Origin of the sequence: Geodermatophilus sabuli, assembly GCF_900215145.1 — a bacterium.
Taxonomy (GTDB): domain Bacteria; phylum Actinomycetota; class Actinomycetes; order Mycobacteriales; family Geodermatophilaceae; genus Geodermatophilus; species Geodermatophilus sabuli.
Map to the genome: position 1 here is coordinate 1 of NZ_OBDO01000006.1, position 55,964 is coordinate 55,964.

Consider the following 55,964-nt stretch of genomic DNA (forward strand, 5'->3'; position numbering starts at 1 on the left):
GGTCTCATTCCGAACCCGGAAGCTAAGCCTCTCAGCGCCGATGGTACTGCCCCGGAGACGGGGTGGGAGAGTAGGACGCCGCCGGACAACCATTCATGAAGACGGGGGTCAGAGCCACGTGCTCTGACCCCCGTCTTCGTGCGTCCGGCCCTTTTCCCGCCAGCACCCGTGCGTGCCGGATCGATCTTCGAGGTAGGCACACTGACATGACTTCTCCGCGTCGAGGCGCCGGCGGTTCCGGCGGACAGGGCGGCCCGCGAGGGGGCCGCACCGGGGGGCCCACACGATCGCAGGGCGGGGGCGGGCAGCGCGGTGCCGCCCCGCGAGGCGGCCAGGGATCGTGGCAGGGGCGCCGTCCGACCGGCGGTGGAGCCGGCGAGTCCCGGCGTCCTGACTGGCAGGAGCGGCGTCCCCGCGAGGAGGGACAGCGCCAGGACCGGCCGCAGTGGCGGGACCGGGCCCCCGGCGACGGCTCGCGTGGTGTCGCACCTGGCCGCTCGGACCGTGGCAGTGGCCAGGGTGGCTGGCAGGAGCGTCGTCCGCAGGGGGATCGTCCGCAGCGTCCGGCCGGCGGGCGGGGTGGCTGGCAGGAGCGTCGTCCGCAGGGGGATCGTCCGCAGCGTCCGGCCGGCGGGCGGGGTGGCTGGCAGGAGCGTCGTCCGCAGGGGGATCGTCCGCAGCGTCCGGCCGGCGGGCGGGGTGGCTGGCAGGAGCGTCGTCCGCAGGGGGATCGTCCGCAGCGTCCGGCCGGCGGGCGGGGTGGCTGGCAGGAGCGTCGTCCGCAGGGGGATCGTCCGCAGCGTCTCGCGGGTGAGCGGGGTGGCTGGCAGGAGCGTCGTCCGCAGGGGGATCGTCCGCAGCGTCCCGCGGGTGAGCGGGGTGGTTGGCAGGAGCGTCGTCCCGAGCGCGGGCGGCCCCAGCGGCCGGACGCCGCGCGCGGCGACTGGCGTGACCGCCGTCCGGACACCGACCGTCCGCGCGGTGACCGTCCCCAGTGGAGCGAGCGCCCGGCGCGTCCCTCCGGGGAGGGCACGCGGTCGGACCGCCCGCAGCGCCCCACGGGTGCGCGGGGGAACAGGCAGGACCGGGGTGGGCAGGCCGATCGGCCGGAGCGTTCCGGGGGCGGTTGGCAGGAGCGCCGTCCCCAGCGCTCGGCCGCCGGTGGCGGCCGCGGTGAGTGGCGCGACCGCCGGCCGAGCGACGACCGGCGCGGGCGACCCGCCGACCGGCCGCGCGCCGCGGGCGGTCAGGAACGGACGCCGCCGCTCGCCGCTGGACCCGCCCTCCCGGACTGGGCCGAGGCGCGCGACCTCGATCCCGCTGTCCGGCAGGCGCTGCGCGGGCTGGAGTCCCGCAACGCCGAGCGGGTGGCCCGGCACCTCGTGGCCGCCGGCACGCTGGTGGACGAGCAGCCCGAGGAGGCGCTCGCGCACGCGCGTGCCGCGCGGGACCGGGCCTCCCGCATCGCGGTGGTCAGGGAGGCGGTCGGCGTCGCGGCGTACCACGCCGGTGACTACGCCGAGGCCGCCCGGGAGCTGCGCGCCTACCGGCGGATGACGGGTGACGAGGCGTACCGCGCGGTCCTCGCCGACTGCGAGCGGGCCCTGGGCCGCCCTGAGGTGGCTCTCCGCCTGGTCCGCGAGGCGCTGGCCGAGCACCCCGGTGCGGAGGACGTCGTGGAGCTCCAGCTGGTCGAGGCCGGCGCGCGTCAGGACCTGGGGGAGTTGCCCGCAGCCCGGCTGGTCCTCGAGGGCGCGCTCGGAGGACGGCCCACGCCGGACGCCGTGGACCTCACCGATGAGGGCACCCTCCGGCTCGCGGAGTCCTACGCGCAGCTGCTGGCGGAAGCCGGTGAGGAGGTCCTCGCCGCGGCGTGGTCCGAGGCGGTCGCCGCGCACACCCCCGAGGAGCCCGACGTGGAGTTCTCCGAGGAGGTGCTCCCCGGGGCGGAGCTCCCTGTGGGCGTCCCCCACGACGACTCCCGGGCCGAGGGGCCCGTGGAGGACCAGCTCCCCGAGGAGTCCGTGACGCAGGCCCGCCCGGCGACGGCCGACGACGCGGCACCGGACGCCGGGGACGAGCCGGACCTGTCCGAGGACATCGAGGCCGAGGTCGCCGAGCTGCTCGGCGAGACCGACGAGACCGACGAGGGCGGGGAGGACCCCCAGCACTGAGCGTCGACACCGGTGCCGTCCCCGTCCACATCCCGGCCGCGCGTCCACAGGACGGCGGCAGGGGTGGGTCGGGGACCCGCCGGCGGCAAGGCTGCCGTCATGAGCGTGGCAGTCATCGACCGGAACGACGTCGTGCTCCGCGGGCGGCTGTCCGCCCCGGCGGAGCTGAAGACCCTCCCCAGCGGTGACACGCTGGTCACCTTCCGCCTGGTGGTGCGCCGGCCCGAGCCGCGGACTCGAGGGCAGTCCGTCGACGTCCTGACCTGCATCACCTACGACCGAGGCCTGCAGCGCCGCGTGGCGGCATGGGAGGCAGGTGACGTCGTGGAGGTCGAGGGGGCGCTGCAGCGCCGCTTCTGGCGCACCCCGACCGGAACGGCGTCGGTCTGCGAGGTCAACTGCCGGCGCGGACGGAAGGTCCCCCGGTCCTCGGGGCCGGCGGTCGCGACGGCGTGACCGGATCAGTCCGCGTGGGGGCGCAGCACCAGACCGGTGCGCGGCTTCGGGACGAACAGGGTCGACTTGCGTGGCATCCGTGCCCCGGTCCGCGCCACCGCCGCGACGTCGGCCGGCGACGGTCCACGCAGCAGGACGGCGACCCCGTGCCTGGCGGCCGCTCCGGCGAGCGCCTCCTGGACCGTGTGTGCCACCAGCACCGACTCGGGGTCGTCCGGGCGTCCCCAGAGCGCCTGGAGCAGACCGTGGTGGGCCAGGACGACGTCCAGCCTCCGCCAGGCCGCCGGCGCCTCGGGCGGCACGCAGGCGCGGACCTGCGCCGACGGGCTGCCCAGCCGGACCAGCCGGGCGCCGTCGCTCAGCAGGAAGCCCTCCTCCGACGGGTCGCCGAGCCAGCGCTGCACCGCCGCGGCCGTCCCGTCGTCGCCCACCGGGACGTCGGTGACCGCGAACCCGGCCGCCGCGGCGGTGACCGCGTCGGCGAGAGGCAGGTCGGGTACCACGCGGTGGATGCCGCGCACCGTCAGCCCGCCGGGCCCCATGGGCGTGAGCAGGGCGAGCAGGGCGCCCGCGCCCGGCGCGCCGGGCGCGCGGCTCTCGTTGGCGCGCGCCGCGGCGAACCGGTGGTGGCCATCGGCGATGACCGCCCCGGTCCGCCCGAGCGCGCCCACCAGCCCGCGCACCAGGCCGGGATCGGTCACCCGCCACAGGCGGTGCTGCACGCCGTCGGCGTCGGCGACGTGCAGCGTCGGCTCGGTTCCCCGGGCCGCCTCCGTCAGGAGCGGCACCTCCGGGTCGGGGTCGTGGGCCAGCACGATCGGCTCGAGGTCGGTGCCCGTCGCAGCGAGCAGCGCGCGGCGGCCCTCGACGGCCACAGGGTAGGTGTCCTCGTGCGGCAGCACCGCCCGGGAGCCGGCCGGGGGCAGGGCGACCGCGCCCAGCCACCCGACCGTGGCCGGTGTGCCGTCGGCCGGGCGCATCTCGTAGACCCACAGTGCCGGGTCGGCGTCGCGGGCGAGCACGCCGTCCGCCTGCCACTGCCGCAGCGTGCGGGCCGACTGCTCGGCCGACCGCTGCACGGAGTCGTCCCCGGGACGCCCGGCCACCGGCGGCACGTGGGGGAGGATGAGGCGCACGACGTTGTGCGGATCGGCCGCGGCCAGGCGCTCCCGTCCCTCGGGGGTCACCAGGTCGTACGCTGGCGAGCTCACCCGGGCCAGATGCCCGGGGTCTCGTTGCCGGTAGGTCAGGGCGCGGAAGGGCCGGACCTCGAGCCCTGTCGCTGTGGGGAGCGGGGAGTCCGCCGACGACGAGGGCACGAGGGGAATCGTAGGAGCGGCGTGCCCCGGTGCGCCGTCCCGGCCGCTGCCGGCGCGGTGCCGCCGGTGCGCGGGCGGCTGTGGAGCCGGTGACCGAGGGGGGCAGGTGTGGCGGACGTGGGGTCTCCCGAGGGGGACGTCTACGACTGGTACCAGCGCGGGCTGCAGTTGCTGGCCAACCGCGACCCGGCGGCGGCCGCGACGCTGCTCGGCCGGGCGGTGGACGCCGAGCCGGGGTCACGCAGCCTGCTCGAGGCACTGGCGCGGGCGCAGTACGACGCCGGACGCTACGCGGAGGCGATGAGCACCTTCAGCGAGCTGATCTCCCGCAACCCCACCGACGACTACGCCCAGTTCGGGCTGGGGCTGGCCGCCAGCCGGGCCGGCGACCTCGACCTCGCCGCCGAGCACCTGGCCCTCGCCGTCGCGATGCGACCGGACCTCGGCCACTACACGCGGGCGCTGCGCGGGGTCCGGGCCCGCCGCACCGGGAGGACGACGTGAGCGGCGGTCCGCCGTCGCTGGCCACCGGGTGCGACCGGCCGCCCACGACGGTCTTCGACGTGGCGCTGCTCGACCTCGACGGGGTCGTGTACGTCGGTCCCGACGCCGTGCCCGGGATACCCGCGGCGCTCGCCCGTGCCCGCGAGGTCGGCATGCGGCTGGGCTTCGTCACGAACAACGCCGCGCGCACGCCCGAGGACGTCGCCCGGCACCTCTCCGACCTGGGCATACCCGCAGGCCCGGACGACGTGATCACCAGTTCGCAGGCGGCGGCCTCGGTGGTGGCCGCGCGGCTGGGCCCCGGAGCGCGCGTGCTGCCGGTCGGTGGCGCCGGCGTCCCGGCCGCGTTGCGGGCCGCGGGGCTGACCGTCGTGGAGCGGGCGGAGGACCAGCCGGCGGCCGTCGTCCAGGGGTACGGCCGGGAGGTGGGCTGGGCGCAGCTGGCCGAGGCGGTCGTCGCGATCCGCAACGGTGCCGAGCACGTGGCCACCAACACCGACGCCACGATCCCCTCGCCGCGTGGCCCGCTGCCGGGCAACGGCGCGATGGTCACCGTGGTCAGCACCGTCACCGGCCGGCCGCCGCTGGTCACCGGGAAGCCGGACCCCGCGATGCACGCCGAGTGTGTCCGGCGCACGGCCGCCCGGCGTCCGCTGGTCGTCGGCGACCGGCTCGACACCGACATCGAGGGCGGCCGGCGCGCGGGAGCGGCCAGTCTGCTCGTGCTCACCGGCGTCACCGACCCGGCGGGGCTGCTCGCCGCGCCCCCCGGCCAGCGGCCGGACCTCGTGGCGGCCGACGCCTCGGGGCTGCTCACCGCCCATCCGGCGGTCGTCGCCGCGGGCGCGGGCTGGCGCTGCGGCGATTGGGTGGCGCGACGAGCAGGAGAGGACGGCCGGCTCGCACTGGGCGCGGACCCCGCCGCGGACCCTGCCGGGGCGGACGACGACGGGCTCGACGGGCTGCGGGCGCTGTGCGTCGCGCACTGGACGGTCCACCCCGAGGCCACCGCACCGCCGCGGGTGCAGGCCGCCGACGAGGCCTCGTCGGCAGCGCTGGCACGCTGGGGCATGGACGGGGCCAGGTGATCGGCCGGGCCCTGCCGCGGGTCTCCGCCGTCACTGACCAGGTACGTACGGCACCGGAGCAGGTCCCCGGCCTGGTCCACGGTCCGCGCCCGCCGGGTGCGGGACGTCCAGCGGCGCTGCTGAGCGGGGTGCAGTCTCACGTCCCCGCTCGGCGTGCGCGGGCGAGGTCGAGGGCCGACGCGGCCGCTCTGCTCAGCGGCTCGGCGAACGGGGTCACCACCGTGGCGATCCCGCGCCGTCCCGGCCACAGTTGGCTCTCCGTGGCGTTGTCGGCGGCCGTGCACGAGTCGCGGAACTCGAGGTCCTCCGTGGGGAACCGATCCGCGTAGTCGACGAGCAGTTGGACGCCCGGCGAGTAGTCACCGAAGCGCTCGTCATAGGCGATCTTCATGTGGAAGACGGCACCGCCGGCCCGCAGCGCGGTCTGCATGGCCACCGGCTCACCGGAGACCTCCAGCGATCGCAGCTCCAACCGACCGGCGGCTGCGAAGTTGCGGCACAACTCGCGGAAGAAGGCCGCATCGCCCGGAGTGCACGCCATCGCCGTCCCGGCGCGGCCCTTCCAGCCCGCCGCCTCCAGCGCGAGGAAGTCCTCGACAGCCTCCGGGTCCCCGGCCCGGTCGACGACGGTCAGCGGTCCGGCAGCCCGCTCCAAGGCCCGTCGGGACCGGCGCGCCCGCTTGTGCCGGCTGCTGTTCGGCGGGCCGCTCACGGTTTCGGCGCGGCTCAGGGTCGCCCGTTCGTGCCCTTCCCAGCGCAGGAGCCGGCCGCGGACGGCGGCCGCCGCCTCCTCGAGCGCCTGCGCCACCGGGCCGTCGATGCCGAGGTCCTCGATCTCGAGGAACAGGGACGTGCCCCGGACCCGCCGCGACGCCCGCAGGACAGCGGTCAACGCCTCCGCCGCCCGGTCGCGGTCCACCAGGGGCGTGCCGATCAACTGGTAGTCGTGCGTCCACGACCTGAACGCGGGGAGGGGCACCTTGGACCGCCACCGCCGCACCGGCACCACCGGCAGGCAGACATCCAGCTCCCGGCCCCGGGTGACGACCAACAGTCGCACCGTCGAACCCCCGGGGAGGTGACGGATGGCGGGCAGCAGGGTCTCGGGCTCGTTGCACGGGTTCGGCTCGGCGGCGCGGGACGCGAGGTCCCGCCAGGCCGCGATCACGTCGCGCCCGATCTCCCGCCCGTCGAGGAGACGGGCCACGGTGTCAGCGGCCACGGGCCGCTGCCACGGTGCGGACGACATCGGTGATGGCATCCCGGGCTCCCAGTGCCGCACCGAGCGCGGCTCCCACGACACCGGCACCGATCACGGCCAGGAGGGAGCCCACCCCCGGCTGGAGGAGGAAGAGGAGGGGCAGGGCACATGCCGTGATGCCGACGGTGACCGCGACTCCGGGGACCATCGCCCGGCCGCACTCGCGCATGCCCGTACCGACGAGGCGGTTGGCCACGACCAGTCGGAGGAGCATGTAGAGCGCGCCGGACACGAGGTGCACGGCTGCGACGACCAGGATGCCGTGCCGGGCAAGGAGGAAGAACGCCGCGATCTCGGTGGCCGCGAAGACGAGGTCCAGTCGCAGGAGCAGCCCCGGCTGGCCCAGCGCCGGGAAGATGTCCCCGGAGGCGAAGCCGATGGCGTTCACGCCGGCTGCCAGCGCGAGCAGGGCCATGGGCCCGACGGCGGGCAGCCACTGCTCGGAGAACAGCACCGGGATCGCATCGCGTGCCACCAGTGCGAGCGCGGCCCCCATCGGGAAGCCGAACAGGGTGAGCAGGGTCAGCGCGCGCAGCATCGTGTCCTTGAAGGTGCCGGCCGCTCGGTCACGAGCGCGCGAGTACCACGGCAGTGCGATGCTGGAGAAGATCCAGTAGACGTTGTCGATCAACAGTTCGGGCAGCCGATAGGCCATCGTGTACTGACCGAGGTCCTCCGGGCCGAGGACGCGGCCCACGGCGAGGTAGTCGGCATTCGATGACACGACCGAGACGGCCTGTACGGCGACGACGGCCAGGCCGAAGCTGAGCAGCGTGCGCACCGCCGTGCGGTCGACGGTGAACCGAGGCAGGAACGGCACCAGCACCCAGTTCACGATCGTGCCCGCGACCTCGGCCGCCAGGAGGCCCCACACGAGGGCCCAGACCCCGTGGTCGAGGAGTGCCAGGGGGATGGAGACCCCGAACCGCGTCACGGCCCGGGCGAGCTCGGCCAGCGTCCGACGCCGGAACTGGAGGTCGCGCCGGAGGACGGCGTCCTGCACCTGACCGGCGCCACGCAACAGGAGGTAGAACGCGACGGCTCGGAAGACGTCGGCGGACTCGGGAACCCGGAAGTAGGCCGCGACGGCCGGGGCACACAGGACGAACACCGCGGTCAGCAGTGCTGCGATCCCGAGGTTGAGGGTGAACGCCGTCTGGACCCGGCTCGTGATGCCGCGCTCCTGGTCGTGGATCAGTGCCGATCCCACGCCGAGGTCCAAGCCGATCTCGAACAGGGCGATCACCGTCATCGCGGCGGCGACGACCCCGAAGTCGTCCGGCACGAGGATGCGTGCCAGCACGAGCGTGGACGCGAAGACGGCCAGCTTCGTCACGCCGAACGACAGCCCGGACCACAGGAAACTGTGCAGCGCCGTTCGGTCGCCGGACGGCATGTCGTGGACCTCCACGGGTTCCTGCGTCGGACGTGCCTCAGTGCCCCCCATCGCCGGCGCCCCACCTCCGCCGCGCGACCCTGGCCACTCGGCGCAGCAGCAGGATCGTCCCCCAGGCCACCGCCCGAACGGTGGGCTGCAGGGCCCGGATGCGCACGTCGGGACGGTTGCCCGTCGCGTACTCGGCCTTGTACGACTCGTCACCGCGGAGCAGGTCGTACTCCGCGCGGCCCTCCTCCGCGGCGACGAGCATGGCCTGGCACATGACCGTCCGGCCGGGGGAGTGGCCACCATCGGGGCGGAACCCGCTCTGGTAGCTGTACGCCCGGTCGCCCATCATCAGGACGTACTCGAGGGCGATGTCGTCCGTGGCGGTCGACAGACGACACACCCGGGCCATGCCTGCAGCGGCCAGGCGGGTCACCGCGGTGACGTGGAAGGTGCGCAGCGCCGGGGTGGAGAAGACGACCGACTCGCACTGGAACCGGGCGTTGTGCATGTCCATGAGGGACTCCACCAGGGCCCCCACCTGGTCGGGGTCGTCCACGACGGAGAACCCGCCCCCAGCCCGCTGCGCCGACTTGAGGCCCCGTGCGCAGCGGCGGCGCAGACGAGCCCGCACCGCGTCGGCCTCCTCACCCCTCAAGGCCACGACGGGCACCGACTCCACCTCGGATCGGTGCGGGAGGCACCGGGGCAGCCGGAGCTCGTCCCGCAGCGCCCGCGCCAGGGCCCCGTCCGCGGCCAGCCCCTCCAGGTCGGCCGCGTCCCAGCGCAACGACCGTGCCAGGTACCGCGCGACCGCGGCCGCGACGGCGCCCCGATCGGCAGGGAGGGCCACGACGTCGAGGTGGTCGGCACCCAGCTTGTCCGTTCCGGCGCAGCGGACCGTCCGTCGGCCTCGCGGCCCCCGCACGAGCTCGAGGGGGAACAGGCCGGCCTCCGGTTCACCGGGACGGCGCACCGCCACGACCCGCACGGACCGGGACAGCTCTGGCTGCTCGGCGAGGGCGGAGAACCACTCCCACGCGAGGAAGGGGGTGCTGACGCCACCGGCGGCCTGCAGCCGCCGCCACATCGGAGCCAGCTCCGGTGCACACAGCCGGAGAACGGCGACGGACATGGGTTCGGTCGACGTGTCCCGCAGCAAGGTCGACGTGTCCCGCAACAAGAGAGCCCCCCCGTGGACGTCGTCCCCGGTGACGACGGCGCGGAGCTCCCCTCCTCCCGGTGGAACCCCGCGTTGCAGTCTGTCAGCCGGGAGCGCCCCTCGAACAGGCCCCGGCGAGCCGGGTCACCCGAAGGAACGAGCCTGACGAGCGGCGCGGCACAGTGGAATCGGGGGCTCAGATCATCTTGCGCAGCCGCAGCAGGTCGCGCAGCCCGGCCTCGAGCTTGATCCGGCCCGTCGCCCACGCCGGACCGAAGGAGAGCTGGCCGTCGGTGAGGGCGACCAGGTCGTCGCTGGTCATCGTCAGCCGGATGTCGGCCTTCTCCAGGGACTGGTCCTCCGGCTCGGCGCGCAGCTCGTGGACCGTGCCGCGGGCCAGCCGTCCCCGGACGATCTGGCCGAGGTCGGGGATCCGGCAGGACAGACTGCGGTCGAGGCCCTCGGCGGCCGGGTTGGCCGCGAGATCTCCGAGGATGCCCTTGAGGGCGGTCATGCACTGCTCCATCGTGGCCACGCCGGCGTGCCTCCATCGCGCGAGGGGATCGGGCGGGCGAACGCTATCCCCCCGTCCACGACCCGTGCCCGTCGTCCCCGGCCGGTAATCTCGCGGCCGGGACGTACCGCCGGCCGGCACGCGCCGTCGGCAGTGCGTCGACCGCGCCGGCGCAGCAGCGCACCGCGCACCCACCCTCCCGAGAGGCGAGTGATGACCGAGCCGAGCCGACCGCGACCGGTGCCCGGTCCGCCGCGTCCCGGCCTGCGCCCGGCGCCGGTGCCCGGCCCGCCTGCCCCGGCCGCTCCGCCGGCGGCCAGGAGCGCGGAACCGGAGGCGGTCAGGGGCGCGGAGCCGGAGGGTCCGGAGGCGGCCGGCGCGCCCACCACGCAGGGCGATGCCTTCGCCGGCCTCGCGGAGCGGCCGCTCGCCGAGCACGTGGCCGCCTTCGAGGCCGAGCACGCCCGGCTGCAGCGCGAGCTCGCCACGATCGACCAGCTCTGATGGTCCGCCGCAGCCGGCTCGACGCGGAGCTCGTGCGGCGCGGGCTGGCCCGGTCCCGCGAACACGCCGTCGCGCTGATCCACGACGGCCGGGTCGCCGTCTCCGGGCGCGCGGCCACCAAGCCCGCCACGGGTGTGGGCCCCGACACCCCCGTCGTCGTCCGGACCGACCCCGACGAGCCGAGCTGGGTGTCCCGGGGGGCGCACAAGCTGCTGGGGGCCCTCGAGGCGTTCCCGGTCCCGGTGGAGGGCCGGCGGGCGCTCGACGCGGGGGCCTCGACCGGTGGCTTCACCGAGGTGCTGCTGCGCCGCGGCGCCCGGGAGGTGGTCGCTGTCGACGTCGGGTACGGCGAGCTGGCCTGGTCGCTACGAACCGACGACCGCGTGACGGTGCTCGAGCGGACCAACGTGCGCTCCCTGACCCCGGAGCAGATCGGCGGCCCGGTCGACCTCGTCGTCGCCGACCTGTCGTTCATCTCGCTGCGGCTGGTGCTCCCCGCGCTCACCGCCTGCGCCAGGGGCGAGGCCGACCTGCTGCCCATGGTCAAGCCACAGTTCGAGGTGGGGCGGGAGCGGCTCGGCGCGGGAGGAGTCGTCCGCGACCCCGCCCATCGGCAGGACGCCGTCCTGGAGGTGGCCCGGGCCGCGGCCACCCTCGGCTGGGGCACCGCCGGCGTGGTCGCCAGCCCCCTGCCCGGGCCGGCCGGGAACGTCGAGTTCTTCCTGTGGCTGCGGCGTGACGCCGGCCCGCCGCGGGAGGACGACGTGCGCGGGGCCGTCGAGGAAGGACCATCGTGAACCATCGGCCCAACCCATCGACCGGTGTCACCGAGGAGGACCAGTGACCGATCCCGCGAGGTCAGGCCGGGACACCGGACGGCCCGGAACGCGACCGACCAGCACCGGCGAGGAGGCAGCGTGACCGAGGTCAGCCCCGCGCTGTGGGCGCCCGGCGCGAGCCGGCACGTGCTGCTCACCGTGCACACCGGTCGGCAGGACATCGTCGAGCTCGCGTGCAGCTCGGCCGCCCGCCTGGCCAAGGCGGGCATCACCGTGCGCCTGCTGGAGAACGAGGCGCCCGATCTCGACATCGAGGGTGCGCACGTCGTCGCGGCCGACGCCGAGGCCGCCCGGGGCGCCGAGATCGTCATGGTCTTCGGGGGGGACGGCACCTTCCTGCGCGCCGCCGAGCTGGCCCGCTACAGCAACGCCGCGCTGATGGGCGTCAACCTGGGCCGGGTCGGCTTCCTCGCCGAGACCGAGCCGGAGGCGGTGGAGGAGACGCTGACCGCCATCGAGCGCTGCGAGTACTCGGTGGAGAAGCGGCTGGCCATCGAGGTCGACGTCCTGGACGACGCCGGCGCGGTGGTGGGCGGCACGTGGGCGCTCAACGAGGTCTCCGTGGAGAAGATGGAGCGCTCCCGGGTGCTCGACGTCGTGCTCGCGATCGACGGGCGCCCACTGACCAGCTTCGGCTGCGACGGGATCCTCTTCTCCACCCCCACCGGCTCCACGGCCTACGCGTTCTCCGCCGGCGGCCCCGTGGTCTGGCCCGACGTCGAGGCGATGCTCGTCGTGCCGTCGAACGCGCACGCGCTGTTCTCCCGGCCGCTGGTCACCTCACCGGACTCGGTGCTCACCGTGGTCATCCCCGCCGACGGCAACCGCGCGCGGGTCTCCGCCGACGGCCGCCGGGCGCTGGAGGTGCCCGAAGGAGGGCGGGTGGACGTGCGCCGGGCCGACCGTTCGGTGCGGATCGCCCGCGTGCACAAGGCCACCTTCGGGGACCGGCTCGTGGCCAAGTTCGGCCTCCCCGTCCGTGGCTTCCGGGACGCGCGCACGCACGACCCCGGCCACGAGCTCATCCCGACCCGCAACGTCCTGGCCCGCGGCATCGTCAGCGGGAACCCGGGGGAGGAGGACCGCGGTGGCGGCACGGACGACGACGGCGCGTGAACCCCGCCGCAAGGCGGGCAAGGCCGCGGCCGTCCCGGTAGTCCCCCAGGTCACCGACCAGGGGGACCCGGTCCCCGGCGAGGCGGGGCCGGGTAGCGCGGCCGGGGAGCCGGGGCGGGTCCCCGGTCGCGCCGCACCCGCCGGCGCGGCGTCGGCGGATCCGTCGGCACCCGGCCGGCGCGGCCGGCTGACCGAGCTGCGCATCCGCGGTCTCGGCGCCATCGACGACGTGACCCTGGAGCTCGGCGACGGGCTGACCGTGGTCACCGGCGAGACCGGCGCCGGCAAGACGATGGTCGTCACCGGGCTCACCCTGCTGTTCGGCGGGCGCGCCGACCCTGGCCGGGTGCGGGCCAACGGCCGCGCCGGGGTCGAGGGCCGGCTGGCCCTGCCCCCGGACTCGCCGGTGTGGGAGCGCGCCGCGGACGCCGGCGCCGACCCGGACGACGACGGCAGCCTCATCCTCGCCCGGACGGTGAGCGCGGAAGGCCGGTCACGGGCGCACCTCGGCGGGCGCAGTGTCCCGGTGGGCGTCGTCGCCGAGCTGGCCGAGGGGCTGCTGGCGGTGCACGGGCAGAGCGACCAGCTGCGGCTGTCCCGCCCCGCCGAGCAGCGGCGGGCGCTGGACCGCTACGCCGGCGGCGACCACCTGGCGCTGCTGGACCGCTACCGGGAGGCGTACGCCCGCTGGCGACAGCTGGCCACCGACCTCGAACGCCGGCGCGGCCAGGCCCGCGAGCTCGCCCAGGCCGCCGACGTGCTGCGGCACGGGATCGAGGAGATCGAGGGCGTCGGTCCCCAGCCGGGTGAGGACCAGGAGCTCGACGCGCAGGCCCGGCGGCTCAGCGACGCCGACGCGCTGCGCGCCGCCGCCGACGAGGCCCGGATGGCCCTCGTCGGCGACGTGACCGGCGATCTCGGCGGGGAGGACCTGCCGCAGGACGCCAGCGCCGCGCTCGCCATCGCCGAGCGCGCCCTGGCCGCCTCCGACGACCCCACGCTGGTGATGCTGGCCCAGGACCTCTCCGACGCCGTCGCGGTCGTCTCCGACGTCGCCGGCCAGTTGGCGACGTACGTCGCCGACCTCGACGCCGACCCGGCGCGACTGGCCGAGGTGCTGGACCGGCGCGCGGCGATCACGGCGCTGGTCCGCAAGTACGCCGACGTGGGGGAGGGGGCCACCGGCGTGCTGGCGTGGGCGGAGGACGCCCGTCGGCGGCTGGCGGAGCTCGACGTCTCCGACGAGGCCCTCGAGGCGCTGGAGGCCGAGCGCGACGCCGCCCGCGCCGAGGTGGCCGACCTCGGTGCGCAGGTGTCGGCCGGCCGGCGGGCGGCCGCCGACGGGTTCGCCGCGGCGGTGGGCCGGGAGCTGGCCGGACTGGCGATGAAGAGCGCGCGCGTCTCCTTCTCCGTCGACAGCGACCCCGACGCGCCCGGCCCGGAGGGCATCGACGAGGTGGCCCTGCTCATGGCCGCCCATCCCGGGGCCCCGCCCCGGCCGGTGCACAAGGGCGCCTCCGGCGGTGAGCTCTCCCGCGTGATGCTCGCGATCGAGGTGGTGTTCGCGGGCGCGGACCCCGTGCCGGTCATGGTGTTCGACGAGGTCGACGCGGGCGTCGGCGGGCAGGCGGCCGGGGAGATCGGCCGGCGGCTGGCCCGGTTGGCCCGCCGGCACCAGGTCGTCGTCGTCACCCACCTGGCCCAGGTCGCGGCGTTCGCCGACACCCACCTGGTCGTCGACAAGTCCCCGGACACCGGCGCCGGCGTCACCGCCACCGACATCCGTGCCGTCGACGGGGAGGACCGGGTGCGGGAGCTGGCTCGGATGCTGTCCGGGCTCACCGACAGCGACACCGGTCAGGCGCACGCCCGCGAGCTGCTGGCGGTGGCCGCCGAGGCCCGCGTCGCGGCACAGCGGCCGGCCCAGGACGTGGGCGCCGGTACCGGGGCGGGGCGGCCGGGCAGGCACCCGTCCGGGTGACCGTCCGGCCGCGGCGGTGCCCGGCCGGGGGACGGCGAGGAGTGGCGGGCCCGCGGGCGGGGTAGGCGTCGGTCGTGCGCAACCGATGCCTGGTCGGAGTCGACCACCCCACGGCCCGCCGGACCGGCGGTGCCGCCCGGTGAGCTGCTTCTCCTCTGCTGACGAGTCGGCGCACTACGGGTTCTCCGTCTGCATGCTCCTGCAGCACTACCGCCAGCAGCTGAACTGGGCGGAGGAGGGCGTGGTCGAGCTCGGCACCGGTGACGCCACCGCCATCGCCGACGTCGTGGCCGGGCTGCCGGAGCTGCGGGTGCGCAGCTTCGACATCAGCGCCCCGTCGGTGGCCCGGGCACGCGAGAACATCGCCGCCCGCGGCGTCGCCGACCGCTACACCGTCGAGCTCGGCGACTTCTTCGACGGCGCGGACTCCGCGGGCGCGCCCGCGGTCTCCACGGTGATCGCCAACCCGCCCTACATCCCGGCGCCGGACCGCGACATCCTCATGCCGGAGCTGTGGGGCGGGGTGTACGGCAACGACCTCGTGCTGCAGCTGCTGAAGTCCGGCTACCGCAACGTCGTCGTCGCCGTCCCCAGCTACTCCGACCCGGCCGGCACCGTGGCCACCGCCGGTGACCTGGGCTACCGGGTGGCCAACTTCCTGGCGATGGGGCTGGACTACGGCCCCTACAGTTCCGAGCCCAAGGTGCGCGAGCACATCCGGGCGATCTGCGCCGGGGGTCGCGGCTGGGCCGGGGACGACGAGTACATGGTCGCCGTCGCCCTCTTCACCCAGGACCCCGACATCCCCGGCGACCGGTCCACCCAGCTGCTCCGCGCGCTGCAACTGCAGGTCTGAGCGTCCTCCGGGGTGGCGGACGGGACGTCCCGGGCGGATCCGTCCCGGAACCCGGCCGGAGCCTGGGGGTCAGCGCCGCTTGGCGTACCCCGCCAGGCCGAACTGCAGCAGGGCCAGGCCGCGCTCGCCGCGGGCGCGCAGCTCGGCGGTGAGCTCCGGGCCGGTGACCCCGGCCAGCACCCGGTCGCGGGCCAGCTCGAGCAGCGCCGCGTACAGGGCCAGCACCGCGTGGGCGGCCAGCCCCGGGGCGAGCTCGCCGGGCTCGGCGCGGGTCTCCTCGGCGATCAGCTCGGCCAGCGCCGAGGTGAGCTGCCCCAGGATCTCGCGCTCGCGCACCTGCAGCGTGTGGCTGCCGCGGATGATCCGGGCCATCTCCGCCACGCCGGCCGCTGCCTCCGGCGCGCCCAGCCCGCTCATGGCCCGGACGACGAAGGTGCCGGCCGCCGCGGTCACCGACTCCCCGGCCGGCCGGGTGCGCACCGCGTCGAGCAGCGCGGCCCGCATCGGCGGGTCGGCCTCGAAGACCAGGCCCTCCTTGACCGGGAAGTGGTTGAACACCGTCTTCTCGACCACGCCCGCGCGCTGGGCGATCTCCACCACGCTGACCGCGTCGAAGCCGCGCTCGGCGAACAGCTCGGCGGCGGCGTCCACGATCGCCGCGCGCGTCTGCTGCCGGCGGCGCTCGCGCAGACCCGGGCCGCGCAGCGCGCGCCGGTTCCGCCGCCCGCCGCGGCCCGGGTCGGCCGGTGCTGCCGCGGTCGCAGCGGGGGCGGGCGCCGTGGCCCCGGGTAGCGGTGGCGCGGCGGTGTCCGTCCCCACGGCCTCGTCGGGGACCGGCAGGTCGCCGGCCACGGGCGGGCCGTCGGCCGGGGCGTCATCGGGCGGCGCGGTGCCCGCGAGGGGGACGCCGTCCCGGGTGTCGTCGGGGAGCGCACCGGCGGGCAGCGCGCCGCCCGCGGGCACGTCCTCGGTGGGCAGGTCGTCCTGGTGGGTCCGGTCGACCGCGTGCGCCCCTCGTGTCACCCCGGCAACGCTAGCCAGCCGCCCTGCACGCTCCGGCGGCCCCGGTCGCGGCACCGCGCCCGGCGTGTCGCGCCTTCGTGGTGTCGGACACTCAGCGTGACGGAACGGTCGCCCCTGCGCGTCGGTGGACGGCCCGCCGGAGCGCCCGTGGGAGGGTGTAGGCCATGCGCATCGGCTCTCTCCGTCGTGGCCGGGCACCGGAATCGGCCCCCGGGGTGGTGGCCGGCACCGTCCGGCTGGACCGTCGGACGAAGAACCTCACCAAGCGCCTGCGCCCCGGTGACGTCGCCGTCATCGACCACGTCGACATCGACCGCGTGAGCGCGGACTCCCTCGTGGCCTGCAAGGTCGCCGCCGTCGTCAACGCCTCGGCCAGCACCTCCGGCCGCTATCCGAACCTCGGCCCCGAGATCCTCACCGACGCGGGCATCCCGCTGGTCGACAACGTCGGCAAGGAGGTGCTCTCCGCGGTCAAGGAGGGCGCCCAGGTCCGGCTCGACGGCGACACGCTGCTGCTCGAGGACGGCACCGTGCTCGCCAAGGGCACCCTGCAGACCCCCGAGACCGTCGCCGAGGCCATGGCCGAGGCCAAGGCCGGGCTGTCGGTGCAGTTGGAGGCGTTCGCCACCAACACCATGGAGTACATGAAGCGCGAGCGGGCGCTGCTGCTCGACGGCGTGGGCGTGCCCGACGTGACGACGCAGATCGAGGGTCGGCACGTGCTCGTGGTCGTCCGCGGCTACGACTACAAGGAGGACCTCCAGGCGCTGCGGCCCTACATCCGCGACTACCGGCCGGTGCTCATCGGGGTCGACGGCGGCGCCGACGCGCTCAAGGAGGCCGGTTACCAGCCGGACATGATCATCGGCGACATGGACTCGGTGAGCGACGACGTCCTGCGCTGCGGCGCCGAGGTCGTCGTCCACGCCTACGCCGACGGCCGCGCCCCCGGCCTGGCCCGCGTCCAGGACCTCGGTGTCGACGCCATCACCTTCCCGGCCGCGGCCACCAGCGAGGACATCGCGATGCTGCTGGCCGACGAGAAGGGCGCCAAGCTCATCGTCGCCGTCGGCACGCACGCCACCCTGGTGGAGTTCCTCGACAAGGGCCGCGGCGGCATGGCCTCGACCTTCCTCACCCGGCTGCGGCTGGGCGGCAAGCTGGTCGACGCCAAGGGCGTCAGCCGGCTCTACCGCAGCCGCATCTCCACCACCGCGCTGGTCGTGCTGGTGCTGGCCGCCTTCGTGGCCATCGGGTCGGCGCTCGCGGTGTCCGCGGCCGGCCGCGTCTACTTCGAGCTGCTGCTCGACCAATGGAACAGTTTCGTGTTCTGGCTGGAGAACCTCTTCTCGTGATCGACTTCCGCTACCACCTGGTCTCGTTGATCGCGGTGTTCCTGGCCGTGGCGCTCGGGATCGTCATCGGCACCACCGCGCTGAACCAGCCGATCCTCAGCGACCTCGAGAGCCAGGTGGACGCGCTCGCCGCGGACAAGCGGTCGCTGGAGGACCAGTCCCGCGACCTGCAGGCCCAGCTGGACACTGGCGACGCCTTCGAGGACGCCGTCGCCCCCGCCCTGGTCGCCGGCAGCCTCACCGGCCGCAGCGTCGTGCTCGTGCTGACCGGTGAGGAGGTCGAGGCCGACACCGTCGAGGAGCTCTCCACGCTGGTGGGCCAGGCCGGCGGCACGGTGACCGGCACCCTCCGCCTGCAGCCGGAGTACAGCGACCCCGCGACGGCCGCCAGCCTGCAGAGCTACGTGACCGGCCCGGGCCTGCCCACCGGCCTGACCCTCCCGGAGACCGACGACACCGGTCAGCTGGTGGGGTCGCTGCTGGCGCAGGTCCTCATGGTGCCCGCCGGGGGAGCGCCGGCACCGGACACCGCCGCGCTCTCCTCGGTCCTCGCCGGCCTCTCCGCGCTGGAGGTGCTCACCCAGGAGTCGCCGTCGGTGACCCCGGCCGACTTCGCGGTCGTCCTCACCGCCGGTGACTTCCCCGACGACGAGGCCGCCGACCGCACCGACACCCTGGTCGACCTGGCCGTGGCCCTGGACGCCGCCGGCTCCGGTGCCGTCGTCTCCGGCGACGCTGCCAGCGCGCGGGACACCGGCCTGGTCGGGGTCATCCGCGCCGACCCGGAGGTCTCCGCCGCGGTGTCCACCGTCGACAACGTCGGCACCCCCGCCGGCCGGGTCAGCACGGTGCTGGCGCTCGGGCGGGAGGGCGAGGGCACGTCCGGCAAGTACGGCACGGGCGAGGACACCCAGCCGGTGCCCCCGGTCCCCGCCGCCACCCCGTGACCCGCCGGTCCGACGGCGGCGCCCGGCGGCGGGCGCTGCTCGCACTCGGCGGCGGGATCGCGGCCCGCGCCGCACTGGCCGGAGCCGCGGCCCTGACCACGCGCCCGGCCGGGGCGCCCTGGCGCCGCACCAACTACGCCGGCCGCCCGGTCACCCTGCTCGGCGGCCCCGCGCTGGCGTTGGCCGCCACGGCCACCGCGGCCGCCGGCGCCCCGGCGGGTGCCCGCGCCGCCGCCGTCCTGGTCGGCACCGCCTCCGGGCTGGTCGGCGCCTACGACGACCTCGCCGGCGCCCGCCCCGAGCAGGCGCGCGACAAGGGCCTGGCCGGTCACCTGGCCGCGCTGCGCGCCGGGCGCGTGTCCGCGGGCGCGGTCAAGGTCGCCGGCATCGGGGCGGCCGCCGCGGTCGCCGCCCTCCTGACCCGGCGCGGTCGCGGCGCCGGCGCGCTGCTGGACGCCGTCCTCACCACCGGCCTGGTCGCCGGCACCGCCAACCTCGTCAACCTGCTGGACCTGCGGCCGGGCCGGGCGGGCAAGGCCGCCGCCCTGGTCGCGGGGGCCACGCTCGGCGGGCCCGCCGGCACCCTCGTCGCCGGCCCGCTCGGTGCCACCCTCGGCACCCTGCCCGCAGACCTCGACGAGCGCGTGATGCTCGGCGACTGCGGCGCCAACGCCGTCGGGGCCCTCCTCGGACTGCGGCTGGCGGAGCTGCCCGCCCGCCCGGCCCGCGCCGCACTGCTGGCCGCCGTGGTGGCGCTGACGCTGGCCAGCGAGAAGGTGAGCTTCACCGCCGTCATCGACGCGACCCCGGGGCTGCGGGAACTGGACCGGCTCGGCCGCCGCCCGGCATGACCCGGCGGCAGGTCCTCAGCGGCGTCGCCGGCGCCGCCGCGCTCATGTCCGTCCTCACCGTCCTGGCCCGGCTGGCCGGCTTCGGCCGCACGCTGGTGTTCACCAACGCCGTCGGCGCCGACAGCACCGGGGACACCTACGTGGCGGCCAACGCCGTCCCCAACATCGTCTTCGAGGTCGTGGCCGGCGGCGCCCTGGCCGGCCTGGTCGTCCCGATGCTGGCCGGCGGGATCGCCGCCGGCGACCGGGAGCGGGTCCGGCGCACCGCCTCGGCGTTGCTGGGGTGGAGCCTGCTGGTCCTCGTCCCGCTCGCGGTGCTCGTGGCCGTGCTCGCCGAGCCGATCGCCCGCCTGCTGCTGGGCGGCGGGGACCCGGCCCAGGTCGACCTGGCCGCCCGGTTCCTGCTGGTCTTCGCGCCGCAGGTGGTGCTCTACGGCATCGCCATCGTGCTCACCGGGGTGCTGCAGGCGCACCGGCGCTTCGTCGGGCCGGCGGTGGCGCCGCTGCTCTCGAGCGTGGTGGTGGCCGCGGCCTACCTCACGTTCGCCCGCATCGGCGGCAGCCCGACCGCCGGGGACCTCTCCACCCGGGCCGAGCTGGTCCTCTCCGTGGGGACGACGCTCGGCGTGGCGGCCATGGCGCTCAGCCTGCTGTTCCCGCTGCGGCGGTTGCGGCTGGGCCTGCGCCCGGCGCTGCGCTTCCCGGTCGGCGCGGCGCCGCGGGTGCGCAGGCTGGCCCTCGCCGGCGTGCTCACCCTCGCCGGGCAGCAGCTGGTGGCCGTGGTGGCGATCCGGCTGGCCAACGCCGGCGCGCCCGACGGCACCCAGGTCGCCTACACCGCCGGCCTCACCCTCTTCCTCGTCCCCTGGGCGGCGCTGGCCGTGCCGCTGGCCACCTCCGCCTACCCGGGGCTGGCCGAGCGGGCCGACGCCGGCGACGAGCACGGGTTCCGGCGCGGGCTGGCCCCGGTCACCGTTCTCGTGCTGGTCACCGCGCTCGCGGCCGCGGCGGTGCTCGTGGCGGTCGCCGGGCCCATGGCGCGGGTCTTCCTGGGCAGTGGGTCCGACGCGACGGTGGCGGCCCTGCGCGACACGATCATCGCCTTCGCACCGGGCCTGCTGGGCTACGCGCTGGTCGCCGTCCTCACCCGGGCGCTGTACGCCCGCGGGCTGTGGAAGGCCGCGACGGTGTGCGTGCTGGGCGGCTGGCTGCTCGCCGTCGTCGCCGACGTCGTCCTGGCCGGGCTGCTGCCGGCCGCCCACCGGAGCGCGGCACTGGCCGCCGGGCACAGCCTCGGCGTGACCGTCGCCGGGCTGGGGCTGCTGGCCGTCGTGGCGCGCGTCGTCGGGCCGGCGGGGCTGGCCGGCGTGGCGCGAGCCGGGCTGCCCGCGCTGGTGGCCGCGGTCCTGGGCGGCGCCGCCGGCCTGCTGGTCGCCGGTGCGCTGGGTGCCGACCCGGTGCCCCGGGGCGGCCTGGTGTCCGTGGTCGGTGCCGGGCTGCTCGCCGCGGCGAGCGCCCTGGCCGTCGTCGCGGCGGTCATGATGGGGACGGCGCGCGGCCCGCTGCGGGCTGCCGTGCGTGGACTGCGTTCGATCGACCCCCAGGAGGTGCGCGGTGGCTGAGCCGCTCCCGCTGCAGGGCCGCCGGGTGACCGAGGTGCTGGCGACCAGCACCGGCGGCGTCGGCACCCACGTGCGGGCGGTGCTGCCGGCGCTGCTCGCGGCCGGAGCGGACGTCGCGGTCTGCGGGCCGGCCACCACCGAGCAGCTGTTCGGGTTCACGGCGACCGGCGCGTCGTTCACCCCTGTCGGGATCTCCGCCGGCCTGGCCCCGGCCGCCGACGCCCGCGCCGTCGCGGCACTGCGGCAGGCCACCGCCGGGGCCGACGTCGTGCACGCCCACGGGCTGCGCGCCGGCCTGGTCGCCGCCGCGGCCCGCCGGCTCGGGGACCGCACCCGGCCGCTGGTCCTCACCCTGCACAACGCACTGCCCGACGGCGGCGGTGCGCTGCGCCGGGTGCTGCGGGCCGCCGAGCGGGCCACCGTCCGGGGCGCGGACCTCGTGCTGGCCGCCTCGGGTGACCTCGCCGAGAACGCCTGGCGGCAGGGTGCCCGCGACGTCCGGGTGGCGCCGGTGTCCGCGCCGCCGCTGCCCCCGCCGGGCCGGCCCGCCGCCGCGGTGCGCGCGGACCTCGGCCTGTCCGACGGGCGCCCGCTCGTGGTGGCGGTCGGCCGGCTGCACCCGCAGAAGGGCTACGACGTCCTGCTGGCCGCGGCCGCCCGCTGGACCGCCGACGCGCGGCTGCCCGAGGCGCCGCTGGTCGCCGTCGCCGGTGACGGTCCGCTGCAGGAGGAACTCGGCGCCCGGATCGCCGCCGAGCGGCTACCGGTCGTCCTGCTCGGCCGCCGCGGCGACGTCGCGGACCTGCTCGCCGCCGCCGACGTGTGCGTGCTGCCCTCCCGCTGGGAGGCCCGCTCGCTGACCGCGCAGGAGGCGCTGCGCTCCGGGACACCGCTGGTGGCCACCCGCACCGGTGGGCTGCCCGAGCTGCTCGGGGACGCCGCCGAGCTGGTCCCGGTGGGGGACGCCGCGGCGCTGGCCGAGGCCGTCACCGGGCTGCTGACCGACCCGGATCGAGCACGGGCGCTGGCCGAGGCCGGCACCCGCCAGGCCGCGACCTGGCCGGACGAGGCGGCCACCGCCCGCCAGCTGGTCGCCGTGTACCGGGAACTCCTCGGCCCGCCGGGGGCCGGCGCCCGATGACGTCGGTCCGCCGGGCCGCCGCGCTGCTGGCCGTGCTCCTCACCGTGCTGATCGCCGGCGGGACGACGGCCGCCGCGGCCCCCGCCGCCGGGGCCCGAGCCGACCGCGTGCTCGTCGTCGGCGTCCCCGGCCTGGTGTGGAGCGATCTCGACCCGGAGGCGACGCCGAACCTGTGGGCGCTGGCCGAGGACGCGCCGATCAGCGCCGTCTCCGTCCGCGCCGCCCGCGCCACCAGTTGCCTGCTCGACGGGTGGGCCACCCTCGGTGCCGGCAACCGGGCCCGCTTCCCCGCCCCCGACGAGGCGATCCCGCCGGTGCCGCTGCCGACCGTGCCCCTGCCCGGCGAGGCACCCGGCACCGACGGCGAGCCGGCCGAGCCCGAGGCGGGCCCCGCCGACGACGCCGTGCCGGAGGAGGAGCAGGCCCCCGCCGTCCCGCCGGTCGCGCCGTCGCTGTCGCACTGCGGGCTGCAGGAGCGGCTCGCCGCCGCGGGGCTGGCCGATCCGCAGTCGGCCGTCGCCGCGGTGGCGGCCGACCGGGGCACCGCCCGCTTCGGGGCCGAGCCGGCCGCGCTCGGCGCCGCGGTGGGCTGCGCCACCGTCGTCGGCCGCGCCCCGGCGCTCGCCGTCGCCGCGCCCGGCGTGGAGCTCACCCAGCGGGAGCGGCTGCCTCCCGACCCCGGGCTGGTCGCCGAGATCCTCACCGGCTGCCCGCTGACGCTGGTGTCCCTCGACCCGCTCGTCGACGCCGGGCAGGCCGACCTCGAGAGCAGCGACACCGGCACCGAGCCGCAGCCGCGGGCCGCCGCCGTGGACGCGATCGACGCCGCCGTCGGCCGCCTGACCGACGCGGTGGACGCCGTGCCGGGGGAGACCCTGCTGCTCCTCCAGGGCGTCTCGGAGGTCAACGACGGCCGGCCGCAGCTGCACGTGGGCATCGCCTCGGGGCCCGGTTTCGACGAGGCCGCCTGGCTGAGCTCGGCCAGCACCGGCCGGGCGCCCTTCACCCAGCTCATCGACGTCGCCCCGACCGCGCTCACCGCCCTCGGCCTGGACGTGCCGGCGTCGATGAACGGCCAGCCGCTGCGGGTGGCCGGCGAGCGGCCGCCGCTGGCCGAGGCGGTCGACGTCCTCGACCGCGCGAACACCACCGCGACGGTCCACCACCGCAGCACCGGCGCGTTCTTCTGGGGTCTGGTCGCCGTGACCGCCGCCGTCGTCGGGCTGGGCCTGGTCGTGGCCGGCGGCCGGCGCCGGAACCGGGCGCCGCGGCCGGCGGGGGAGTGGCTGCGCGGCGCCGTCCGCCCGGTCGCGCTGGGCGCCGCGGCGCTGCCGGTCGCCACCTACCTGGCCGGCCTGCTGCCGTGGGAGCGGACCGGCGGGGAGGGCGGACGAGCACAGCTGGCGCTCGCCGGGTCGGTGCTGCTGACCGCCGCGGCCGTGACGGCGGTGGCCGCGCTCGGCCCCTGGCGGACCTCCCGCCTCGGGCCACCGGCGGCGGTCCTGACGATCACCCTGGCCACCCTGGTCGGTGACGTGCTCACCGGGTCGTCCCTGGAGCTGGGCGGCCTGCTCGGCTACGACGCGATCGTCGCCGGCCGCTTCACCGGCTACGGCAACCTCTCCTTCGGGCTCCTGGCGGTGAGCTCGCTGCTGCTGACCGCCTTCGCGGCGGCGGCGGCCGGACGGCGGGCCCCGGCGGCCCGGGCGCGGGCGGTGGTGGCCGGCACGGTGCTGGGCGCCGGCGCGCTGCTCGTGCTGGTCATCGGCGCGCCTGGCCTGGGGCGGGACTTCGGCGGCGTGCTCGCCGCCCTGCCCGGCTTCCTGCTGCTGGCCATGCTGCTCACCCGCACCCGCGTCACCCTGACCCGGCTCGCCGCGGTGCTGGCGACGGCCGTGGTCGCCGTCGGCACGCTCGCGGTCCTCGACTGGCTGCGTCCGCCCGGCGACCGCAGCCACCTCGGCCGGTTCGTCGAGCAGGTGCTGACCGGCGAGGCGTGGACCGTGGTCAGCCGCAAGGCGCAGGCCAACCTCGACATCCTCCTCGGCAGCCCGCTGGCCTGGATGCTGCCGGTGGCGCTGGTGGCCGCGGTCTGGCTGGTCCGCCCGGCCGGGGGGCGGTGGGGCGGGTGGGTGCAGCGCCTGCTGCCGGCGCCGCTGCGCGGCCCCGGGCTGCTGCGCGGCCGGTCGGATCTGCTGGCCGCCGACGACCTCGCGACCCTGCGGGCCGGGCTCCTGGCGGTCGCGCTGAGCCTGGCGGTGGGCGCCGCGGTCAACGACTCCGGGGTGGCCCTGCCGGCGACCGCGGCGGCGCTGCTGGTGCCGCTGCTGGTGTGGCTGGCCGCGGCTCCGCGGACCGCCGGCCGGGCGGGGACCGAGGAGGCCGACGGCACCCCGGGTCCCGACCCGGTCGAGGGACCGGACCGTGTTACGGTCGTCTCCCGTGGATCGACCGTCTGGAACGCGTGACAGTAACTACGGGCCGGGGGGTCTCCTCCACAACTCCCAGCCGACGAAGTACGTCTTCGTCACCGGTGGAGTGGTCTCCTCTCTCGGCAAGGGCCTGACGGCCAGCTCCCTCGGGGCGCTGCTGTCCAGCCGGGGGCTGCGGGTGACCATGCAGAAGCTGGACCCCTACCTCAACGTCGACCCCGGCACGATGAACCCCTTCCAGCACGGCGAGGTGTTCGTCACCGAGGACGGCGCCGAGACCGACCTGGACATCGGCCACTACGAGCGGTTCCTCGACACCGACCTGACCGGGCGGGCCAACGTCACGACCGGCCAGGTGTACTCCGACGTGATCGCCAAGGAGCGCCGCGGCGAGTACCTCGGCGACACCGTGCAGGTCATCCCGCACATCACCAACGAGATCAAGGCCCGGATCATGGCCGGGGCCGTGGGGCGGGCGGGATACGACGAGGATCGGGTCGACGTTGTCATCACCGAGATCGGCGGCACCGTCGGCGACATCGAGTCGCTGCCGTTCCTCGAGGCCGCCCGCCAGGTGCGGCACGAGATCGGCCGCGACAACTGCTTCTTCCTGCACATCTCGCTGGTGCCCTACATCGCGCCGTCGGGCGAGCTGAAGACCAAGCCGACCCAACACTCGGTCGCCGCGCTGCGCAGCATCGGCATCCAGCCCGACGCGCTGGTCTGCCGGTCCGACCGCGAGATCGGCACCGGTCTCAAGCGCAAGATCAGCCTGATGTGCGACGTCGACGCCGAGGGCGTCATCTCCTGCCCCGACGCGCCGTCGATCTACGACATCCCCAAGGTGCTGCACCGCGAGGGCCTGGACGCCTACGTCGTCCGCCGGCTGGGGCTGCCGTTCCGGGACGTCGACTGGACCGTGTGGGGCGACCTGCTGGACCGGGTCCACGCGCCCAAGCGGACCGTCACCATCGCGCTGGTCGGCAAGTACATCGACCTGCCCGACGCCTACCTGTCGGTGACCGAGGCGCTGCGGGCCGGCGGGTTCGCCCACCGCAGCCGGGTGCAGATCCGCTGGGTGCCCTCCGACGACTGCCAGACCCCCGAGGGGGCGGCGCACGCGCTGGCCGGCGCGGACGGCGTCTGCATCCCCGGCGGGTTCGGCGTCCGCGGCATCGACGGCAAGCTCGGCGCCATCCGCTACGCCCGCGTCAACGGCATCCCGCTGCTGGGGCTGTGCCTGGGCCTGCAGTGCATGGTCATCGAGGCCGCCCGCAACCTGGCCGGGCTGGAGGAGGCCAACTCCGCCGAGTTCGACCCGGAGACCCCCGACGCCGTCATCGCGACGATGGCCAGCCAGGTCGACGTCGTCGCCGGTCAGCGCGACATGGGCGGCACCATGCGGCTCGGCAGCTACCCGGCCGCGCTCCAGAAGGGCTCGGTCGTCGCCGAGGCCTACGGCGCCACCGAGATCACCGAGCGCCACCGGCACCGCTACGAGGTGGCCAACGCCTACCGCGACCGGCTGGCCGAGGCCGGCCTGGTGTTCTCCGGCACCTCGCCCGACGGGCTGCTGGTGGAGTTCGCCGAGCTGCCGCGGGAGACCCACCCGTTCTTCGTCGGCACCCAGGCCCACCCGGAGCTGAAGAGCCGCCCGACCCGCCCGCACCCGCTCTTCGCGGCGTTCGTGCAGGCCGCGATCGACTTCTCCGAGTCCGCGCGGCTGCCGGTGCCGGTGGACGAGGCGGAGAAGGTGGGGATCTGATGGCACGACGGGACGTCGCGCCCCGGGAGGTCGGGGTCTGATGGTCGAGCCGGCGCGGCCGGGGGAGTACGAGGTCCTGGCGACCGAGACCCTCCACGAGGGCCGGATCATCACCCTCGTCCGGGACACCGTCGCCATGCCCGGCGGTGGGCACAGCGACCGCGAGGTCGTCCGGCACATCGGCGCCGTGTGCGTCGCCGCCGTGGACGACGAGGACCGGGTCGTGATGGTGCGGCAGTACCGCCACCCCGTCGGTGGGTACCTGTGGGAGCTGCCGGCCGGCCTGCGCGACGCCGACGGCGAGCCGCCGCTGGCCACGGCCCAGCGGGAGCTGGCGGAGGAGGCGCGCCTGTCCGCGGAGCGCTGGTCGCTGCTGGTGACCAGCTACAGCACACCGGGCTTCTGCAGCGAGCAGGTGCTCGTCTACCTGGCCGAGGGGCTGTCGGAGGTGGAGCGGCCGGAGGGCTTCACCGTCGAGCACGAGGAGCTCGACATGACCGTGGAGCGGGTGCCGCTCGCCGACGCCGTCGCCCGGGTCCTCTCCGGCGGAATCCGCAACTCCTCGGCGGTCATCGGCGTGCTCGCCGCCGCCCAGGTGCGGGCGACGAAGCCCGAGCTGCGCCCCGCCGACGCGGAGTGACACCCCACGACCGGCTCCTCCGCAGGGTCCCGCTGCGAGCGTGCGAGCGGTGGGGGGCGGAGGGGTCCTCCTTCAGCCGATGACGACGGGGGTCGAGGTCCCCACCTGCACCCAGCGCAGGGACAGGCTGTCCTCGACCTCCTCCTCCAGCCAGAACACGTAGGGCACGCCGCGCTCCAGCCCGGCGAACGTGACCCCCACCTGCTCGCAGCCCGCCGGCTGGCCGACGACCTGCTGCGGCGGCGCGGGCTGGAGGCCGGGCGCCAGTCGCTGGCGGACCGCCTGCACCCGGTAGCGGCGCACGTCGGAGTGACCGTCGGCCTGCCAGCTCACCGCCGCGGTGCCCGGGCCGGGCGCGACGGCAGGGCTGATCCGCCGCGGGTTGGCGTAGCCGCCGCAGAGGTCCGGACGGGGCTCGGTCTCCAGCGGGACGCCGCGGGGGACCATCGGGTTCGGGACGTCGACGTCGATGCCGCGGGGGGCCGGCGGCGCGGGGCCGGTGGCGATCACCGGCGGCGCGACGGGGACCGGCAGGGTCGCGGTGTCGGCGGCCAGGGCGGCGGCCGGCGGGACGACGGGGGCCGGCGCCGACGGCCGGGACGGCGTGCTGACCGCGGTGAGCTGGGCGGCCACGTGGGTCGCCGGCGCGCTCAGGGTGACCAGACCGGCGGCGACCACGCCGACGGCGGTGCCGTAGCGGCCGCCCCGTCGGCTCCGCCGCCGTACGTCGCGACGGCTCCGCTGCCGCCCGCCCCGCCGTCCTGCGGCCATGCCCACCTCCGGGTGTCCGCGACAGACATCGGCACGGACGGGGCGGTCCTCAACGCCAAACCGGGAGGGTCACCCCCACGCGGTCCAGTTCCAGTCCGGCCAGGGCCCGGGTGGCGGCCGGGTCGCCGGCGTGCCAGGCCGCGGCGGTCCCCGGCGGCAGCGCGGCCAGGCGGGACAGCGGAGCGGTGGCCAGGGCCCGGGCGGCCAGCACGTGCGGGTCGGCGACAGCCATCGCCCGCACCGCCCGCGCCTCCCGGGCCCAGCGCAGCCGCCACGGCGCCCAGCGCAGCACCGCCCAGGTCACCGGCAGGACGACCAGGGCGAGCGCCAGCACGGTGGCGAGGGTGCCGACGGCGTCCTGCGCCGCCTGCCCGGCGCTGCCGGCCGAGGTGCCCGCCGCGCCCAGGGCGTCCAGCGGTGCGGCGAGATCGTCGCCCACGAGGGGCACGGCTCCGGCCGCCTCCGCCGCCGACGCCATGTTCCCGGCCACGGACGTGCCGAGGTCCTCGACCGCGCGCCCGGGCTCGGCGAGCACGAGGACGGCCCCGTGCACCGTCCGGGCGACCAGTACCCACACGAGCAGCCAGGCGAGCAGGCCGGCGTCGGCAGCCAACTGCCGCGCCCGCAGTCGGGGACGGGTGGCGTACAGGGGCATCGAGCGTCCTCCGCGGGTCGAGGTGGCCCACCGGCCGGCCGGGTGCGCCGGCTCCCCCTACCCGGCGAGGACCGCCGTTCACCCGTGCCGGTGTCGTGGGCCCGATCCACTCGGGCCCAGAGGTGACCCCGCCTACACTCCGCGCGAGGCGCGCCCCGACCGGGCGCGCCCGCGACGCGGGACGGGGCCCCGCCACCCTCGGGAGCTCCGCACCGGGACCGGGAGAGCGGATGATGCAGGTCGGGGTGCCCCGAGAGGTCAAGAACCGCGAGTACCGGGTGGCGCTGACCCCGGCCGGGGTCACGGAGCTGGTGCGCGCCGGGCACACGGTGCTGGTCGAGTGCGGCGCGGGGGAGGGGTCCTCCATCCCCGACGACGACTACGTGGCCGCCGGTGCGCGGATCCTGCCCACGGCCGACGAGGTGTGGGGCGCGGCCGACCTGCTGCTCAAGGTCAAGGAACCGGTCGCCGAGGAGTACGGGCGGCTGCGGGCAGGTCAGACGCTGTTCACCTACCTGCACCTGGCGGCGTCGAAGGAGTGCACCGACGCCCTGGTCACCTCCGGCACCACGGCGATCGCCTACGAGACGGTGCAGACCGCCGACGGCGCCCTGCCGCTGCTGGCGCCCATGTCGGAGGTGGCCGGGCGGATGGCGCCGCAGGTCGGTGCGCACAGCCTGGAGCGCGCGCACGGTGGCCGCGGGGTGCTGCTGGGTGGCGTGTCGGGGGTGTACGCGGCGAAGGTGGTCGTCATCGGCGCCGGCGTGGCGGGCATGAACGCCGCGGCGATCGCGCTCGGCATGCAGGCCGAGGTCATCGTGCTCGACCGCGACGTGGACAAGCTGCGCGCCGCCGACCGCATCTACCAGGGTCACCTGCAGACGGTGGCCTCCAACGCCTACGAGGTCGAGCGCGCGGTGCTCGACGCCGACCTCGTCATCGGCGCGGTGCTGGTGCCCGGCGCCAAGGCCCCGACGCTGGTGAGCAACGAGCTGGTGTCGCGGATGAAGCCCGGGTCGGTGCTCGTCGACATCGCGGTCGACCAGGGCGGCTGCTTCGAGGACACGCGACCCACGACCCACGACGAGCCGACCTACCGCGTGCACGGGTCGGTGTTCTACTGCGTGGCGAACATGCCCGGCGCGGTGCCCAACACCTCGACCCACGCGCTGACCAACGTGACGTTGCCCTACGTGATGGCCCTGGCCACCGCGGGCACCGTGGCCGCGGTCCGCGCGGACCGGGCGCTCGCGCGCGGGGTCAACGTGGTCGCCGGGCAGGTGGTGCTGCCCGAGGTCGCGGTGGCCCACGGCATGACCCCCGTTGCACTGGAGGAGGTGCTCCACTGACCGTCACCGCACCGCCCACCGACGTCGGCCGGGTGGTCACCGGCTACCTCGACCACCTGACCGTCGAGCGGGGCCTGGCCGCCAACACGATCGCCTCCTACCGGCGCGACCTGCGGCGCTACGCCGAGTTCCTCGAGTCCGCCGGGGTACGCGGCCTGGCCGAGGTGGCCGAGTCCGACGTCGCCGGCTTCCTCACCGCGCTGCGCCAGGGGGACGACGCGCACCCGCCGCTGTCGGCGACGTCGGCCGCGCGCGCGGTGGTCGCCGTCCGGGGGCTGCACCGCTTCGCCCTGCTCGACGGGTTGGTCCCGGACGACGTCGCGCACGAGGTCCGCCCGCCCACGCCGGCGCGGCGGCTGCCCAAGGCCATCCCGGTCGAGTCGGTGGTGGCGCTGATCGAGGCCGCCGGCGCGGTCGAGGGCCCCCGCGGGCTGCGCGACCGCGCGCTGCTGGAGCTGCTGTACGGCACCGGCGCGCGCATCTCCGAGGCCGTCGGGCTGGCCGTCGACGACCTGGACCGCGGACAGCGCGTGGTGCGGCTGGCCGGCAAGGGCGGCAAGCAGCGGCTGGTCCCGGTGGGCAGCTTCGCCGTCCGGGCGGTGGAGGACTACCTGGTGCGGGCCCGCCCGGCGCTCGCCACGGCCGGCCGCTCCGGCGGGCGCGGCGGCGCGCTGTTCCTCAACGCCCGCGGGGGCTCGCTGTCCCGGCAGAGCGCCTGGGCGATCCTGCGGACGGCGGCCGAGCGGGCGGGCCTCGGTGAGGAGGTGTCGCCGCACACGCTGCGGCACTCCTTCGCCACCCACCTGCTCGACGGCGGCGCCGACGTCCGCGTGGTGCAGGAGCTGCTCGGCCACGCGTCGGTGACGACCACCCAGGTGTACACCCTGGTCACCGTCGACCGGCTGCGCGAGGTCTACGCCAGCAGCCACCCGCGTGCGCTGACCTGACAGTCGAACCTGCAATGAGTTGGCGTCACCTGCCAATGGTCTCGGCTCGATCTCCGTGCGACGTTGGCAGTGGTCGCCATGTCGACACGGCCTACGGCGTGCCTCCTCGGTAAACCGCGCAACTCTCCCTAGCGTCGTGCACACCCGAGCGGACAGAACGGCTGTCCGCCCCGGCCAGGCGGCCGGAACGGGCACGAGGTGGAGGCAACTGACCGATGGCGATGCGAGGGGACGTGGCCGCACCGGCCGTCGCGCTCCCGACCGACACCGGACCGGAGATGGGCGCCGCCGCCTCGCGGCTGGACCCCGCCCGTGCGCGGGTGCGCAAGCTGCCGGAGCCCAAGCCGCTCACGCAGCACGGCCCCGCCCGCATCATCGCGATGTGCAACCAGAAGGGCGGCGTCGGCAAGACGACGTCGACCATCAACCTGGGCGCGGCGCTGGTCGAGTACGGCCGCCGCGTGCTGCTCATCGACCTCGACCCGCAGGGTGCGCTGTCCGTCGGGCTCGGCGTGCCGGCCCAGGCCATGGACCGCACGATCTACAACGCCCTCATGGAGCGGCAGACGACCCTGGCCGACGTCCGGGTGCCGACCGACATCCCCGGCCTCGACCTCGTGCCCAGCAACATCGACCTGTCCGCCGCGGAGGTCCAGCTGGTCAGCGAGGTGGCCCGCGAGCAGACGCTGCTGCGGGTGATCGCCGACGTCCGGGACGAGTACGACTACATCCTCATCGACTGCCAGCCCTCGCTTGGCCTGCTCACGGTCAACGCCCTGACCGCCGCCCAGGGCGTGGTGATCCCGCTGGAGTGCGAGTTCTTCTCCCTGCGCGGGGTGGCGCTGCTGGTCGACACGATCGAGAAGGTCAAGGAGCGGCTCAACCCCGACCTGGAGATCTCCGGGATCCTGGCCACGATGTACGACTCGCGCACCGTGCACTGCCGTGAGGTGTTCAGTCGCGTCGTCGAGGCGTTCGGCGACACCGTCTTCCAGACCGTCATCCACCGCACCGTGCGCTTCCCGGAGACCACGGTCGCCGGCCAGCCCATCACCACCTGGGCGCCCACCTCCTCCGGTGCCTCGGCCTACCGCGACCTGGCCAAGGAGGTGCTCGCCCTGTGACGCGGCGTCCCGTCCTCCCCGGCGCGGCGGAGCTGTTCCGCCGCACCGACGCCGCGGCGGCGACCCCCGAGGTCACCGAGCTGCCCAGCATCAGCGCGACGGTGAGCTCGCCGGCCCTGCGCGGTGCGGCTCCGCGGCGCGGCGAGCCGACCCCTGCCGAGACGACCGCGCCGCTGACCCTCGTCCCCGGCGGCGCGGCGGACGGCGACGACGCCCTCGCGGCCTATCGGGCGCCGGCCCCGGCGCCGATGCGCCCGCCGGCCCGGCCCACCCGCGGGCGCCCGACCCGCACCGAGCGCACCAAGCACGACGAGAAGATCACCGTCTACATCTCCGCCGACGAGCTGCTGGCGCTGGAGAGCGCGCGGCTGACCCTGCGGGCCGAGCACGGCGTGGCCGCCGACCGCGGGCGCATCGTGCGGGAGGCCATCGCCGTGCTGCTCGCCGACCTCGGGGACCGCGGCGAGGAGTCGGTGCTGGTCCGGCGGCTCACGGGCCGCTGAGCCGGCCCCGTCCCGAGGCTCATGCCGAGCCTGCGAGGTGTGAGGAGGACGGGGTCCTTCTTCTACCCTCGGGGGTCGTGGACGGGAACCCGGCGGTCGCCGACCCCGCGCCGTCGGGCCGCTTCACCGTCCGGCTGACCAACTTCGAGGGCCCGTTCGACCTGCTGCTGCAGCTGATCGGCAAGCACAAGCTCGACGTCACCGAGATCGCGCTGTCGCAGGTCACCGACGAGTTCATCGCCCACCTGCGGGCGCTCGGCGACGAGCTGCACCTCGACCAGGCCAGCGAGTTCCTCGTCGTCGCCGCCACCCTGCTCGACCTCAAGGCCGCCCGGCTGCTGCCGGCCGCGGACGTCGAGGACGAGGAGGACCTCGAGCTGCTCGAGGCGCGCGACCTGCTCTTCGCGCGGCTGCTGCAGTACAAGGCCTACAAGCAGGCCGCCACGTTCCTGCGGGAGCGGGAGGCCGAGGCGATCCGCCGCCACCCCCGTGACGCCGCCCTCGAGCCGCGTTTCGCCGAGCTGTTGCCCGAGGTGCTGCTGGGCGTGACCCCCGAGCAGTTCGCCGCGCTGGCCGCCCGGGCCCTGGCCCCGAAGGCGCCGGCCGTCGTCGGCGTCTCCCACCTGCACGCCCCGGCGGTGAGCGTCGCCGAGCAGTTGCTGCTGGTGCGCAACCAGCTCATGGGCGCCGGGACGACGACGTTCCGGGCGCTGACCGCCGACTGCGGGCACACGCTGGAGGTCATCGCCCGGTTCCTCGCGCTGCTGGAGCTGTACCGCCAGCAGCGGGTGGCCTTCGAGCAGCTGACCCCGCTCGGGGAGCTGCACGTGCGGTGGACCGGGGGCACCGCGCCCGAGCCGGACGCCGACGTCGATGCCGCCGCCCACGCCGACGAGGAGTACGCATGAGTGAGGATCGGCCGCCGATCTCCTGGGAGTCCCTCGCCGCGGAGCTGGACGCCACCCGGGAGGAGGCCGAGGAGCGCGGCGGCCCGGACCCGGAGACCTGGGACGCCGTCGCCGCGGAGCTGGCCGCGCGGGTGGCCGAGCGGCCGGCGCCGGCGGGGGACACCCCGCCCGGGCCGGTCGTCGAGCCGGCACCGCTGCCCCCGCCCGCCGTCCCGTCGCCGGGGCCCGAGCCGGAACCCGACGCCGAGCCCGAGCCGGAGGCGGCCGACCTCGACCCGGGCGCGCTGCGCGGGGCGCTGGAGGCGCTGCTGTTCGTCGTCGACACACCCGTCGACGAGGTCACCCTCGCCGGTGCGCTGCGCTGCCCGGTGCCCCGCGTGCGGGCGGCGCTGGCGGAGCTGGCCGAGGACTACGAGCGCCGCGCCGCGGGCCTGACTCTGCGCCGGGTGGGGGAGGGCTGGCGGCTGTACACCCGGGAGGACTACGCGCCGGTCGTCGAGCGGTACCTCGTCGACGGCCAGCGCAGCCGGCTCACCCAGGCCGCGCTGGAGACGCTCGCGGTCATCGCCTACCGCCAGCCGGTGACCCGTGCCCGGGTGTCGGCGATCCGCGGCGTCGGGGTGGACGGCGTCATGCGCACGCTGATCAGCCGCGACCTCGTGCACGAGGTCGGCAGCGACCCCGACACCGGTGGCGGGCTGTACGGGACCACGCCGCTGTTCCTCGAGCGGCTGGGCCTCACCGGTCTGGACGAGCTGCCGGAGCTCGGCCCGCTGCTGCCCGAGACGGGCAGCGTCCTCGACGAGCACCCCGACGCCTGAGCGACACCGTGGTCACCCGCCCGGGGACGACGGCGGGTCGGTGACCAGCCCGGAGGCTACGGTCTGGTCATGTCCCGCTCACTCTCCGTCCGTGTTCTCGGCGCCCCGCTCGCCGTCGCCGCCCTCCTCCTGGCCGGGTGTGGCGCCTCCGAGGACGAGGAGCGTCAGGCCGCCTTCTGCGAGGACGTCCCCGACCTGCTCTCCGACGTGACCGCCGAGCTCGAGGCGGTCAGCGCGGAGCCGGAGCAGGCGCCGGGCATCGTCGGCGACGCCGTCGAGCGCCTGGAGGCCGTCGACCCGCCGGAGGACGTCGCCGACGAGTGGCAGGACCTGGTGACGGCCTGGAGCGGCATGCGCGACCTGCTGGGCGAGGTGGACCTCACCGACCCGTCGGCCAACACCGAGTTCGTCGGCGAGGCCACCCAGGTGCAGGAGGACCTCGTCGCCACGGGGTCGGCCGTCGACGAGTGGAGCCAGGCGAACTGCTGACCGCGGGCTCCCCCCGGCGGCGTGGCGGCACCCGCGCCACCGGGTGGGAGACTGGACGGCGATGAACAGCGCTCCGCACGACGAGAACACCACCGACGCCGGCGAGGGCTGGTCGGAGGACATGGAGCTCGCCCCCGTCCACCCCGGCGACCGCGAGCCAGCCGAGCCCGACGACGAGCGGGAGGGCGAGCGGCTGCAGAAGGTCCTGGCCCGGGCCGGTGTGGGCTCCCGCCGCGTCTGCGAGGACATGATCGACGCCGGCCGGATCAGCGTGAACGGCCGCACCGTGACCGTGCAGGGCATGCGGGTCGACCCCCTGCGGGACAAGATCGCCGTCGACGGCGCCCGCCTGGAGCTGCGCGACGACCGTGTCACCTACGCCCTGAACAAGCCCACCGGCGTCATCACCGCGATGAGCGACGACCGCAACCGCCCGACCATCGGTGACATGGTCGGCGACCTCGCCCCGGGGCTCGTGCACGTGGGCCGGCTGGACCAGGACACCGAGGGGCTGCTGCTGGTCACCAACGACGGTGAGCTGGCCCACCGCCTGGCCCACCCCTCCTACGAGGTGCGCAAGACCTACCTGGCCCAGGTGTCGGGCTCCGTCCCGCGCGACCTGGCCAAGCGGCTGCGGGCCGGCGTCGAGCTGGACGACGGCCCGGTGCGGGTCGACTCGTTCCGGGTGGTCGACACCCACGCCGGGCAGTCGGTGGTCGAGGTGGTGCTGCACGAGGGCCGCAAGCACATCGTGCGCCGGCTGCTGGCGCACGTCGGGCTGCCGGTGTCGCGGCTGACCCGCACGGCGGTCGGCCCGGTGAAGCTGGAGCGCATGCGGGTCGGCTCGATCCGCCGCCTCAGCCGCGCCGAGGTGGGCGCGCTGCAGGAGCAGGTCGGCCTCTAGCGGCCCTCCGTCGGTTTCCGCGGAAACCGACACGGGGGGTCCGTCGGTTTCCGCGGAAACCGACACGGGGGGAGCGTCAGTGGAGCCAGCGCACGGGGTCGGCCAGGACGTCGGCCAGCGCGCGCAGGGCGGCGCCCGTCGCGCCGGCCGCCGGTGCCGCGGTGGCGGCCTCGATCGTGGGCCGCCGCCACCGGGCCGACAGCACGCGCCGCGCCAGCAGGGCCTCGACCTCCGGGCGTAGCAGGTCGGCGAGCGCGCCCAGGTAGCCCCCGAGGACGACGGTGGGGATGTCGAGCACGTTGACGACGCCGGCCAGCCCGACGCCCAGCGCGCCCGCCGCGGTCTCCAGCGCCCGCCCGGCGCCGGGCTCCCCGGCCGCCGCGCGGGCCGCGAGCTCGGCCGAGGGGGTGTCGAGGGGGAGCCCGGCGGCCGTGAGGAGGGCGTGGCGGCCGGCGTACTGCTCGAGGCAGCCGGTGGAGCCGCACCGGCAGGGCGGCCCGCCCGGGTCGACGCACACGTGCCCCAGCTCGCCGGCCCAGCCGGCGCTGCCCGTCATCACCTGCCCGGCGAGGACGGCGGCGCCGCCGATGCCGATCTGCCCGGAGAGGTAGAGGAAGTCGCGCCGCTCCCCGGGTCGGCCGGGCGCGATCTCGGCGACCGTGCGGGCGGCGAGGTCGGCCTCGTTGCCCGGTGTGGGGTGCAGGCCACCCGGCAGGTGCGGGGCGAGCAGGTCCGCGGGCCGGACGTCGGACCAGCCGAGGTTGGGCGCCCGCAGCAGCACGCCGTCGGCCACGCTGACGATGCCCGGCAGGGCCAGGCCGGCGCCGACCAGGCGCAGCTGCCCCGGGACGCCGGCGAGGAGCTCGGTGGCCAGGGCGCCCAGCCGGCGCAGCGTGGCCGCCGGGTCGCTGCCCACGAAGTCCCCGTCCTCGACGCTCTCGGCGACCACCCGGCCGCGCAGGTCCAGCACCCGCGCGGCGAGCAGCCCGGCGTCGACCTGCAGGCCCAGGGCGCCGATCCGTCCGCCGGGGAGCAGCGGGGTGGCCGGGCGCCCGCGGCGGGGCGGCGCGACGCGCTCGCCCTCGTCGAGCAGCCCGCCGGCGACGAGCTCGTCGACCAGCCGGGCGGCCGTGGCCCGGGTCGAACCGGTGCGGCCGGCGACGTCGGCGCGGGAGAGCGGCTGGGCGGCGGCGCACACGGTGCGCAGCACGAGGGCCAGGTTGCTGCTGCGCAGCGTCGACTGCCGCGCCCCGGTCCCCTCCGTCGTCCGCACCCCTTGAGGCTAGCCGCGGGTGTGGCTTATGTTCTACGGCAGAACAAAACCCGATGGAGGGAACCCCATGAGCACTCCGCAGCCCACCCGCGAGGACAAGTTCTCCTTCGGCCTCTGGACGGTCGGCTGGCCGGCCCGCGACCCGTTCGGCGACGCCACCCGTGAGCCGGTGGACCCGGTGGAGTCGGTGCACCGCCTGGCCGAGCTCGGCGCCTACGGGGTCACCTTCCACGACGACGACCTCATCCCCTTCGGCAGCGACGACGCCGCGCGGGAGAACCACGTCAAGCGGTTCCGGGCGGCGCTGGAGGAGACCGGCCTCGTCGTCCCCATGGCCACGACCAACCTGTTCACCCACCCGGTGTTCAAGGAGGGCGCGCTCACCGCCAACGACCGCGACGTCCGCCGCTTCGCGCTGCGCAAGGTCATGCGCAACATGGACCTCGCCGCCGAGCTGGGGGCGCAGACCTACGTGCTGTGGGGCGGCCGCGAGGGCGCCGAGGTGGACACCGCCAAGGACCTGCGGGCCGCCCTCGACCGGTACCGCGAGGGCCTGGACACCCTCGCCCAGTACTCGGAGGACCGCGGCTACGGGCTGCGTTTCGCCCTGGAGCCCAAGCCCAACGAGCCCCGCGGCGACATCTTCCTGCCCACCATCGGGCACGCGCTGGCGTTCATCTCCACCCTCGAGCACGCCGACCTGGTCGGGGTGAACCCCGAGGTCGGGCACGAGCAGATGGCCGGGCTGAACTACACGCACGGCATCGCCCAGGCGCTGTGGCAGGGGAAGCTGTTCCACATCGATCTCAACGGCCAGCACGGGCCGAAGTACGACCAGGACCTCGTGTTCGGCCACGGCGACCTGCTGTCGGCGTTCGCCACCGTCGACCTGCTGGAGCACGGCGGCGTGGGCGGCGGACCGGCCTACGAGGGCCCGCGGCACTTCGACTACAAGCCGCTGCGCACCGAGGACATGGACGGCGTGTGGCGCTCGGCCGCGGCCAACATGCGCACCTACCTGCTGCTCAAGGAGCGGGCCGCGGCGTTCCGCGCCGACCCGGAGGTGGCCGAGGCGCTGGCCGCCGCCCGCGTGCCGGAGCTGGCCCAGCCGACGCTGGCCGCCGGCGAGTCCTACGAGGGCCTGCTGGCCGACCGCGCGGCGTTCGAGGACTTCGACGCCGAGGCCGCCGGTCGCCGCGGCGCCGGCGTGATCCGGCTGTCGCAGCTGGCCGTGGAGCACCTCCTCGGCGCGCGCTGAGGCGGCGGGCAGGCGTCATGGCGCTCGTGGCGGGGGTCGACACGTCGACCCAGGCGTGCAAGGTCGTGGTCCGCGACGCCGGCAGCGGCGCCCTGGTCCGGGAGGGCCGGGCGCCGCACCCGGAGGGCACCGAGGTCGACCCGGCGGCCTGGGAGGCCGCGCTGCGGGACGCGCTGGCCCAGGCCGGTGGTCTGGACGACGTCGCGGCGGTGGCCGTGGGCGGCCAGCAGCACGGCATGGTCTGCCTGGACGCCGACGGCGAGGTGGTCCGGCCCGCACTGCTGTGGAACGACACCCGCTCCGCGCAGGCCGCCCGGGACCTCACCGAGGAGTTGGGCGGCGGCCGGGCGTGGGCCGAGGCGGTGGGCCTGGTGCCGGTCGCGTCGTTCACCGTCAGCAAGCTGCGCTGGCTGGCCGAGGCCGAGCCGGAGAACGCGGCGCGGACGACGGCGGTCTGCCTGCCGCACGACTGGCTGACGTGGCGGCTGGCGGGGACGCCGTCGCTCGGCGCGCTGGTCACCGACCGCGGGGACGCCAGCGGCACCGGTTACTGGTCGCCCGCCACCGGCGAGTACCGGATGGACCTGCTGGAGCGCGCGCTGGGCCGCACCGTCGTCGTCCCCCGGGTGCTCGGCCCGGCGGAGGCCGGCGGCACGACGCCCGGCGGGGCGGTCCTGGGGCCGGGCACCGGCGACAACGCCGCCGCCGCGCTCGGCCTGGCCGCCGAGCCCGGCGACGTGGTGCTGTCGATCGGCACGTCAGGGGTGGTGTCGATCGTCTCGACCACCCCGGCGGCCGACCCGACCGGCACCGTCGCGGGCTTCGCCGACGCCACCGGCAACTTCCTGCCGCTGATCGCCACGCTCAACGCCGCGCGCGTCCTCGACGCCACCGCCCGGCTGCTCGGCGTCGACCACGCCGAGCTGTCCCGGCTGGCGCTGTCGGCGCCGCCCGGCGCCGGCGGACTGGTGCTCGTGCCGTACCTGGAGGGCGAGCGGACGCCGGACCGCCCGACCTCCACCGGTGCCCTGCACGGGCTGACCCTCGGCACCGCCGACCCCGCACACCTGGCGCGGGCCGCGGTGGAGGGGCTGCTGTGCGGGCTGGCCGACGGGCTGGACGCCGTCGCCGCGACCGGCACCCCGGTCCGCCGCGTGCTCATGGTCGGCGGTGGCGCCCGGTCGGAGGCGGTCCGTCGGATCGCGCCCGCCGTCCTCGGCGTCCCGGTGCTCGTCCCGCCGCCGGGGGAGTACGTCGCCGACGGTGCGGCGCGCCAGGCCGCCTGGGTGCTCGCCGGCGGGGACACCGCACCCGAGTGGCCCCGGCCCGGCACCGAGGTGCACGAGGCCGACCCCGTGCCGCACGTGCGCGAGCGCTACGCCGAGGTCCGCGACCTCACCGCGGACCGGCTGCAGTGAGCGTGCTGCCGACTGGGGAGCAGTTCGTCCTCCGCTGCGGGGACGCCGAGGCGACGGTCGTCGAGGTGGGCGGGGGACTCCGCACCCACCGGGTGGGCGACCGGGAGGTCCTCGACGGCTACGGCCCCGAGGAGATGGCGGAGGCCGCCCGCGGCCACGTGCTGGCGCCGTGGCCCAACCGGCTGCGCGACGGCGTCTACACCTGGGACGGCGAGGAGCACCGCACCCCGGTGACCGAGCCGGAGCGGGGCACCGCCATCCACGGTCTCGTGCAGTTCGTCCCGTGGCGGGCGGTCGAGCGCGCCGCGGACGGGGTGGTGCTGGAGCACCTGCTGTTCCCGCGGCCGGGCTACCCGTTCACCCTGCGGCTGCGGGTCGCCTACGCGCTCTCGGCCGACGGGCTGACGGTGACCACGACCGCGACCAACGAGGGCACGCGGGCGCTGCCGTACGGAGAGGGCCACCACCCCTACGTCCTCGCCGGTCCGCGGCTGGACGACTGCACCCTGGTCGCCCCCGGCGCCACCCGGATCGAGACCGACGAGCGGGCGCTGCCGACGCGGGCGGTGCCGGTCGAGGGCACTCCCTACGACCTGCGGGCCGGACGCCGGATCGGGGACCTCGTCGTCGACTCCTGCTTCGCCGACCTCGGGCGGGGCCCCGACGGGCGGGCCGAGGTGCGGCTGCTCGGCCCGGACGGCCGGGGCGTCGCGGTCTGGATGGACGAGCACTACGGGTACCTGCAGCTGTTCACCGGCGACGTGCTGCCCGAGCCACGGCGCCGGCGCGGGCTGGCGGTCGAGCCGATGACCTGCCCGCCCGACGCCTTCGGCAGCGGTGAGGCGGTGCGCCGGCTGGAGCCGGGCGAGTCGACGACGGGGACGTGGGGCATCCGCCCGCTGGGCGGACCCGCGCGGTTTTGACAGGTCCGCGGTCGGCTCGGACCCTGGGGACACCGGCTGCCGTTCGCGTCTGGGGGACCCCATGACCGCTGGAGGACCGACCCGCCGCTCCTTCCTCGGGGGATCGCTCGCGGTGGGCGCCGCGGTGGCCGGTGGTGGCGTGCTGGGCGGCGTCCTCGGTGGCGCGGCGCGGGCGAGCACGCCTGACCCCGACGAACCCCAGCCGATCCCGGCCACCGGGACCGTCCTCGTCACCCTGGGGACGGCCGCGGGCCCGGCGGTGCGCAGCCCGCGCCGCGGGATCGCCAGCGCGGTCGTCGTCGACGGGCACCTCTACCTGGTCGACTGCGGGTTGGGCGTGGTGCGGCAGGCCGTGGAGGCGCTGCTGCCGATGTCGGAGTTGCGCGCCGTCCTGCTCACGCACATGCACTCCGACCACACGGCCGAGCTGCCCGGCCTGCTCCTGTTCAACTGGGGCGCCCCGGTGGACGGCTTCACCCGTCCCTTCCGGGTGCTCGGCCCGGGCGGTGCCGGCGCGCTGCCCGAGGGGGCCGAGGCCGTCGTCACCCCGGCGACCCCGGGCACGGAGGACACCGTCGCCGCCCTGTTGGCCGCCTACGCCTACGACGTCAACATCCGCGTGTACGACGAGGCCCGCCCGCCCCTTCCCGACCTGGTCGTGGCGGAGGACATCGCGCTGCCCGCGGGGGTGGGCGCCGGGCCGCGTGGCCCGCTGGCGCCCCCGATGGCGCCGTTCCTGGTGTACGAGGACGAGCGGGTGCGCATCCTGGCCGCGCTCGTGGACCACCCGCCGGTGTACCCCTCCTACGGGTTCCGGTTCGAGACGCCGCACGGGGTGGTCGCCTTCTCCGGCGACACCGCCGAGCACGCCAACGTCGTCGAGCTCGCCCGCGGTGCCGACGTCCTGGTCCACGAGGCGGTCTACCTGGACTTCTACCGCGGCAACCCGGACTACCCCGACGAGTTCATCGACCACCTCGCCGAGAGTCACACCGAACCGGAGGGCACGGGGCGGGTCGCGGCGGCTGCGGGCGTCGGGCACCTCGTCCTCAGCCACCTGGCCGGGGTGGCGACCGACGAGCAGTGGGCGGGCGCCGCCCGGACCACGTTCGACGGGCCGGTGACGGTGGCCCGGGACGGGCAGGTCTTCCCGATCTCCTGACCGCGCGTCGCTCTCCTTCTCGGCCTCGGCCGGGGCGACTGGCGCGGCATACCTAGACTCGACCGAGGGGCACGGCGACCCGTGCCCCGCATCGATCGAGGAGAGTGGTAGTGGCCGTCCGAGCCATCCGGGGTGCGACACAGGTGGACGCCGACGACCGGGAGCTGGTCCTCGATGCGACCCGCGAGCTGGTCAGCACGGTCATGGAGCGCAACCAGCTGCAGCACGATGACGTCATCAGCATCCTGTTCACCGCCACCCCCGACCTGGTCTCGGAGTTCCCGGCGCTGGCCGCGCGGGAGCTGGGATTCGGTGACGTGCCGCTGATGTGCGCCAGCGAGATCGGCGTCCCGCACGCGCTGCCGCGGGTGCTGCGGCTCATGGCCCACGTGGAGACCGACCGGCCGCGCGCGGAGATCCAGCACGTGTACCTGCGTGGAGCCGTGGCGCTGCGACGGGACATAGCGCAGTGAGCGAGCGCCAGCGAGCGGAGACCACTGCGCTGGGCGATAGCGCAGTGAGCGAGCGCCAGCGAGCGGAGACCACTGCGCTGGGCGACAGCGCAGTGAGCGAGCGCCAGCGAGCGGAGACCACTGCGCTGGGCGATAGCGCAGTGAGCGAGCGCCAGCGAGCGGAGACCACTGCGCTGGGCGACAGCGCAGTGAGCGGGTTCCGGGGCCAGATCACGCTGGACGGGCCGTCGGGGACGGGCAAGTCCAGCGTCGCGCGCGCCGTGGCCACGCGGCTGGGGGCGGCCTACCTGGACACCGGCGCGATGTACCGCGCGGCGACGGTCGCCGTCCTCGACGCCGGCATCGACCCGGAGGACGCCGAGGCCGTGGCCGCCGTCGTGGCCGCGGCGCGGATCGAGGTCGGGACGGCGGCGGACACCGAGCTGGTGCAGGTCGACGGCGTCGACGTCGCCGTGCGGATCCGCGGCGCGGAGGTGACCCGTGCGGTCTCGGCGGTCTCGGCCGTACCCGCGGTGCGCCGCCGGCTGGTCGACCAACAGCGGGCCCTGGTGGCCGCCGCGGACGCGGTGGTCGTCGAGGGGCGCGACATCGGCACCGTCGTCCTGCCCGACGCGACGCTCAAGGTGTACCTGACCGCGGCGCCGGAGGCCCGGGCCGAGCGCCGGGCCGCCCAGCTCGGCCTGACGACGCCGGAGGAGGTGGCCGCTCTGGCGGTCGACCTGCGCCGCCGCGACGAGTACGACAGCAGCCGGGCCGACAGCCCGCTGCGCCCGGCCGCCGACGCGATGATCGTGGACAGCACCGACCTGGACCGCCAGGGCGTCGTCGACCGCGTCGTCGAGCTGGCGCAGTCGGCCGTGGGAGCACGGCGATGACCGAGAGCAACGGCGGACCGCTGCCGGTCGTGGCGATCGTCGGCCGCCCGAACGTGGGCAAGTCGACGCTGGTCAACCGGATCCTGGGCCGCCGCGCCGCGGTGGTGCAGGACGTCCCGGGCGTCACCCGCGACCGCATCACCTACGAGGCGCTCTGGAACGGCAAGCGGTTCACCGTCGTCGACACCGGCGGCTGGGACCCGAAGGCCGCCGGGCTGGGTGCCTCGATCAGCCGGCAGGCCGAGTACGCGATGACGACCGCCGACGTCATCGTCCTCGTCGTCGACAGCGCGGTCGGCGCCACCGACACCGACCTGGCTGCGGCGCGGATCCTGCGCCGCAGCGACCGGCCGGTCATCGTCGTGGCCAACAAGGTCGACGACGAGCGCAGCGAGGCCAACGCCGCCGAGCTGTGGTCGCTGGGCCTGGGAGAGCCGCAGCCGGTGAGCGCCCTGCACGGGCGCGGCAGCGGTGACCTGCTCGACCTGGTGCTCGACGCGCTGCCCGAGGCGCCGCGCGAGCAGCTGGAGGAGGGCGGCCCGCGCCGGGTGGCACTCGTCGGGCGGCCGAACGTGGGCAAGTCCAGCCTCCTCAACCGGCTGGCCAAGGACGAGCGCTCGGTCGTGGACTCCGTCGCCGGCACCACCGTCGACCCGGTCGACTCGATCGTCACGCTGGGCGGCGAGGAGTGGCGGTTCGTCGACACCGCCGGGCTGCGGCGCAAGGTGAACACCGCCAGCGGCATGGAGTACTACGCCAGCCTGCGCACCGAGGCCGCCATCCAGGCCGCCGAGGTCGCCGTCGTGCTGCTGGCCGCCGACGAGGTGATCAGCGAGCAGGACCAGCGGGTCATCACCCAGGTGATCGAGGCCGGCCGGGCGCTGGTGCTGGCCTTCAACAAGTGGGACACCCTCGACGAGGACCGGCACGCCCAGCTGGAGCGCGAGATCGAGCGCGACCTCGCTCGGGTCAAGTGGGCGTCGCGGGTCAACATCTCCGCCGCCACCGGCCGCGGGGTGAACAAGCTGGCCCAGCACCTGCGCGACGCGCTGGCCTCGTGGGAGTCCCGCATCCCCACCGCGGAGCTCAACACCTACGTCCGGGCGCTGGTGCAGGAGACGCCGCCGCCGGCCCGTGGTGGGCGCGCCCCGAAGATCAAGTACGTGACGCAGGCCGACGTCCGCCCGCCGCGGTTCGTCGTCTTCTCCACCGGCTTCCTGGAGGCCGGCTACCGCCGGTTCCTGGAGCGCAAGCTGCGCGAGCAGTGGGGCTTCCACGGCACGCCGATCGAGATCTCCGTCAAGGTCCGCGAGGGCCGGGGCACGGAGAAGCAGAGGGGCTGAGCGGCCGGCGATGAGTCCGGCCTCCGGCGGGGGTCTGCAGGACGACAGTCCTCGACAGCCCTCCCGGAGGCCGGCCATGCCCGCAGCGCAGACGCACACCCTCGATGTCCCGGGTGCCGTGCTCACCTACGACGTCCGCCCCGGGTCGGGCCCGGAGCCGGTGCTGTTGCTGATCGGCTCGCCGATGGGCGCCGAGGGGTTCGGCACGCTGGCCGGGTACCTGCCGGACCGCACGCTGGTCACCTACGACCCGCGCGGGGTGGGTCGCAGCCGGCGCACCGACGGTGCGTCGGTGAGCACGCCGGAGGAACACGCCGACGACCTCTCGCGGCTGATCGCGGCGCTGGGCGACGGGCCCGTGGACGTCTTCGCCAGCAGCGGGGGAGCGGTCAACGCGCTGGTCCTCGTGGCGCGGCACCCGGAGCAGGTGCGCACGCTGGTGGCGCACGAGCCCCCGGCCGCTCAGCTCCTCCCGGACCGGGAGGAGGCCCTGGCGGCCTCCCGGCATCTGCACGAGACCTACCGGCGCAGTGGCGTGGGCCCGGCGATGGCGATGTTCATCCAGCTGGTCGGCCACCAGGGGCCGGTGCCCGCGGACTTCGCCGAGCAGCCGGCGCCGGACCCGGCCGCGTTCGGCCTGCCGACCGAGGACGACGGCACCCGCGACGACCCGCTGCTCGGGCAGAACCTCGTCTCCTGCACCCACCACGTGCACGACGTCTACGCCCTGCGTGCCGCGTCGACCCGCATCGTGGTCGCCGCCGGGGTCGGCTCGGAGGGTCAGCTCGCGCACCGCGCTGCCGTCGCACTGGCCGAGCGCCTGGGGATGACGACCACCGTGTTCCCCGGTGACCACGGCGGCTTCCTCGGCGACGAGTACGGCCAGCCAGGGGAGCCGGAGGCTTTCGCCGCCACCCTGCGCCAGGTGCTCGCCGCCGCGGACAGCCCGGTGACGGCGCGCGGCTGACCACCGGTCGGGAGCGCGACGGCGGTGCGGTAACCTGCTCCTGCAGCGATCGGGCGGTGCGAGCCGCCCGGCGCTCGGGCTGTAGCGCAGCTTGGTAGCGCACTTGACTGGGGGTCAAGGGGTCGCAGGTTCAAATCCTGTCAGCCCGACAGCGGGAAACCGCAGCTCAGGGGCCGTGTCCGGAGAGATCCGGAACGGCCCCTGACCCGTTCCGGGGGTGGTTTGACCACCATTTTGACCACCATTAGGCCACCCTAAGTACGCGCGGGACCGGTCAGCGCGGGCCTCGGACGGAGATGTGCAGCGTTCGCGCGCCCGATCCGCCGGTGACGGAGAGCGACCGCCGCCCCGGGGGTGTGACGGCCTGGTGGCTACCGGTCGAAGGCGTCGCCGAGGGTGTCCATGGCCCGGCGGGCGACGTCAGGGGAGACGTGGCCGTAGATGTCGCCGGTGATGGCGATCGAGGAGTGCCCGAGGATCTCCGAGACCACCTTGAGCGGGACGCCGCGGCTCAGCATCACGCTGGCGGCCGAGTGGCGGAGGGTGTGCAGCCCGGCGTGCGGCAGCCCGGCCCTGGCGGCGGCGACCCGGAGCGCCCGGAAGGCGTTGCGCGGCTCGCAGGGCTCGCCAAACTCGGTGGTGAACACGAACCCGGTCTGCCGCCACGCGGAGCCCGCGAGGCGCCGTTCCTCGGCCTGGGCGATCTGCTGGTCGTGCAGCAGCTGGCCGGCGGGCTCGGACAGTGGCACGAACCGCTTGGACTTGGCGGTCTTCGGTTCGGTGACCAGCAGCTCGCCGTCGATCCGGGCCAGCGTGCCGCGGACGCGCAGCAGGTTGTTGGCGAAGTCGACGTCCGCCCACCGCAGGGCGAGCGCCTCGCCGCGGCGCAGGCCGGTGTGCACCAGGAACGCGAACAGCCCGGCGTACCTGCTGCCCTCCGCGGCGCGGAGCAGTTCCCCGACCTGTGCGGGGGTCAGGTGCGGAGCCTCCCTGACCGTGACCCGGGGCCGGCGGATGGCTCCTGCCGGGTTGGTCGCCAGCGCACCGTCACGGACGGCGGTGTCCAGGATGGCGCGCAGGATGGTGTAGGCGGAGCGGATGCTCGACTCGGCCAGCCCCTTGCGGCGCAGCCCGACGATCCAGCCCTCGACGTGCGACGGGCGGACCCGGTCCAGCGTTAGATCGGCGAGCGAGCTGCCGAGGATGTGGGTGCGTGCGACGCCGGCGTACATGATCTTGGTGTTCCGCTTGCGCTCGGAGGCCTGCAGCGCCGTGTCGATCCAGTGCAGCGTGAAGGCCGCGACCGTCTCCCGCCGGTCGCGCGCCGGGTGGCCGCCCTCGACCCGCTTCCGGATCTCTGCTGCCTTGTCGCGCGCGTCCTGCGCCGTATCGCCGTAGACGGTGTGCCGGCTGGCCTTGCCGGCCTCGTCGGTGACGCGGAGGTTAATCTGCCATCGACCGTCGGGTCGGCGGCGAGGGGCCGAGCCTTCGCTGTTGCCCCGCCTCCTCGCCGACGACGAGGTCCGCGCCCTGGGACTCACTGATCGGCTCCTCCGTCGCCATTCACGCAACGACGAGTGTCAGGTGCGCCGCTAGGCCGGCGACCGGACTTTCACAGACGTCACGGAATGTCCGGCGGGCTGTGGACGAGCTCGAGCCGACCGTCATGGTCTGTGGTAGCGCCTGCGCCGGGTCGACCGTCGCGTTCGGCCGGGGGAGGCGGTGGAGCTGACTGCAGACAGGCGACGTAGCGCTCCAGTTCGGCCCGTGCGAGTCGGCAGCTGCGGCCGATGTGCACGGGCCGGAGGCCGCCCGACTTCATGAGCGCATAGATCGTCGTGCGCCCCACGCGGAGAATTTCGGCGGCTTCCTCCGGGGTCAGCAGCAGCGGGTCCTTCGCCAGGACGTCCCGGAGGCGCTGCGGATCACTCATGACATCCCCATCCCTGCGCGGTCACACGGCGACGGCCGAACCGTCGAGGGCGCAATCAGCCTGCGTCCTGCTCGTCCGTCGACGATCAGGGAGTGGTCTCGGGTCCGCCTCCAGTTCGTGACCGGCCCGCCGCCTCGGGGCGAAGACAAGACTCCAGCCCCGCCCCAAGGGCAGGCGACGGAAGTCGAGCTGCGGACCTGGCACGGACGGCGCAGCGCGAAGGATCGAGCCGGCAGGGGGACTAGCCTGCAGCGCCACGGGGCGGGTGTCACCGAACAGGTGATGGGGGACTGCCATGGCGCGGCCGCTGCTTCGAGGCGACCGCCTGCAGGCTGCTCGAGAAGCCAGAGGACTTACTAGAGAACAGCTGGCCACGGAACTGGAGCTCTCCAGTCCGGCGCGGATCCGGGTCTGGGAGGCAGGACTCGAACGACCGCGGCCTCGTTTCGTACCCCGGCTGGCCGCCGCTCTGGGCGTCGACCCGTTGCATCTCCTCGACGTCGATCCCGCCGATCCCCCCTTGGCGGCTCTTCGACTGTCGGCGGGTCTGGCCACGAACGAGGTAACCGCTCCGGGAATGTCGGTCATGACCTACGTGCGCCTGGAAGACGGTCGCCCCGGCACCGAGCCCACTGACGACGCGCTCCGAGCCGTCGCCGAAGTCCTACGGGTGGACGCCGCCCGAGTCCGCGCCGCGATCCGTCGCTCGCGCAGTGACCACGCGCCCGTGGCGCCGTCCAACGGCTGACCGGAGAACTACTGGAGATTCGGGCTACCCTTCCCGTCGGTCTCCGGTGGTAATTTCCCGCCACCGTTGCCCGGGAGGTTCCGATGGCCCGCACGACATCGTCGAGCGTGACACGGGCCGACGTGCGGTCGACTCCTGCACATCGATCGGTGACAGTGAGCCGCGGTCTGCAGCCTGGCCTGCGGACTGAGCAAGGGCATACGCGATGACCCCACCGCGGTGGGCTACCGGCGCATTCCTTGCCCTCCTTTCCCTCACGGGCTGCGCAGACGGCGAAGCCGCCGCTCCGGAGGCGTCGTCGCCGAGCGCGACGACTTCGCCCTCGTCCGCCCCGACGTCGCCATCTGGGACGTCGGAGGCTTCAACTCCCCAGGGAGAGGCGGCTGCGGCCGCAACCCGGACTTTCGAGGAGCTACTTCGAGTCAGCGATGCGGCCAGTCGAGACCCAGGCGCTCGAGATTGGGAGCCAGAGATTCGCCAGTACGCCGCAGATCCAGCGGCCCTTCTAACGGTCCAGTCCGTGCGGGACTACGCGACCCTCGGGCTTCGGCAGGAGGGTGACTCTGCAGTGGATCTACGGGTCGCCGGAGTTGATCTGACTTCGCCCGAGGGACCAACCGTGGAACTCACCGGCTGCTACGACAGTCAGAGCGCTCAGACGGTCAACATCGAGACCGGCGAGATAGTCCCCCCTGGGACCCCGGCCAAGTACGTCTGGGACATCACCGTCGTCCAGTTCCTGTCGGAGCCCGGAGAACCGTGGCTCGTGACCACGCTCGAGCCATTGACGGATCGGCCGTGCTGAGGCGCGGCCTGCGCCTGGTCGCAGCGGTCGTGGCGGCTGGGTTCATCAGCATGGCATCTCCGAGCACAGCCGCAGCCGAGCCAGCGGTTGAGTGCTCCAAGGTCAACCCCCGGACAGGGGCGTGCCTGCTGTGGGCGTCGACCCCGGGAGGCGGCGGCGCTTCTAGCGACTCGAACCCGGCCGCAGCTCAGACGCAGACAGCCCGCGGAAGGGCGAGCAGCGGCAGCAACTCATCCACGAACCCGTGCACGTACACCGTGGCCCAGCCACAGCCTCCGACCACGAGTGCCTTGTGGGAGGGGCGCTCTCCGGCCGACGGCGTGATGTACGTGCAGCAGTGTCCGCGGACGGACGGGCCGGGCCTGAGCACGCTGCTCGTCTACGTGGCGAACGGCGCTGCTCCGCCGGCACCCCCAGTGGATCCGCGAGTCCTGGCGGAGCAGGCGATCGCCTCGCTGGTGATGCGGGCACCGGAGATCCGGATGGCGCCGCCGCCGGGCTCGACCAGCGGGCTGGTCGGGCTGCCGGTGTGGATGTGGACCGAGCGCGGCGAGCAGTTCCTCGGCCCGACCCGGCAGTCGGTGTCGGCCGGTGCGGTCACGGTCACCGCCGTCGGCGAGGTGAGTCGCATCGTCTGGGACATGGGCGATGGCACCGCGATCGTCTGTGGCGCCGGAACGCCATACTCGCCGGGAGCGGCGGGCGCCTCGCCGGACTGCGGCCACGTGTATGCGCAGGCGTCGAGCCGGCACGTGCCGGGCGGCGCGTGGCCGGTCACGGCGACCAGCACGTGGACGATCACCTGGTCCGGTGGCGGCCTCTCGGGCACGGAGACGCTGGAGCTGTCGTCGTCGGCGGAGTTGTTCGTGGGCGAGCTGCACGTCCTCAACCAGGACGGCGGCAGCCGATGACGCGCACGGAAGCTCCGAGGCCCACCGCGCCGAGTGCGGTGGCGGCGGCCAACGGGTTGTCCCGAGCGCCGGCGCTGCCGCCACCGCGCCGCCGCCGTCGTCCGGCGCTGCTGGCCCTGGCGGTGGCGATGGTGGTTCTCGGTGCCGTGGGGGCCGCCTACCTGGCCACGTCGCTGGGGCAGACGGCGCCGGTGATCGCGGTGGCGCGGGAGGTGCCCTGGGGACAGCAGATCACCGCCGCCGACCTCGTGGAGGCGCGGGTGTCCGCCGATCCGGCGCTGACACCCATCCTGTACGGCGACCGCGACCGGGTCATCGGCATGGTCGCCGCCACCACCCTCACCCCGGGGTCGCTCCTCACCCGCGAGGCGCTGACCGAGCAGCCGCTGCCCCCGCCCGGCCAGCAGCTGGTCGGCGTCGGGGTGTCCGCCGTCCAGCTCCCCGCGACGCCCCTGCGGCCCGGGGATGACGTGCTCCTCGTTCCGGTGACCGGCGGCGGCGGGGCAGCAGCACCCGACGCGGCGGCGCCGCCCCGCACGGTGGCCGCCACGGTCGTGCAGTCCGGGGCGCCCGGCACCGACGGATTGCGGGTGGTGGATGTGCTTCTCGACGCCGCCGACGGGCCGGACGTCGCGGCCCGTGCAGCCGCGGGCCTGATCGCCATCGTCGTGGTGGCCGGCGAGTAGGCGAGGGCGCCGCCGTGTTGATCGCGCTGAGCTCGGCCAAGGGCGCTCCGGGTGTGACCACCACCGGGCTGGCCTTGACGCTGTCCTGGCCGCGCGGCGTGGTGCTGGCGGAGCTGGATCCGGCGGGCGGTGACGTGCTGGCCGGCTACGGGCGAGCCCAGCTGACCGCGGGCGGGCTCGCCGACCTGGAGTTCGTCGCACGGCGCGGCCAGATGGCGGGACAGCTGGACGCTCACCTCCTGCAGCTGGACGCGGCCGGCCGGGCGCGGCTGTTGCCCGGTCTGGCCGATCCGGCCACCGCCCGGCACGTGGACTGGGAGCGGCTGGCCACCGTGCTCGCGTCGATGGAGGACGGTGCCGTCGACGTGGTGGCCGACTGCGGGCGGCTCCGGGCCGAGCACTTCCCCCACGCCGTGGTCCGTCGGGCCGCCGCCGTGGTGGTGGTCACCGGTTCGACGCTGCGCGCGGTGCGCGCGGCCGCGCAGGCCGTCGCCGAATTCCGCGAGGAGGGATCGGGCCTGGCCCCGCACCCGGGAGCGGTGGCGGCGATCGTCATCGGGCCGGGGGAGCCCTATGGCGAGCGGGAGATCGCCGACGCGTTGGGGGTGCCGGTCGTCGGCGTGCTGCCGCGGGATCCCCGGGCGGCAGCGGTGCTCGGCGACGGCGCTCCGGCCGGCCGGCTGTTCACTCAGTCGGCCCTGCTGCGTGCCGCTCGTTCCGTCGCGGTCCGGCTGGTCGAGTTCGCGGAGGCGCACGAGGGCCGGCTGACCCCGCCGCCGGCGACTCGATCTGCACCCGAGACCACCGTCGGAGGCGGCCGTGGTCGCTGAGCCCGTGACCCACCGGACGACGGCGGCCGCATCCCGAGCTGCGGACGAGCCAACCGCCTCGGTGGATTGGACGCTGGTGCGCCGGCTGCACGAGACGACGGCGACAGAACTGGCCGCGGAGCTCAAGCGCCGCCCGGCGCTGAGCTCCGCCGCCCAGCAGGAGCTGGCCCGCACCCTCATCCAGGACGGCATCGACGAGCTCGTACGCGAGCGGATGCGCACCGGCCAAGCGGTGCCCACGCCGGCCGACGAGCTCGCGATCGCCGAGGCGGTGTTCGCCGCGCAGTTCGGCCTGGGCCGGCTGCAGCCCTACGTGGACGACCCGCAGGTGGAGAACATCGAGGCGCACGGCTTCGACAACGTCTGGCTGGGCTACGCCGACGGGCGCGACGTCCGGGCCGACCCGATCGCCGACTCCGACGAGGACCTGGTCCGGCAGCTGCAGCACATCGCCGCCCGGCTGGGCCGCGCCGAGCGGACGCTGACCACGGCCAGCCCGCTGCTGACCATGCGCCTGCCGGACGGGTCGCGGTTGGCGGCGGTGATCGAGACCGTGCCGCGGCCGCAGATGGTGATCCGCCGGCACCGGATTCGCAACGTCGACCTCGACGACCTGGTCGGCCTGCGGGCGATCGACCGGCCGCTGGCGGAGTTCCTGCGGGCCGCGGTGCGGGCGCGCAAGAACATCGTGGTCACCGGCGGGCAGGGCGCCGGCAAGACGCTGCTGCTGCGGGCCCTGGCGAACGAGCTGCCGGTGAGCGAGAACCTGGCCACGATCGAGAAGCACTTCGAGCTGCTGCTGCACGAGCTGCCCGACCGGCATCCGCGGGTGGTGCCCTTCGAGGCCCGGGAGGGCACCGGCGAGCGCGGCCCGGACGGTCGCCGACTCGGCGAGGTGACGCTGACCGAACTGGTCGAGCAGGCGCTGGTGATGAACGTGTCCCGGGTGTGGCTGGGCGAGGTCCGCGGCGAGGAGGCCTGGCCGCTGATCGAGGTCATGGAGGCCGCGGAGGGCGGCTCGGCCTGCACGCTGCACGCCCGCTCGGCGCGCCATGCCTTCGAGCGGCTGGCCAACCTGTGCATGCGCGGCCGCGCCGCGGTGACCCCCGAGCACGCGTACCGGTCCTGCGCCTCGGCGATCGACCTGGTCGTGCACCTCACCACCGTCGACGAGCGGTGGATCGGCGGGCCGCGGCATCGGTTCGTCAGCCAGGTCGTCGAGTGCAACGGCCTGGGCGAGGGCGGCCGCCCGGCGGTCACGGAGGTGTTCGCCCCGGGCCCGGACGGGCGCGCCGTGGGCGAGCACGACCCGGTGGACCTGGCCGACTACCTGCGGGTCGGCTTCGACGCCGACTGGCTGCGATCCGGGCACGGCCGCCGGGCCGCGGCGACGGGGGGACGGCGGTGAGCGGCAGCGTGCTGTTCGCCGCGGTCTGCGGGGCCCTGCTGGTCAGCGGCCCGCTGCTGGCCGCGCATGCCCTCACCGCCGCGGAGGCGCCGGCCCGGCCCTCGCGCCGCCGACCCAGTCCCTCGACGCGCCTCGATCCGCGGACGGCGCGGCGGCAGCGGGTCCTGTGGGGCGCCGCCGCCGTGGTGGCGGCCGCGGTGTGGCTGGCGTCCGGATGGCCGGTGGGCGGCGTGCTCGCCGGGGGAGCGGTGGTCGGTGTGCCGTGGTTGCTGGCGCAGTTCGCCACCGGCAACGCCGCGGTGGAGCGGCTGGAGGCGCTGCAGGAATGGGTGCGCCGACTGTCCGACGTGCTCGCCGCCGGCGGAGGCCTGGAGCAGACGCTGATCCGCTCGGCGCGCACCGCGCCCGAGCCGATCCAGGCGGAGGTGGCGACGCTGGCCGCCCGGCTGCAGGCCCGCTGGCCGACCCCCCGTGCGCTGCTGGCGTTCGCCGACGACCTGGACGACGCCGCCGGTGACCTGGTGGTGGCCGCGCTGCTGCTCGGCGCCGAGCTCCGCGGGCCGGGGCTGGCGCGCGTGTTGACCGAGCTCGCGCACAGCCTCACCGAAGAAGTCACCATGCGCCGCAAGGTCGAGGCCGACCGCGCCAAGCCCCGCGCCAACGCCCGCTGGCTGCTGCTGATCACCGTCGCCGCGGCCGGACTGGCGGCGCTGAACGGCGACTACCTCACGCCCTACGGCAGCGCCGTCGGACAGCTGGTGCTGGCCGCCATCGCCGGGCTGATGGTCGGCTGCCTGCTGTGGATGCGCCGGCTCACCGTGCCCGCGCCGTCCCCGCGCTTCCTGGTCGACCGCGACCGCGCCGGGCGGCCGGCCGTCGAGCCGGAGGAGGTGGCGGCGCGATGAGCGGCGGCCAGGCGATGCTCATCGGCTGCGGCGCGCTGCTCGGGCTCGGCGTCTTCCTGCTGGTCCGCGCGGCCCTGGTGGTCGAGCAGCCACGGCTGTCCGACGCGCTGGCCCGCCTGGACGGGCGAGCGTCGGCTCCCGCGACGATGCCCGTGCCGCAGTCCGGCGATCGGTGGGCGCGGGCGGCCGGCCGCGCCGGCCCCTGGGCCGCGGCCCGGCTCGCCGCCGCCGGCCTGCGGGCGCCGTCCTCGTCCCTGGCGTTAATCGGCTGGACGCCGGAGGGGTACGCCGCCCGCAAGGTCGGCGTGGCCGTGTTCGGCGCGGTGTTCGTGCCGCTGCTCGCCGCGGTGCTCGGCGCGGCGGGTGTGCGGCTTCCGGTGGTGGTGCCGGTGCTGGGGTCGCTGGCGCTGGCCGGGGTGCTGTTCCTCGTCGTCGACCTTGTCGTGCGGGATCAGGCCGCGGAGGCGCGCGGGCAGATGCGCCGGGCGCTGTGCTCGTACCTGGACCTGGTCAGCCTGCGGCGGGATGCGAGCGAGGGGCCCACCATCGCCCTGGAGCGGGCCGCAGCGCTGGGGGAGGGCTGGGTGTTCCGGCGGATCTCCGACGCGCTCGTGGCCGCCCGGCTCGGCGGTGACCCGCCGTGGGACGGGCTGCGCCGGCTGGCCGCGGACACCGGCGTCGGGGAGCTGGCCGACGTCGCCGACATCGCGGTGGTCGCCGCCCAGGATGGGGCGGCGATCGCGCACACGCTGCGGGCCCGCGCCTCCTCCCTGCGGGTGCAGCTGCTGGCCGAGGAGGAGGCGGCGGCCAACACCGCCAGCGAGAAGCTCACCGCTCCGGTGGCGCTGTTGTCCATCGGCTTCCTGCTGCTGTTCCTCTATCCCGCCCTGGCCCGGCTCATGGCTGGCTGACCCGACGCCCCGACTCGGAAGGACACCCCGATGACATCGCTGATCGCTACCCTCACCCCCTTCGGGGCGGCGCTGCGGGACCGGCTGCGCGCGCTCCGCGCGGCGCCGGAGCGGGGCTCGGTCTCGGTGGAGCAGGTGATTATCACCGTGGCGCTGGTCGGCATCGCCGTGGCCCTGGTCGTGGTGATCGCCAACGCCGTGACCTCGCGCTCGGCCCAGATCCAGTAGCCGCGCCGTGGCCCGCCCCGCCCGCCCGCGCGGTCCGACCCCGCCGCCCCGGCCCGGCCCTGACCGTGGCGGCGCGGCCGGGTCTCGGGTGGCCAGGTGCCGGTCGGGGGAGCGCGGCGCGGCGTCGGTGGAGCTGGCCGTCACCTTTCCCGTGGTGCTCCTGCTGGTGATGACGCTGATCCAGGCGGCGCTGTGGTTCTACGCCCGCTCCATCGCGCTCGGGGCCGCGCAGGAGGGCGCCCGGGAGGGCCGGGTGCAGCCCGCCTCGGCCGCGCGCGCCGCGTCGGCCGCCGAGGGCTTCCTCGACCAGGCCGCCTCCGACCTGCTCACCGGCCGGGACGTGAGCGTGAGCGGCTCGCCGACCAGCATCGCGGTGACCGTCACGGGCACCTCGCTCAGCCTGTTCCCCGGCCTGTCCGGCTGGTCGGTGAGCCAGACCGCCGTCGGCCCCGTCGAACGGCCCACCCCATGAGCGCCGGGGGAGGGGAGCGGGGCTCGGTGTCGGTCGAGCTGGCGCTGCTGGCCCCGGCGCTGCTCCTGCTGCTGTCCTTCGCCGTTCTCGCAGGACGCACCGTGGTCGCCGAGGCCGCCGTCGCCGAGGCCGCCCGCGCCGCCGCCCGGGAGGCCTCCCTCGCCCGGGACGCCGGCACCGCCGCCGCCCTGGCCGGCGCGCAGGCGCAGCAGACCCTGGCCGCGCAGGACCTGCGCTGCCAGCAGGTTTCCGTCGACGTAGACACCGCCGGCTTCGCCGCGCCGCCCGGCCAGCCCGGCGACGTCACCGTCACCATCGCCTGCGTCGTCGGCCTGGTCGACCTGCTGGCCCCCGGCCTGCCCGGCGCGGTCACCGTCGGGGCCACCTTCACCAGCCCCGTCGACGCCTACCGCGAACGATGACCCCGCGAACCGGCCTCCATCCGCCGCACCACGAGCGGGGGGCGATCGGCGTCTTCCTCGCCGTCCTCGTTCCCGGCCTGCTGCTGATCATCGGCCTGGCCGTCGACGGCGGCGCCAAGGTGGCCGCCACCCAGCGCGCGAACGCCATCGCCGACGAGGCCGCCCGCGCCGGCGGGCAGGCCCTCGACGTTCCCGCCGCCCTCGCCGGACGAGTGCAGGTAGACCCGGCCGCGGCGGCCGCCGCGGCGCGGGACTACCTCGCCCGCAACGACGTGACCGGCGCCGTGACCGTCGTCGACGGCGACACCCTGCGGGTGACCACCACGATCACCGAGCCCACCACCTTCCTCGGCCTCATCGGCATCACCTCCCTGACCGTGGAGGGCACCGGCACCGCCGACCTGATCACCGACCAGAACGGGGGAGCCGGCCCATGACCGCGCCACCGCGGACCCTCGATCCGCTGCGCCGCCTATTCGCCGCCGCCCTCCTCGCGACCGGAGTCGTCGGCGTGCCGGCCGCGCTGTGGAGGGTGGGCGGCGGCTACCTGCCCGACGAGCCGCCGTCCTGGGCGCAGGTCACCGCGGCCCTGAGCGGTCCGGACACCG

At 75.7% G+C, this 55,964-nt stretch carries 57 protein-coding genes, 1 tRNA gene and 1 rRNA gene (1 of these 59 running past the window's edge); 48 read left to right on the plus strand and 11 right to left on the minus strand.

Annotation, left to right across the window (positions count from 1 at the left end; genetic code table 11):
• The 3 genes from rrf to CRP39_RS14265 form a co-directional block, all read left to right on the plus strand.
• Positions 1-87 (plus strand): 5S ribosomal RNA (rrf, locus tag CRP39_RS14255); the annotation flags it as partial.
• A 1,280-nt stretch (positions 88-1,367) separates the two neighbouring features.
• Complete coding sequence (locus CRP39_RS14260) at positions 1,368-2,174, plus strand: tetratricopeptide repeat protein (protein WP_097207060.1); 807 nt, start codon at positions 1,368-1,370, stop codon at positions 2,172-2,174.
• Between the two features lie 99 nt (positions 2,175-2,273).
• Positions 2,274-2,630: a single-stranded DNA-binding protein gene (locus CRP39_RS14265; protein ID WP_097207316.1), complete on the plus strand. Its 357-nt coding sequence runs from the start codon at positions 2,274-2,276 to the stop codon at positions 2,628-2,630.
• Between the two features lie 5 nt (positions 2,631-2,635).
• On the opposite strand, the gene CRP39_RS14270 is transcribed toward CRP39_RS14265, so the two are convergent.
• Positions 2,636-3,841: a DUF1015 family protein gene (locus tag CRP39_RS14270; protein ID WP_245853868.1), complete on the minus strand. Its 1,206-nt coding sequence runs from the start codon at positions 3,839-3,841 to the stop codon at positions 2,636-2,638.
• A 225-nt stretch (positions 3,842-4,066) separates the two neighbouring features.
• On the opposite strand from CRP39_RS14270, the gene CRP39_RS14275 reads away from it, so the two are divergent.
• Entirely contained in the window at positions 4,067-4,453 is a 387-nt protein-coding gene (locus CRP39_RS14275; RefSeq protein ID WP_245853869.1) for a tetratricopeptide repeat protein, read from the plus strand.
• Positions 4,450-5,541 carry an HAD-IIA family hydrolase gene (locus tag CRP39_RS14280; protein ID WP_097207063.1) on the plus strand — a complete coding sequence of 364 codons (1,092 nt, stop codon included), beginning with the start codon at positions 4,450-4,452 and terminating at the stop codon, positions 5,539-5,541. Before CRP39_RS14275 ends, CRP39_RS14280 begins: the two co-directional genes overlap by 4 nt.
• Positions 5,542-5,677: 136 nt before the next feature.
• On the opposite strand, the gene CRP39_RS14285 is transcribed toward CRP39_RS14280, so the two are convergent.
• From CRP39_RS14285 to CRP39_RS14300, 4 genes are all read right to left on the minus strand, one after another.
• Positions 5,678-6,763: a GNAT family N-acetyltransferase gene (locus CRP39_RS14285; RefSeq protein WP_143426642.1), complete on the minus strand. Its 1,086-nt coding sequence runs from the start codon at positions 6,761-6,763 to the stop codon at positions 5,678-5,680.
• The gene (locus CRP39_RS14290; protein WP_172442444.1) at positions 6,753-8,198 is read right to left on the minus strand and encodes a lipopolysaccharide biosynthesis protein; all 1,446 of its coding nucleotides are present in this window, start codon (positions 8,196-8,198) and stop codon (positions 6,753-6,755) included. Before CRP39_RS14290 ends, CRP39_RS14285 begins: the two co-directional genes overlap by 11 nt.
• A 37-nt stretch (positions 8,199-8,235) precedes the next feature.
• Complete coding sequence (locus CRP39_RS14295; RefSeq protein WP_143426643.1) at positions 8,236-9,321, minus strand: GNAT family N-acetyltransferase; 1,086 nt, start codon at positions 9,319-9,321, stop codon at positions 8,236-8,238.
• Positions 9,322-9,544: 223 nt separating this feature from the next.
• A complete protein-coding gene (locus CRP39_RS14300) occupies positions 9,545-9,862 on the minus strand; it encodes an alkyl sulfatase C-terminal domain-containing protein (protein WP_245853870.1) in 318 nt (105 codons plus the stop codon).
• Positions 9,863-10,075: 213 nt separating this feature from the next.
• Here CRP39_RS14300 and CRP39_RS14305 point away from each other — a divergent pair, with 213 nt between their 5' ends.
• From CRP39_RS14305 to CRP39_RS14325, 5 genes are all read left to right on the plus strand, one after another.
• A complete protein-coding gene (locus CRP39_RS14305; RefSeq protein WP_097207317.1) occupies positions 10,076-10,366 on the plus strand; it encodes a hypothetical protein in 291 nt (96 codons plus the stop codon).
• On the plus strand, positions 10,366-11,163 hold the full coding sequence (locus tag CRP39_RS14310) for a TlyA family RNA methyltransferase (protein WP_097207068.1): 798 nt from the start codon (positions 10,366-10,368) through the stop codon (positions 11,161-11,163). The genes CRP39_RS14305 and CRP39_RS14310 overlap by 1 nt, the downstream gene beginning before the upstream one ends.
• A 120-nt stretch (positions 11,164-11,283) precedes the next feature.
• Positions 11,284-12,321, plus strand: coding sequence for an NAD kinase (locus CRP39_RS14315; protein WP_097207069.1), 1,038 nt, complete (start codon positions 11,284-11,286; stop codon positions 12,319-12,321).
• Complete coding sequence (gene recN / locus CRP39_RS14320; protein WP_245853871.1) at positions 12,293-14,302, plus strand: DNA repair protein RecN; 2,010 nt, start codon at positions 12,293-12,295, stop codon at positions 14,300-14,302. Before CRP39_RS14315 ends, recN begins: the two co-directional genes overlap by 29 nt.
• 139 nt (positions 14,303-14,441) lie before the next feature.
• Entirely contained in the window at positions 14,442-15,158 is a 717-nt protein-coding gene (locus CRP39_RS14325) for a class I SAM-dependent methyltransferase (protein ID WP_097207070.1), read from the plus strand.
• 69 nt (positions 15,159-15,227) lie between these two features.
• Here the strand turns inward: CRP39_RS14325 and CRP39_RS14330 are convergent, their stop codons facing one another.
• Positions 15,228-16,181: a TetR/AcrR family transcriptional regulator gene (locus tag CRP39_RS14330; protein WP_245853872.1), complete on the minus strand. Its 954-nt coding sequence runs from the start codon at positions 16,179-16,181 to the stop codon at positions 15,228-15,230.
• Positions 16,182-16,345: 164 nt separating this feature from the next.
• Here CRP39_RS14330 and steA point away from each other — a divergent pair, with 164 nt between their 5' ends.
• The 8 genes from steA to CRP39_RS14370 are packed head-to-tail and all read left to right on the plus strand — an operon-like array spanning position 16,346 to position 26,934.
• Complete coding sequence (steA, locus tag CRP39_RS14335; RefSeq protein WP_097207071.1) at positions 16,346-17,536, plus strand: putative cytokinetic ring protein SteA; 1,191 nt, start codon at positions 16,346-16,348, stop codon at positions 17,534-17,536.
• Complete coding sequence (locus tag CRP39_RS14340; RefSeq protein ID WP_097207072.1) at positions 17,533-18,483, plus strand: copper transporter; 951 nt, start codon at positions 17,533-17,535, stop codon at positions 18,481-18,483. The genes steA and CRP39_RS14340 overlap by 4 nt, the downstream gene beginning before the upstream one ends.
• Positions 18,480-19,334 (plus strand): hypothetical protein, encoded by an 855-nt coding sequence (locus CRP39_RS14345; RefSeq protein ID WP_216359743.1) that lies wholly within the window; start codon positions 18,480-18,482, stop codon positions 19,332-19,334. Before CRP39_RS14340 ends, CRP39_RS14345 begins: the two co-directional genes overlap by 4 nt.
• Positions 19,331-20,956, plus strand: a complete 1,626-nt coding sequence (gene murJ / locus CRP39_RS14350) for a murein biosynthesis integral membrane protein MurJ (protein ID WP_097207073.1) — start codon at positions 19,331-19,333, stop codon at positions 20,954-20,956. Before CRP39_RS14345 ends, murJ begins: the two co-directional genes overlap by 4 nt.
• On the plus strand, positions 20,949-22,097 hold the full coding sequence (locus tag CRP39_RS14355) for a glycosyltransferase family 4 protein (RefSeq protein WP_097207074.1): 1,149 nt from the start codon (positions 20,949-20,951) through the stop codon (positions 22,095-22,097). The genes murJ and CRP39_RS14355 overlap by 8 nt, the downstream gene beginning before the upstream one ends.
• Positions 22,094-24,565, plus strand: a complete 2,472-nt coding sequence (locus CRP39_RS14360; protein WP_097207075.1) for a hypothetical protein — start codon at positions 22,094-22,096, stop codon at positions 24,563-24,565. Before CRP39_RS14355 ends, CRP39_RS14360 begins: the two co-directional genes overlap by 4 nt.
• Positions 24,540-26,294, plus strand: a complete 1,755-nt coding sequence (locus CRP39_RS14365; RefSeq protein WP_097207076.1) for a CTP synthase — start codon at positions 24,540-24,542, stop codon at positions 26,292-26,294. The genes CRP39_RS14360 and CRP39_RS14365 overlap by 26 nt, the downstream gene beginning before the upstream one ends.
• A 40-nt stretch (positions 26,295-26,334) precedes the next feature.
• Positions 26,335-26,934 carry an NUDIX domain-containing protein gene (locus CRP39_RS14370; protein WP_097207077.1) on the plus strand — a complete coding sequence of 200 codons (600 nt, stop codon included), beginning with the start codon at positions 26,335-26,337 and terminating at the stop codon, positions 26,932-26,934.
• 72 nt (positions 26,935-27,006) lie between these two features.
• Here the strand turns inward: CRP39_RS14370 and CRP39_RS14375 are convergent, their stop codons facing one another.
• The gene (locus CRP39_RS14375) at positions 27,007-27,705 is read right to left on the minus strand and encodes a hypothetical protein (protein WP_143426644.1); all 699 of its coding nucleotides are present in this window, start codon (positions 27,703-27,705) and stop codon (positions 27,007-27,009) included.
• 49 nt (positions 27,706-27,754) lie between these two features.
• Positions 27,755-28,360 carry a hypothetical protein gene (locus CRP39_RS14380; protein ID WP_097207079.1) on the minus strand — a complete coding sequence of 202 codons (606 nt, stop codon included), beginning with the start codon at positions 28,358-28,360 and terminating at the stop codon, positions 27,755-27,757.
• 230 nt (positions 28,361-28,590) lie between these two features.
• Between CRP39_RS14380 and ald the strand changes: the two genes are divergently transcribed.
• From ald to CRP39_RS14420, 8 genes are all read left to right on the plus strand, one after another.
• Complete coding sequence (gene ald, locus CRP39_RS14385) at positions 28,591-29,709, plus strand: alanine dehydrogenase (RefSeq protein WP_245853873.1); 1,119 nt, start codon at positions 28,591-28,593, stop codon at positions 29,707-29,709.
• Positions 29,710-29,741: 32 nt separating this feature from the next.
• Positions 29,742-30,656 carry a site-specific tyrosine recombinase XerD gene (xerD, locus tag CRP39_RS14390; protein ID WP_097207080.1) on the plus strand — a complete coding sequence of 305 codons (915 nt, stop codon included), beginning with the start codon at positions 29,742-29,744 and terminating at the stop codon, positions 30,654-30,656.
• Positions 30,657-30,871: 215 nt separating this feature from the next.
• Positions 30,872-31,780, plus strand: a complete 909-nt coding sequence (locus CRP39_RS14395; protein WP_097207081.1) for a ParA family protein — start codon at positions 30,872-30,874, stop codon at positions 31,778-31,780.
• Positions 31,777-32,283 carry a hypothetical protein gene (locus CRP39_RS14400; protein ID WP_097207082.1) on the plus strand — a complete coding sequence of 169 codons (507 nt, stop codon included), beginning with the start codon at positions 31,777-31,779 and terminating at the stop codon, positions 32,281-32,283. Before CRP39_RS14395 ends, CRP39_RS14400 begins: the two co-directional genes overlap by 4 nt.
• Positions 32,284-32,360: 77 nt before the next feature.
• Positions 32,361-33,191 carry a segregation and condensation protein A gene (locus CRP39_RS14405; RefSeq protein ID WP_097207083.1) on the plus strand — a complete coding sequence of 277 codons (831 nt, stop codon included), beginning with the start codon at positions 32,361-32,363 and terminating at the stop codon, positions 33,189-33,191.
• Positions 33,188-34,012 carry an SMC-Scp complex subunit ScpB gene (gene scpB / locus CRP39_RS14410; RefSeq protein WP_097207084.1) on the plus strand — a complete coding sequence of 275 codons (825 nt, stop codon included), beginning with the start codon at positions 33,188-33,190 and terminating at the stop codon, positions 34,010-34,012. The genes CRP39_RS14405 and scpB overlap by 4 nt, the downstream gene beginning before the upstream one ends.
• Positions 34,013-34,081: 69 nt before the next feature.
• Positions 34,082-34,501 (plus strand): hypothetical protein, encoded by a 420-nt coding sequence (locus tag CRP39_RS14415; protein ID WP_097207085.1) that lies wholly within the window; start codon positions 34,082-34,084, stop codon positions 34,499-34,501.
• 61 nt (positions 34,502-34,562) lie between these two features.
• Complete coding sequence (locus tag CRP39_RS14420; protein ID WP_097207086.1) at positions 34,563-35,405, plus strand: pseudouridine synthase; 843 nt, start codon at positions 34,563-34,565, stop codon at positions 35,403-35,405.
• A 76-nt stretch (positions 35,406-35,481) separates the two neighbouring features.
• Here CRP39_RS14420 and CRP39_RS14425 read toward each other — a convergent pair whose 3' ends face one another.
• Positions 35,482-36,678 carry an ROK family protein gene (locus CRP39_RS14425; RefSeq protein WP_097207087.1) on the minus strand — a complete coding sequence of 399 codons (1,197 nt, stop codon included), beginning with the start codon at positions 36,676-36,678 and terminating at the stop codon, positions 35,482-35,484.
• Between the two features lie 67 nt (positions 36,679-36,745).
• On the opposite strand from CRP39_RS14425, the gene xylA reads away from it, so the two are divergent.
• The 9 genes from xylA (at position 36,746) to CRP39_RS14470 (ending at position 45,246) form a co-directional block, all read left to right on the plus strand.
• Positions 36,746-37,936, plus strand: a complete 1,191-nt coding sequence (gene xylA, locus CRP39_RS14430) for a xylose isomerase (RefSeq protein WP_097207088.1) — start codon at positions 36,746-36,748, stop codon at positions 37,934-37,936.
• Between the two features lie 17 nt (positions 37,937-37,953).
• Positions 37,954-39,354, plus strand: a complete 1,401-nt coding sequence (gene xylB / locus CRP39_RS14435) for a xylulokinase (RefSeq protein ID WP_097207089.1) — start codon at positions 37,954-37,956, stop codon at positions 39,352-39,354.
• Between the two features lie 2 nt (positions 39,355-39,356).
• The gene (locus CRP39_RS14440; protein WP_245853874.1) at positions 39,357-40,277 is read left to right on the plus strand and encodes an aldose 1-epimerase family protein; all 921 of its coding nucleotides are present in this window, start codon (positions 39,357-39,359) and stop codon (positions 40,275-40,277) included.
• A 61-nt stretch (positions 40,278-40,338) separates the two neighbouring features.
• Positions 40,339-41,439: an MBL fold metallo-hydrolase gene (locus CRP39_RS14445; protein WP_097207091.1), complete on the plus strand. Its 1,101-nt coding sequence runs from the start codon at positions 40,339-40,341 to the stop codon at positions 41,437-41,439.
• A 110-nt stretch (positions 41,440-41,549) separates the two neighbouring features.
• Positions 41,550-41,912 (plus strand): chorismate mutase, encoded by a 363-nt coding sequence (aroH, locus tag CRP39_RS14450; RefSeq protein WP_097207092.1) that lies wholly within the window; start codon positions 41,550-41,552, stop codon positions 41,910-41,912.
• 140 nt (positions 41,913-42,052) lie between these two features.
• Entirely contained in the window at positions 42,053-42,787 is a 735-nt protein-coding gene (gene cmk / locus CRP39_RS14455; RefSeq protein ID WP_245853875.1) for a (d)CMP kinase, read from the plus strand.
• Positions 42,784-44,130 carry a ribosome biogenesis GTPase Der gene (gene der, locus CRP39_RS14460; RefSeq protein ID WP_097207094.1) on the plus strand — a complete coding sequence of 449 codons (1,347 nt, stop codon included), beginning with the start codon at positions 42,784-42,786 and terminating at the stop codon, positions 44,128-44,130. Before cmk ends, der begins: the two co-directional genes overlap by 4 nt.
• Before the next feature lie 76 nt (positions 44,131-44,206).
• Positions 44,207-45,097, plus strand: coding sequence for an alpha/beta fold hydrolase (locus tag CRP39_RS14465; protein ID WP_097207095.1), 891 nt, complete (start codon positions 44,207-44,209; stop codon positions 45,095-45,097).
• Positions 45,098-45,172: 75 nt separating this feature from the next.
• Positions 45,173-45,246: transfer RNA gene (locus CRP39_RS14470), tRNA-Pro, on the plus strand.
• Positions 45,247-45,468: 222 nt separating this feature from the next.
• Here the strand turns inward: CRP39_RS14470 and CRP39_RS14475 are convergent.
• Both CRP39_RS14475 and CRP39_RS14480 read right to left on the minus strand, forming a co-directional pair.
• Positions 45,469-46,638 carry a tyrosine-type recombinase/integrase gene (locus tag CRP39_RS14475; RefSeq protein WP_097207096.1) on the minus strand — a complete coding sequence of 390 codons (1,170 nt, stop codon included), beginning with the start codon at positions 46,636-46,638 and terminating at the stop codon, positions 45,469-45,471.
• A gap of 80 nt (positions 46,639-46,718) precedes the next feature.
• A complete protein-coding gene (locus tag CRP39_RS14480; RefSeq protein ID WP_097207097.1) occupies positions 46,719-47,030 on the minus strand; it encodes a helix-turn-helix domain-containing protein in 312 nt (103 codons plus the stop codon).
• Positions 47,031-47,325: 295 nt separating this feature from the next.
• Here CRP39_RS14480 and CRP39_RS14485 point away from each other — a divergent pair, with 295 nt between their 5' ends.
• The 13 genes from CRP39_RS14485 to CRP39_RS14545 all read left to right on the plus strand — a co-directional run.
• Positions 47,326-47,778, plus strand: coding sequence for a helix-turn-helix domain-containing protein (locus CRP39_RS14485; protein WP_097207098.1), 453 nt, complete (start codon positions 47,326-47,328; stop codon positions 47,776-47,778).
• A gap of 619 nt (positions 47,779-48,397) precedes the next feature.
• Positions 48,398-48,583: a hypothetical protein gene (locus CRP39_RS27640; RefSeq protein WP_245853876.1), complete on the plus strand. Its 186-nt coding sequence runs from the start codon at positions 48,398-48,400 to the stop codon at positions 48,581-48,583.
• 416 nt (positions 48,584-48,999) lie between these two features.
• A complete protein-coding gene (locus CRP39_RS27645) occupies positions 49,000-49,494 on the plus strand; it encodes a hypothetical protein (protein ID WP_245853877.1) in 495 nt (164 codons plus the stop codon).
• Positions 49,491-50,180, plus strand: coding sequence for an SAF domain-containing protein (locus CRP39_RS14500; protein ID WP_097207100.1), 690 nt, complete (start codon positions 49,491-49,493; stop codon positions 50,178-50,180). The genes CRP39_RS27645 and CRP39_RS14500 overlap by 4 nt, the downstream gene beginning before the upstream one ends.
• A gap of 14 nt (positions 50,181-50,194) precedes the next feature.
• Positions 50,195-51,010 carry a CpaE/TadZ family protein gene (locus CRP39_RS14505; RefSeq protein WP_097207101.1) on the plus strand — a complete coding sequence of 272 codons (816 nt, stop codon included), beginning with the start codon at positions 50,195-50,197 and terminating at the stop codon, positions 51,008-51,010.
• 61 nt (positions 51,011-51,071) lie between these two features.
• The gene (locus tag CRP39_RS14510; RefSeq protein WP_245853878.1) at positions 51,072-52,418 is read left to right on the plus strand and encodes a TadA family conjugal transfer-associated ATPase; all 1,347 of its coding nucleotides are present in this window, start codon (positions 51,072-51,074) and stop codon (positions 52,416-52,418) included.
• Positions 52,415-53,323, plus strand: coding sequence for a type II secretion system F family protein (locus CRP39_RS14515; RefSeq protein ID WP_097207102.1), 909 nt, complete (start codon positions 52,415-52,417; stop codon positions 53,321-53,323). The genes CRP39_RS14510 and CRP39_RS14515 overlap by 4 nt, the downstream gene beginning before the upstream one ends.
• A complete protein-coding gene (locus tag CRP39_RS14520; RefSeq protein ID WP_097207103.1) occupies positions 53,320-54,234 on the plus strand; it encodes a type II secretion system F family protein in 915 nt (304 codons plus the stop codon). Before CRP39_RS14515 ends, CRP39_RS14520 begins: the two co-directional genes overlap by 4 nt.
• A gap of 30 nt (positions 54,235-54,264) precedes the next feature.
• Complete coding sequence (locus tag CRP39_RS14525) at positions 54,265-54,462, plus strand: hypothetical protein (protein WP_097207104.1); 198 nt, start codon at positions 54,265-54,267, stop codon at positions 54,460-54,462.
• Between the two features lie 88 nt (positions 54,463-54,550).
• Positions 54,551-54,934, plus strand: a complete 384-nt coding sequence (locus CRP39_RS14530; protein WP_245853879.1) for a TadE family protein — start codon at positions 54,551-54,553, stop codon at positions 54,932-54,934.
• Positions 54,931-55,356: a TadE/TadG family type IV pilus assembly protein gene (locus tag CRP39_RS14535; protein WP_097207106.1), complete on the plus strand. Its 426-nt coding sequence runs from the start codon at positions 54,931-54,933 to the stop codon at positions 55,354-55,356. The genes CRP39_RS14530 and CRP39_RS14535 overlap by 4 nt, the downstream gene beginning before the upstream one ends.
• Positions 55,353-55,793 (plus strand): TadE/TadG family type IV pilus assembly protein, encoded by a 441-nt coding sequence (locus CRP39_RS14540; RefSeq protein ID WP_097207107.1) that lies wholly within the window; start codon positions 55,353-55,355, stop codon positions 55,791-55,793. The genes CRP39_RS14535 and CRP39_RS14540 overlap by 4 nt, the downstream gene beginning before the upstream one ends.
• Positions 55,790-55,964: the beginning of a LysM peptidoglycan-binding domain-containing protein gene (locus CRP39_RS14545; protein ID WP_097207108.1), read on the plus strand. 3,032 nt of this gene lie beyond the right edge of the window; only the first 175 of its 3,207 coding nucleotides appear in the window; its start codon is at positions 55,790-55,792; its stop codon lies beyond the right edge, outside the window. The genes CRP39_RS14540 and CRP39_RS14545 overlap by 4 nt, the downstream gene beginning before the upstream one ends.

Excerpts from the sequence above, each read along its gene's own strand:
- CRP39_RS14360 (WP_097207075.1), top strand. The coding sequence starts at position 22,094 with ATGACGTCGGTCCGCCGGGCCGCCGCGCTGCTGGCCGTGCTCCTCACC.
- xylB (WP_097207089.1), top strand. The coding sequence starts at position 37,954 with ATGGCGCTCGTGGCGGGGGTCGACACGTCGACCCAGGCGTGCAAGGTC.
- CRP39_RS14305 (WP_097207317.1), top strand. The coding sequence starts at position 10,076 with ATGACCGAGCCGAGCCGACCGCGACCGGTGCCCGGTCCGCCGCGTCCC.
- CRP39_RS14500 (WP_097207100.1), top strand. The coding sequence starts at position 49,491 with ATGACGCGCACGGAAGCTCCGAGGCCCACCGCGCCGAGTGCGGTGGCG.
- CRP39_RS14485 (WP_097207098.1), top strand. The coding sequence starts at position 47,326 with ATGGCGCGGCCGCTGCTTCGAGGCGACCGCCTGCAGGCTGCTCGAGAA.
- murJ (WP_097207073.1), top strand. The coding sequence starts at position 19,331 with ATGACCCGGCGGCAGGTCCTCAGCGGCGTCGCCGGCGCCGCCGCGCTC.
- CRP39_RS14375 (WP_143426644.1), bottom strand. The coding sequence starts at position 27,705 with ATGGCCGCAGGACGGCGGGGCGGGCGGCAGCGGAGCCGTCGCGACGTA.
- CRP39_RS14295 (WP_143426643.1), bottom strand. The coding sequence starts at position 9,321 with ATGTCCGTCGCCGTTCTCCGGCTGTGTGCACCGGAGCTGGCTCCGATG.
- CRP39_RS14265 (WP_097207316.1), top strand. The coding sequence starts at position 2,274 with ATGAGCGTGGCAGTCATCGACCGGAACGACGTCGTGCTCCGCGGGCGG.
- CRP39_RS14395 (WP_097207081.1), top strand. The coding sequence starts at position 30,872 with ATGGCGATGCGAGGGGACGTGGCCGCACCGGCCGTCGCGCTCCCGACC.
- CRP39_RS14310 (WP_097207068.1), top strand. The coding sequence starts at position 10,366 with ATGGTCCGCCGCAGCCGGCTCGACGCGGAGCTCGTGCGGCGCGGGCTG.
- scpB (WP_097207084.1), top strand. The coding sequence starts at position 33,188 with ATGAGTGAGGATCGGCCGCCGATCTCCTGGGAGTCCCTCGCCGCGGAG.
- CRP39_RS14445 (WP_097207091.1), top strand. The coding sequence starts at position 40,339 with ATGACCGCTGGAGGACCGACCCGCCGCTCCTTCCTCGGGGGATCGCTC.
- der (WP_097207094.1), top strand. The coding sequence starts at position 42,784 with ATGACCGAGAGCAACGGCGGACCGCTGCCGGTCGTGGCGATCGTCGGC.
- CRP39_RS14525 (WP_097207104.1), top strand. The coding sequence starts at position 54,265 with ATGACATCGCTGATCGCTACCCTCACCCCCTTCGGGGCGGCGCTGCGG.
- CRP39_RS14520 (WP_097207103.1), top strand. The coding sequence starts at position 53,320 with ATGAGCGGCGGCCAGGCGATGCTCATCGGCTGCGGCGCGCTGCTCGGG.
- CRP39_RS14420 (WP_097207086.1), top strand. The coding sequence starts at position 34,563 with ATGAACAGCGCTCCGCACGACGAGAACACCACCGACGCCGGCGAGGGC.
- CRP39_RS14290 (WP_172442444.1), bottom strand. The coding sequence starts at position 8,198 with ATGCCGTCCGGCGACCGAACGGCGCTGCACAGTTTCCTGTGGTCCGGG.
- CRP39_RS14370 (WP_097207077.1), top strand. The coding sequence starts at position 26,335 with ATGGTCGAGCCGGCGCGGCCGGGGGAGTACGAGGTCCTGGCGACCGAG.
- CRP39_RS14300 (WP_245853870.1), bottom strand. The coding sequence starts at position 9,862 with ATGACCGCCCTCAAGGGCATCCTCGGAGATCTCGCGGCCAACCCGGCC.
- ald (WP_245853873.1), top strand. The coding sequence starts at position 28,591 with ATGATGCAGGTCGGGGTGCCCCGAGAGGTCAAGAACCGCGAGTACCGG.
- xylA (WP_097207088.1), top strand. The coding sequence starts at position 36,746 with ATGAGCACTCCGCAGCCCACCCGCGAGGACAAGTTCTCCTTCGGCCTC.
- steA (WP_097207071.1), top strand. The coding sequence starts at position 16,346 with ATGCGCATCGGCTCTCTCCGTCGTGGCCGGGCACCGGAATCGGCCCCC.
- CRP39_RS14480 (WP_097207097.1), bottom strand. The coding sequence starts at position 47,030 with ATGAGTGATCCGCAGCGCCTCCGGGACGTCCTGGCGAAGGACCCGCTG.
- CRP39_RS14380 (WP_097207079.1), bottom strand. The coding sequence starts at position 28,360 with ATGCCCCTGTACGCCACCCGTCCCCGACTGCGGGCGCGGCAGTTGGCT.
- CRP39_RS14540 (WP_097207107.1), top strand. The coding sequence starts at position 55,353 with ATGACCCCGCGAACCGGCCTCCATCCGCCGCACCACGAGCGGGGGGCG.
- CRP39_RS14415 (WP_097207085.1), top strand. The coding sequence starts at position 34,082 with ATGTCCCGCTCACTCTCCGTCCGTGTTCTCGGCGCCCCGCTCGCCGTC.
- CRP39_RS14465 (WP_097207095.1), top strand. The coding sequence starts at position 44,207 with ATGCCCGCAGCGCAGACGCACACCCTCGATGTCCCGGGTGCCGTGCTC.
- CRP39_RS14535 (WP_097207106.1), top strand. The coding sequence starts at position 54,931 with ATGAGCGCCGGGGGAGGGGAGCGGGGCTCGGTGTCGGTCGAGCTGGCG.